This window comes from Paenibacillus sp. ISL-20 (assembly GCF_018613005.1).
Taxonomy (GTDB): domain Bacteria; phylum Bacillota; class Bacilli; order Paenibacillales; family Paenibacillaceae; genus Paenibacillus_AQ.
In genome coordinates this window covers 115,343-173,013 of record NZ_JAGGRD010000003.1, presented here as the reverse complement: position 1 = coordinate 173,013, position 57,671 = coordinate 115,343, and the positions used below count along the sequence as shown (strand labels likewise).

At 44.9% G+C, this 57,671-nt stretch carries 47 protein-coding genes and 4 pseudogenes (2 of these 51 running past the window's edge); 30 read left to right on the top strand and 21 right to left on the bottom strand.

Features of this window, described 5'->3' with window-relative positions; all coding sequences use genetic code 11:
• Nucleotides 1-1,564: the 3' portion of a glutaminase domain-containing protein gene (locus tag J7E85_RS03640; RefSeq protein ID WP_353049457.1), read on the top strand. Its footprint begins 398 nt before the window's first position; 1,564 of the gene's 1,962 nt are visible here — the last part of the coding sequence; the start codon falls outside the window, past its left edge; the stop codon is at nt 1,562-1,564.
• A 263-nt stretch (nt 1,565-1,827) separates the two neighbouring features.
• On the opposite strand, the pseudogene J7E85_RS03635 reads toward J7E85_RS03640, so the two are convergent.
• Nucleotides 1,828-2,207: pseudogene (locus J7E85_RS03635) on the bottom strand (RidA family protein).
• Nucleotides 2,208-2,302: 95 nt separating this feature from the next.
• Between J7E85_RS03635 and J7E85_RS03630 the strand changes: the two are divergent.
• The 3 genes and pseudogenes from J7E85_RS03630 to J7E85_RS03625 form a co-directional block, all read left to right on the top strand.
• Nucleotides 2,303-2,489, top strand: a pseudogene (locus tag J7E85_RS03630) (winged helix-turn-helix transcriptional regulator); the annotation flags it as partial.
• Nucleotides 2,490-2,643: 154 nt separating this feature from the next.
• The gene (locus J7E85_RS33805) at nt 2,644-2,784 is read left to right on the top strand and encodes a hypothetical protein (RefSeq protein WP_251035430.1); all 141 of its coding nucleotides are present in this window, start codon (nt 2,644-2,646) and stop codon (nt 2,782-2,784) included.
• A gap of 54 nt (nt 2,785-2,838) precedes the next feature.
• Entirely contained in the window at nt 2,839-3,261 is a 423-nt protein-coding gene (locus J7E85_RS03625) for a GNAT family N-acetyltransferase (protein WP_251035429.1), read from the top strand.
• On the opposite strand, the pseudogene J7E85_RS03620 reads toward J7E85_RS03625, so the two are convergent.
• Nucleotides 3,243-4,264 (bottom strand): annotated as a pseudogene (locus J7E85_RS03620) (IS256 family transposase); the annotation flags it as partial. The gene J7E85_RS03625 and the pseudogene J7E85_RS03620 sit on opposite strands and share 19 nt — an antisense overlap.
• 524 nt (nt 4,265-4,788) lie before the next feature.
• Between J7E85_RS03620 and J7E85_RS03615 the strand changes: the two are divergent.
• From J7E85_RS03615 to J7E85_RS03600, 4 genes are all read left to right on the top strand, one after another.
• Nucleotides 4,789-5,658 carry a LysR family transcriptional regulator gene (locus J7E85_RS03615; protein ID WP_215155056.1) on the top strand — a complete coding sequence of 290 codons (870 nt, stop codon included), beginning with the start codon at nt 4,789-4,791 and terminating at the stop codon, nt 5,656-5,658.
• Between the two features lie 153 nt (nt 5,659-5,811).
• Nucleotides 5,812-6,471, top strand: a complete 660-nt coding sequence (locus J7E85_RS03610) for a type 1 glutamine amidotransferase domain-containing protein (protein ID WP_215155054.1) — start codon at nt 5,812-5,814, stop codon at nt 6,469-6,471.
• 40 nt (nt 6,472-6,511) lie between these two features.
• On the top strand, nt 6,512-7,408 hold the full coding sequence (locus tag J7E85_RS03605) for an NAD-dependent epimerase/dehydratase family protein (protein ID WP_215155052.1): 897 nt from the start codon (nt 6,512-6,514) through the stop codon (nt 7,406-7,408).
• A gap of 310 nt (nt 7,409-7,718) precedes the next feature.
• On the top strand, nt 7,719-7,931 hold the full coding sequence (locus J7E85_RS03600; RefSeq protein WP_215155050.1) for a hypothetical protein: 213 nt from the start codon (nt 7,719-7,721) through the stop codon (nt 7,929-7,931).
• A 354-nt stretch (nt 7,932-8,285) separates the two neighbouring features.
• On the opposite strand, the gene J7E85_RS03595 is transcribed toward J7E85_RS03600, so the two are convergent.
• From J7E85_RS03595 to J7E85_RS03585, 3 genes are read right to left on the bottom strand one after another with little or no spacing between them, the layout of a single operon-like run.
• Nucleotides 8,286-8,819, bottom strand: a complete 534-nt coding sequence (locus tag J7E85_RS03595) for an IS3 family transposase (protein WP_353049459.1) — start codon at nt 8,817-8,819, stop codon at nt 8,286-8,288.
• Nucleotides 8,803-9,003 carry an IS3 family transposase gene (locus tag J7E85_RS34755; protein WP_215155048.1) on the bottom strand — a complete coding sequence of 67 codons (201 nt, stop codon included), beginning with the start codon at nt 9,001-9,003 and terminating at the stop codon, nt 8,803-8,805. Before J7E85_RS34755 ends, J7E85_RS03595 begins: the two co-directional genes overlap by 17 nt.
• Before the next feature lie 39 nt (nt 9,004-9,042).
• On the bottom strand, nt 9,043-9,288 hold the full coding sequence (locus J7E85_RS03585) for a hypothetical protein (RefSeq protein WP_215155046.1): 246 nt from the start codon (nt 9,286-9,288) through the stop codon (nt 9,043-9,045).
• 747 nt (nt 9,289-10,035) lie between these two features.
• Between J7E85_RS03585 and J7E85_RS03580 the strand changes: the two genes are divergently transcribed.
• The 13 genes from J7E85_RS03580 to J7E85_RS03520 all read left to right on the top strand — a co-directional run bounded on the left by J7E85_RS03580 (nt 10,036) and on the right by J7E85_RS03520 (nt 30,160).
• On the top strand, nt 10,036-11,751 hold the full coding sequence (locus tag J7E85_RS03580; protein WP_251035428.1) for a sensor histidine kinase: 1,716 nt from the start codon (nt 10,036-10,038) through the stop codon (nt 11,749-11,751).
• Complete coding sequence (locus J7E85_RS03575) at nt 11,748-13,388, top strand: response regulator (RefSeq protein ID WP_215155042.1); 1,641 nt, start codon at nt 11,748-11,750, stop codon at nt 13,386-13,388. Before J7E85_RS03580 ends, J7E85_RS03575 begins: the two co-directional genes overlap by 4 nt.
• Nucleotides 13,389-13,584: 196 nt before the next feature.
• Nucleotides 13,585-14,955: an ABC transporter substrate-binding protein gene (locus J7E85_RS03570; protein ID WP_215155040.1), complete on the top strand. Its 1,371-nt coding sequence runs from the start codon at nt 13,585-13,587 to the stop codon at nt 14,953-14,955.
• A 73-nt stretch (nt 14,956-15,028) separates the two neighbouring features.
• Nucleotides 15,029-15,931, top strand: coding sequence for a carbohydrate ABC transporter permease (locus J7E85_RS03565; RefSeq protein ID WP_215155038.1), 903 nt, complete (start codon nt 15,029-15,031; stop codon nt 15,929-15,931).
• 13 nt (nt 15,932-15,944) lie between these two features.
• Nucleotides 15,945-16,772, top strand: a complete 828-nt coding sequence (locus tag J7E85_RS03560) for a carbohydrate ABC transporter permease (protein WP_215155036.1) — start codon at nt 15,945-15,947, stop codon at nt 16,770-16,772.
• 33 nt (nt 16,773-16,805) lie between these two features.
• Complete coding sequence (locus tag J7E85_RS03555; protein WP_215155034.1) at nt 16,806-17,807, top strand: glycoside hydrolase family 130 protein; 1,002 nt, start codon at nt 16,806-16,808, stop codon at nt 17,805-17,807.
• A 20-nt stretch (nt 17,808-17,827) separates the two neighbouring features.
• Nucleotides 17,828-20,890 (top strand): glycosyl hydrolase, encoded by a 3,063-nt coding sequence (locus J7E85_RS03550; RefSeq protein ID WP_215155032.1) that lies wholly within the window; start codon nt 17,828-17,830, stop codon nt 20,888-20,890.
• 607 nt (nt 20,891-21,497) lie between these two features.
• The gene (locus tag J7E85_RS03545) at nt 21,498-23,132 is read left to right on the top strand and encodes a response regulator transcription factor (protein WP_215155030.1); all 1,635 of its coding nucleotides are present in this window, start codon (nt 21,498-21,500) and stop codon (nt 23,130-23,132) included.
• Nucleotides 23,129-24,919, top strand: coding sequence for a sensor histidine kinase (locus tag J7E85_RS03540; RefSeq protein WP_215155028.1), 1,791 nt, complete (start codon nt 23,129-23,131; stop codon nt 24,917-24,919). The genes J7E85_RS03545 and J7E85_RS03540 overlap by 4 nt, the downstream gene beginning before the upstream one ends.
• Nucleotides 24,920-25,018: 99 nt before the next feature.
• Nucleotides 25,019-26,416, top strand: coding sequence for an ABC transporter substrate-binding protein (locus J7E85_RS03535; protein WP_353049456.1), 1,398 nt, complete (start codon nt 25,019-25,021; stop codon nt 26,414-26,416).
• Between the two features lie 94 nt (nt 26,417-26,510).
• Entirely contained in the window at nt 26,511-27,458 is a 948-nt protein-coding gene (locus J7E85_RS03530) for a carbohydrate ABC transporter permease (protein WP_251035427.1), read from the top strand.
• A complete protein-coding gene (locus tag J7E85_RS03525) occupies nt 27,458-28,288 on the top strand; it encodes a carbohydrate ABC transporter permease (RefSeq protein WP_215155026.1) in 831 nt (276 codons plus the stop codon). Before J7E85_RS03530 ends, J7E85_RS03525 begins: the two co-directional genes overlap by 1 nt.
• 30 nt (nt 28,289-28,318) lie before the next feature.
• Nucleotides 28,319-30,160 carry a glycoside hydrolase family 127 protein gene (locus tag J7E85_RS03520; RefSeq protein WP_215155024.1) on the top strand — a complete coding sequence of 614 codons (1,842 nt, stop codon included), beginning with the start codon at nt 28,319-28,321 and terminating at the stop codon, nt 30,158-30,160.
• 128 nt (nt 30,161-30,288) lie between these two features.
• On the opposite strand, the gene J7E85_RS03515 is transcribed toward J7E85_RS03520, so the two are convergent.
• From J7E85_RS03515 to J7E85_RS03470, 10 genes and pseudogenes are all read right to left on the bottom strand, one after another.
• Nucleotides 30,289-31,386, bottom strand: a complete 1,098-nt coding sequence (locus J7E85_RS03515; RefSeq protein ID WP_215155022.1) for a GerAB/ArcD/ProY family transporter — start codon at nt 31,384-31,386, stop codon at nt 30,289-30,291.
• Entirely contained in the window at nt 31,383-32,615 is a 1,233-nt protein-coding gene (locus tag J7E85_RS03510) for a Ger(x)C family spore germination protein (RefSeq protein ID WP_215155021.1), read from the bottom strand. Before J7E85_RS03510 ends, J7E85_RS03515 begins: the two co-directional genes overlap by 4 nt.
• On the bottom strand, nt 32,612-34,084 hold the full coding sequence (locus J7E85_RS03505; protein WP_215155019.1) for a spore germination protein: 1,473 nt from the start codon (nt 34,082-34,084) through the stop codon (nt 32,612-32,614). Before J7E85_RS03505 ends, J7E85_RS03510 begins: the two co-directional genes overlap by 4 nt.
• A 496-nt stretch (nt 34,085-34,580) precedes the next feature.
• A complete protein-coding gene (locus J7E85_RS03500; RefSeq protein ID WP_215155017.1) occupies nt 34,581-35,792 on the bottom strand; it encodes a multidrug effflux MFS transporter in 1,212 nt (403 codons plus the stop codon).
• A gap of 157 nt (nt 35,793-35,949) precedes the next feature.
• Nucleotides 35,950-37,299: pseudogene (locus J7E85_RS03495) on the bottom strand (GntP family permease).
• A 155-nt stretch (nt 37,300-37,454) separates the two neighbouring features.
• On the bottom strand, nt 37,455-37,910 hold the full coding sequence (locus tag J7E85_RS03490) for a heme-binding protein (protein WP_215155011.1): 456 nt from the start codon (nt 37,908-37,910) through the stop codon (nt 37,455-37,457).
• 371 nt (nt 37,911-38,281) lie between these two features.
• Entirely contained in the window at nt 38,282-39,016 is a 735-nt protein-coding gene (locus J7E85_RS03485) for an IclR family transcriptional regulator (RefSeq protein ID WP_215155009.1), read from the bottom strand.
• Between the two features lie 578 nt (nt 39,017-39,594).
• Nucleotides 39,595-40,053 carry a heme-binding protein gene (locus J7E85_RS03480; RefSeq protein ID WP_215155007.1) on the bottom strand — a complete coding sequence of 153 codons (459 nt, stop codon included), beginning with the start codon at nt 40,051-40,053 and terminating at the stop codon, nt 39,595-39,597.
• Nucleotides 40,054-41,247, bottom strand: coding sequence for an MFS transporter (locus tag J7E85_RS03475; RefSeq protein ID WP_215155005.1), 1,194 nt, complete (start codon nt 41,245-41,247; stop codon nt 40,054-40,056).
• 165 nt (nt 41,248-41,412) lie between these two features.
• Entirely contained in the window at nt 41,413-41,706 is a 294-nt protein-coding gene (locus tag J7E85_RS03470; protein WP_215155003.1) for a putative quinol monooxygenase, read from the bottom strand.
• Nucleotides 41,707-42,559: 853 nt separating this feature from the next.
• Between J7E85_RS03470 and J7E85_RS03465 the strand changes: the two genes are divergently transcribed.
• On the top strand, nt 42,560-43,507 hold the full coding sequence (locus J7E85_RS03465; protein ID WP_215155001.1) for an NADP-dependent oxidoreductase: 948 nt from the start codon (nt 42,560-42,562) through the stop codon (nt 43,505-43,507).
• A 137-nt stretch (nt 43,508-43,644) separates the two neighbouring features.
• On the opposite strand, the gene J7E85_RS03460 is transcribed toward J7E85_RS03465, so the two are convergent.
• The 3 genes from J7E85_RS03460 to J7E85_RS03450 all read right to left on the bottom strand — a co-directional run bounded on the left by J7E85_RS03460 (nt 43,645) and on the right by J7E85_RS03450 (nt 47,095).
• Nucleotides 43,645-44,601, bottom strand: a complete 957-nt coding sequence (locus tag J7E85_RS03460) for a TIGR03571 family LLM class oxidoreductase (RefSeq protein ID WP_251035425.1) — start codon at nt 44,599-44,601, stop codon at nt 43,645-43,647.
• 18 nt (nt 44,602-44,619) lie between these two features.
• On the bottom strand, nt 44,620-45,828 hold the full coding sequence (locus J7E85_RS03455) for an MFS transporter (protein WP_215154999.1): 1,209 nt from the start codon (nt 45,826-45,828) through the stop codon (nt 44,620-44,622).
• 388 nt (nt 45,829-46,216) lie between these two features.
• Nucleotides 46,217-47,095, bottom strand: coding sequence for an AraC family transcriptional regulator (locus J7E85_RS03450; protein WP_215154997.1), 879 nt, complete (start codon nt 47,093-47,095; stop codon nt 46,217-46,219).
• Nucleotides 47,096-47,349: 254 nt separating this feature from the next.
• Between J7E85_RS03450 and J7E85_RS03445 the strand changes: the two genes are divergently transcribed.
• The 7 genes from J7E85_RS03445 to J7E85_RS34750 all read left to right on the top strand — a co-directional run bounded on the left by J7E85_RS03445 (nt 47,350) and on the right by J7E85_RS34750 (nt 52,161).
• Complete coding sequence (locus tag J7E85_RS03445) at nt 47,350-48,537, top strand: acyl-CoA dehydrogenase family protein (protein ID WP_215154995.1); 1,188 nt, start codon at nt 47,350-47,352, stop codon at nt 48,535-48,537.
• Between the two features lie 52 nt (nt 48,538-48,589).
• On the top strand, nt 48,590-48,838 hold the full coding sequence (locus J7E85_RS03440) for a hypothetical protein (protein WP_215154993.1): 249 nt from the start codon (nt 48,590-48,592) through the stop codon (nt 48,836-48,838).
• 12 nt (nt 48,839-48,850) lie between these two features.
• Nucleotides 48,851-49,495, top strand: coding sequence for a transporter substrate-binding domain-containing protein (locus J7E85_RS03435; protein ID WP_353049458.1), 645 nt, complete (start codon nt 48,851-48,853; stop codon nt 49,493-49,495).
• 20 nt (nt 49,496-49,515) lie between these two features.
• Complete coding sequence (locus tag J7E85_RS03430; protein ID WP_215154989.1) at nt 49,516-50,223, top strand: amino acid ABC transporter permease; 708 nt, start codon at nt 49,516-49,518, stop codon at nt 50,221-50,223.
• Between the two features lie 24 nt (nt 50,224-50,247).
• Entirely contained in the window at nt 50,248-50,952 is a 705-nt protein-coding gene (locus J7E85_RS03425) for an amino acid ABC transporter permease (RefSeq protein ID WP_215154987.1), read from the top strand.
• A 14-nt stretch (nt 50,953-50,966) separates the two neighbouring features.
• Nucleotides 50,967-51,719 (top strand): amino acid ABC transporter ATP-binding protein, encoded by a 753-nt coding sequence (locus tag J7E85_RS03420; protein WP_215154985.1) that lies wholly within the window; start codon nt 50,967-50,969, stop codon nt 51,717-51,719.
• Between the two features lie 307 nt (nt 51,720-52,026).
• Nucleotides 52,027-52,161 carry an NmrA family NAD(P)-binding protein gene (locus tag J7E85_RS34750; RefSeq protein WP_215154983.1) on the top strand — a complete coding sequence of 45 codons (135 nt, stop codon included), beginning with the start codon at nt 52,027-52,029 and terminating at the stop codon, nt 52,159-52,161.
• A 114-nt stretch (nt 52,162-52,275) separates the two neighbouring features.
• Here J7E85_RS34750 and J7E85_RS03410 read toward each other — a convergent pair whose 3' ends face one another.
• Complete coding sequence (locus J7E85_RS03410; RefSeq protein ID WP_215154981.1) at nt 52,276-55,626, bottom strand: galactose-binding domain-containing protein; 3,351 nt, start codon at nt 55,624-55,626, stop codon at nt 52,276-52,278.
• 226 nt (nt 55,627-55,852) lie between these two features.
• Here J7E85_RS03410 and J7E85_RS03405 point away from each other — a divergent pair, with 226 nt between their 5' ends.
• Nucleotides 55,853-56,575, top strand: coding sequence for a response regulator transcription factor (locus J7E85_RS03405; RefSeq protein WP_215154979.1), 723 nt, complete (start codon nt 55,853-55,855; stop codon nt 56,573-56,575).
• 50 nt (nt 56,576-56,625) lie between these two features.
• Here J7E85_RS03405 and J7E85_RS03400 read toward each other — a convergent pair whose 3' ends face one another.
• Together J7E85_RS03400 and J7E85_RS03395 are read right to left on the bottom strand one after the other, a co-directional pair.
• Entirely contained in the window at nt 56,626-57,120 is a 495-nt protein-coding gene (locus J7E85_RS03400; RefSeq protein WP_215154978.1) for a C40 family peptidase, read from the bottom strand.
• A 269-nt stretch (nt 57,121-57,389) separates the two neighbouring features.
• Nucleotides 57,390-57,671: the final stretch of a thiamine diphosphokinase gene (locus J7E85_RS03395; RefSeq protein ID WP_215154976.1), read on the bottom strand. 363 nt of this gene lie beyond the right edge of the window; 282 of the gene's 645 nt are visible here — the last part of the coding sequence; its start codon lies beyond the right edge, outside the window — the gene reads right to left on this strand; the stop codon is at nt 57,390-57,392.

Genomic DNA, 57,671 nt, shown 5'->3' with positions numbered 1-57,671 from the left:
ACTATGCCAAAACATGAAATACGAGTTTCCTACTGTGTACTCGGATATCAGTGAACCCGGTTTTACTTGCGGTAAGGTGGGCAGCAGAATTCAGCATATGTTAACTAGAAGCGGGGACGACCTCAGAATTAACTGGGGTTACGTATATCTGGCATCAAACCATAGTCGAGCTGCAGTAACCGCTGCCGAGGATGTAAACGTCTACGGGACAATAAATCATACTATGCGGCTGTCTATTGACCTGGATACGGATCAGGACGTAGAAGGACTATTTGCAGTCGCATATGACGATATAAAATCGATCGAGTATTTTCACCAACCGCTTGATGCCTATTGGAAGAAAGACGGAGAAACGATCGAAGAGGCGATCAAGCAGGCGCTGGACGAATACGATACGTTGCATGAGAAATGTGAGCAGTTTGCAAAGAAATTGTATCAAGACGCCGCGGAATCCGGAAGTGAAAAGTATGCAGACCTGGTATCCTTGGCCTACCGGCAAGCTATTGCCGCACATAAAATCGTTGCGGGTCCTGAAGGAGAAGTGTTGTTCGTCTCCAAGGAAAATTTCAGTAATGGTTGCGCCGCCACGCTCGATGTAACTTACCCGTCCATCCCTCAATTCCTGCTTTATAATCCCGAGTTGGTGAAGGGGATGCTACGACCGATTTTCAAGTACGCTTCAACCGATATTTGGTACTATGACTTTGCTCCCCACGATGTGGGTACCTACCCTCTTCTGAACGGACAGGTATATAGCAATGGAACTACGCCCAACTGGCAAATGCCGGTTGAAGAATGCGGAAACATGCTGATTTGCGTCACTGCCGTCGCGATTGCGGAGCAGGATGTATCGTTTGCCCAAGAGAATTGGGGATATCTTGAAACATGGTGCAATTACTTGATCAAAAACGGCATCGATCCGGATAATCAGCTGTGTACAGACGATTTTGCAGGTCATTTGGCTCATAACTGTAACCTGTCGCTCAAAGCGATCATGGGGATAGCCAGCTTCTCCATCTTGAACCACATGGCAGGAAACGGAGAGAAGGCGGAGGAACTCATGGAGATCGCCCGATCGATGGCGGAACAATGGAGGTCCATGGCCGCAAATGATGATGGTACGTTCCGCCTGGCATTCGACCGTCCCGGCACTTTCAGTATGAAATATAATGCCATCTGGGCTCGAATCTTCGGTCTGAACTTATTCCCTGATGATACGTTTAAGGCAGAGACGCAGGCCTATATCGAAAAGCATTCGGGACCCTACGGCCTGATGCTCGATAACCGCGATACGTATACCAAATCCGATTGGCTTGTGTGGAGCGCCGCATTGTGTGAGAGCAAGGAGGATTTCAATGCCATTATTGATCTCTTATGGCTTGCTTACGACCAGTCGCAGAGCCGTGTCCCAATGACTGACTGGTATTCAACGACCGATGCGAAGATGGTCGGTTTCCAGAACAGATCGGTACAAGGTGGGGTGTTTATCAAGATGCTAATGGATAAGGAAATTTGTAGTTTCAAGCGTAAATTCGAGGATGAAAAAGAAGTGAAATCGATCTAAATTTGCAGCCCCGTAGGATGATGATGATCCGGAAGCGGTGTTATTTTGATTAAAAGCAATCAAAACCAACAAGCTCCTTGGTATGCCGAAGAGCTTGTTGGCAGTACCACAAGCCCCTATTCAATGATCTTGAGCATTGAATAGGGGCTGAGTTTCGATATACTGCTCTGCCGCTGTAGATGCATGCAACTGTGATATTCTCAGCTTCTTCCTCATTCTGGACGAGTTCGATGCGACACTGATGTCGCGATTTCGCAGCCGAGTTAGTCCGCGTGTGCAACGGCGCTAATTTCAATCAATTGCTCAGGGAACGCAAGATATGTCACGCCGATGAGACTGCCGGCCGGTGTTGTCCAACGTATTCCTTGATCAGCCGGATGACCGGCTCGGAATGTTCTTGAGCGTTTGTCAAATAGATCTCCACATAAGCGAGTTCGATCTCGTGACTTCAAATCCCGCCAGCACGCGATCAAGATTTTCCAGCGTTTGCCGGGTCTGTGCCTCGATATCGCCTTCGCCAACGAACGTGCCCTCTGTTTAGTGAGAAAATTGTCCTGAAATGTAGATAGTTCCGTTTACGGAGTAGTCCCTGGGTAATTCCGTGATCCCAAAGATCGTGATTGTAGGTTTTGACATTAGTCATTTCTTTCTCTCCTTTATTTAAAGTAAGGGTAGTATAGAATGAAAGCATGTAAAAATTAGTACGCACTTTATTGATAGGTACTACCAGAAAAGATAGTGAGTATGGCTGAATATAAAGGTAAAGTTAAGAATATTAAAGATACACCTTTTGGTTATACATTATCAGTTATTGTTGGTAAACGGAAAATGGTTATTATTTTACCTCCTAGCAGAAAACCAATCGGTTCGCTTTAATGATCTGAAAAGACAGCTAGGAGCTATTACTTATAAAACATAGAGTTCATAACTTGAAGAATTGGAAGCATATGGTATGGTGGAGCGAAAAGAGTATCCTCGAGTTTTCCTGTAAAGTCGAGTAAAGTCTCATAGATAAAGCGAAAACAAAGGAATATAGCTTCCTGATGTAGAAAATGGTTAAAACAAATAGGAGGTATAATTTGAAGTTAGAAAAAGTATTTGAATATGATATAAGTAATGAATTAGAAGCAAAAATACAAGAATTATTAATCGATAGTTTTCCAGAAGTTTATCCTAGGAATAGAATTTATTTAAGCAATTACCGCATGTTAGATTTCTAGCTTTCAAACTAAGAAAATCAGCTGATAGGACATGTTGGATTAGATTACAGGGTGATGAATCTAAATGGAAAACCCATAAGAGTACTGGGAGTAATTGATTTATGTGTTTCACAAAGCACACGCTCCCAAGGACTAGGTTCAACGCTTCTTTTAGAAATTGATAAGTTTTCTGTGGGGCGAAATATTGACTTTATACTTTTATTTGCGGATAACATGACCTTGTATTTGAGAAATGGATATAAACCATTGAAGAACAGGTGTAAATGGTTGAAAATTGATGATGAAACTCAGTTAACAAATGGAATAGGTTATGAGGCAATGAATGAATTAATGATTAAGGAAGTAGGAAAGACCGATTGGAGTATAGGAAATCAACTAACAGGAAACGATAGCACCATGACAATAGGCTGCCGAGATCATCGGCAGCCTGTACAGACAGGGTCTGTCAATATTTTGTGTAAACTCTTCGTTGTGTAAATCAGTTTTCGGATCTCGGGTGGGTACTTGAAGAAGGTCGAGAGTTCCCCCCAATTGTTTCGCCATGAACGGACAATGAGTGGATATTTGACACCCCAGACTTCCTCAAAGCGATCTAGTTCCAATAGGCCCCTTCCTCTGTTGCCGCTTTGTAGATTGGTTTCAGATCAGCGGTGACTTTCTTGAGATCCTTGTAGGACACATAGCGAGTAGAATTTCGGATCTGGTGAATGATACATTTCTGAATTTCGGTCTTTGGATAGCAAGCAGCAATCGACTCGGAGAAGCCGTTCAGGTTGTCTACGCAGATGATGAGGATATCCTGGACCCCGCGATTTCGGAGGTCATTGAGCACGCTGAGCCAGAATTTGCTGGATTCATTTTCGCCGATCCACATGCCCAGTACATCTTTGTTACCGTCCAGGTCAATGCCAATGACCATGTAGGCTGCTTTGTTCACGATGACCCCATCCTGCTTCACTTTAAAGTGAATGGCATCCATGTAAACGACGGCATACACGCCTTGAAGCGGCCGGTTCTGCCATTCTTTAATGAGCGGCACAATTTTATTGGTGACATTGGAGATGAGGGTGGGCGACACTTCGATGCCGTACAGATTTTGCAAATGGTCCTGGATCTCGCGGGTACTGACGCCCTTGGCATACAAAGCGATGATCTGATCTTCGATACCCGTTACGTTCTTTTGATGCTTCTGTACAACGACCGGTTCAAACTCTCCCAGCCGATCCCGAGGAATCGCGATCTCCTGCTCCCCGTACTCGCTGACCACAGTCTTCTTGCTTTTACCGTTGCGGCTATTGGGTGTCATCTTGGCCTTGATCTCATGCTTCTCGTAGCCCAAATGTGTGTCTAATTCTGCTTCCAGCATCTCCTGCAGCGTTTCTGCAAACAGCTCTTTCAAGGCATTTTGCGCATCCTGAGCCGTGACCAGCTTATTCTCCTTAATAAACGCTCGCAATTGCTCTTTTGTCCATAGTCCCATGTTTCTCCCCAACCTTTCTATTACTTTCCATTTTAATAGATTTGGGAGTTTACACAAACTATTTTACAGACTCGATTGCTTGATCAAAAGATAAAACGGGAGGTATTTCGATTAAAGATAGTGTTACACTGATAAAGCCAAAGCAAGTCCGGCGGTGACAAACAGGTTGCACTTTACGTATGTAATGCGAGCGTCAAAGCCCACATCGGCAGGTTGCTTCTGCTCCATCTTAGCGGCTAATTGATTGCGTTGCTCTTTTCATGAGTTAAGGCGTTTGTCCAGAGTGGTCTAATTATGCTAAAATTAGGAAAGATTCTTTCTGTTTCAACAGAGCAAAATGAAGCATCTTGTTCATACAGGCGATCATCACAACTTTGTTGTGGCTTCCCACTGCTATCTACCCTGGAAAATCAAATTTTCATTCACTATGGTGCCGCGAAGTATGGCTTAGAGGCTAACGCGTCGTTAGTTCAATGAAACAGCGACAGTTTAGGACTTTATCTAGCTGGGAGGCGTGAGACAGCATGGCAGATTTCGAGTGGTACAGAAGCTTCTGCAACATTTATAAGCACAGTTCGGTGTCCGAAGCCGCAAAGACCCGCATGATGACACAGCCGGCCATGAGCCAGCATCTGGCCTCCCTGGAGGCCGAAGTGGGCGAAGCGCTTTTTATCCGAACGGCACGGAAGATGCTGCCCACTGAACGAGGGAAGGAGTTATACTCTCAGTTGGCCCCGCTAATCGAGTCGCTGGAGGAGGCAACGATGAATTTCAGGGCGGCTTCGCTGCCGACGCTTACCGTGATCAAGATAGGAACGGCGCATGAATTCTATACAGAAAAAATACTTCCCCGGCTGCACCGATACGATTTCCGCACCATCACCCATTTTGGAACTGCCGCTGAATTGCTGGAAATGCTGAAAGAGGATAAGGTGGATGTCATCATTACCTCGCAAAAGGTTCAGACGCCTGGCATCGAGTACCTGAAATTAATGGATGAGGAATTTGCGATTGTGGCCCCGCAGGATTATGAAATACCAGACACAGACGATCTCGAAATCAGAGAGCAATGGCTGTCCACGCAGCCATGGATGAGCTATGGACTAGAGCTGCCGATCATCCGGAGGATTTGGAGGGAACATTTTAAAAAGCGTCCTCAGATTAGACCTGTTCATGTCATTCCGAATTTACATATGATATTGAAGGCGATTGGTAATGGAACCGGACTTAGTGTGATAACTACCTATCTGACAGATGAGGCGTCCAGAGTCCATACGAAGGTGATTTATGAGGATTTAAAGGTGAACAACGAATTGTTCTTTGCTTATAAACTTAAGCACAAGCATTTGCCCCAGATTCGCGAGATTATGGCGGTCATACGTGAAGAGGAATAAAGATCAGCCAGTGTCTGTTTGGTGGTCTTTTTTTTATATCATAAAATATAAATATATTTATTGTTTAACCTATAAATCATAATTTGTTTTATATGTGAAGCGATTCTACAATAGGAGAGTAACCAAAATTCATACTATTGGAGGCAATACAAAATGACGAAAAAAGTGTTGATCGTAGTTACTAATCATACAGAAATTTTTGCAGGCAGGCCGACAGGAATTTGGCTTTCTGAGTTTGCCGAAGCCTATATTGAATTTACAAAGAGCAGATATGAAGTCGCGGTAGCAAGTCCGCTCGGCGGCAAAGCTCCGGTTGATCCGGGCAGTGTAAATGCAGATACTCCGCAGGAAATTTTGAATGCTGAGAAATATCTGGAACATACTATTAAACTGGATGATGTTTCATACGAAGATTTTGATGCCATCTTCCTGCCAGGTGGACATGGAGCGATGTACGATCTACCGGGCAGTGAGCCTCTGCAAAAACTTCTGCGCGCTTTCTATGAAGGCGACAAGATCGTAGCTGCTGTATGCCACGGACCGGCGGGGCTGGTGAACGCTACGTTGTCGAATAATCAACCACTTGTTGCAGGCAAACGTGTCAGCGCCTTTACTGACCGGGAAGAAGCACAGACTACCTTAGACAAGCACCTTCCGTTCCTTCTGGAAAGCAAGATTCGTGACATGGGCGCTATTTATGTAGCTGCACCGGAATGGTCTTCCCATCTCGAGGTGGATGGCAAGCTAATTACCGGGCAAAATCCGCAATCTACGATGGTTGTAATCAAAGCGGTTATTGAACAACTGGGATAATTCCGACAGTCACAATTAAAGATATAGGAGGAGAGAAACAATGAAAGTATTCGTGACAGGTGCTACAGGTTATATTGGCGGATCCGTGGCGAAGGTGCTGATTGATGCCGGACATGATATCTACGGTCTGGTGCGTGATCCGAAGAAGGTGGATGCTCTTAAGCAAATCGGTATTGAGCCTGTGTTGGGCACGCTGGAAGACAATGAAGTGCTGACCAAGTATTCTAAGTTGAGTGACGCGGTCATTCATACCGCCGATTCGGATCACAGGGGAGCCGTGGAGACCTTTATCGCCGCCTTGCGCGGTACCGGCAAAGCTTTCCTGCATACATCAGGTTCAAGCGTGGTCGGAGATGATGCTCGGGGCGATTCCAAAAGCGAGAATATTTATGACGAGGAGACGCCGTTTGTTCCCATGGACATCCGCGCTGACCGAGTCGCTATCAACAATCTGGTACGCAAAGCCGGAATAGATGAGTGGGTCAGAAGTGTGGTTATCGTGCCTTCCATGATCTACGGCGATGCACTTGGATTACCGACGGAAAGCGATCAGCTGCCCCAGGTTATTCACAAATCAAAGGCGGTGGGAGCGGGCGTTCATGTCGGCAAAGGTGTGAACCGCTGGTCCAATGTTCATATCAAGGATTTGGCGGAATTATATAGATTGGCTTTAGAAAAAGCACCTTCCGCTTCTTATTTCTTCGCAGAGAATGGAGAGGATTCATTCCAGGATATTGCCAAATCCATCAGTGAAGTACTTGGCTTTTCAGGCAAAACGATGAGTTGGCCGGCCGACGAAGCCATTGCAGAACTGGGCGATTGGGCTCGCTTTGCCATTGCATCTAACAGTCGTGTACGTGCGGTACATGCAAGAAATCTACTGGGCTGGCAACCTTCAGAAGAACCTATGCTGAGTTGGATTAAGAGCATCTCATAAGCCGGAAACCGGCTTTTTGAAAACGGCAGAAATGCCGTTTTTTTGTGTTCAATAATCCACCAAACTCTTAATAGATAAAGAGTAGAATGAATTAATTTGCATAATGAGGGATAATTACTAGTCACCCAGATTACAGAACTTGAATCGCAGCACTAAGGCCAATGTAGTCTATTTCTCCGGAAATTCTTCACTTGCTAGAACAGCACTGCTCGTATCTTGGCAGGGGATCTCCGAGGCAGCCTGATCTCCAGTGATCTTGCTTTTGATTTGTTTTGCAGCATGGATGTTATCGGCTTTACCTTTACCGCTGATGGGAAGGAATTTACAGTCGTGGCTTGTTGACAGACGGGACTGCCACCGTCCTACTTCCCGCTGCCGTGAGACGAAAAAGGATGCCTTGGACGAAGCGAAAAACAAAGGCGATAAAGCGGACTTGGTTAAGGTGCTTGCATTAGATACCGGCGGTCTGGAAAATAAGGAGCGGGAGCACGATAAGCCGGTTCATAGAACAACACCAGCTTGAGGCTGACAGCGTGAATTTTGATATGGTCAAGAAGCTGGTTGGGCTGTTCTCTGCACTTCTACCGGTAGTTGTCACCTCTATGGTTTTTGCTGGCTTTGTAAAAAGAGCGAAAGCTGTAAGGACATTTCATTCATGGTCATATAACCTTCCGAATATATGAACATGGCGAAATGGAGTATACTCCTTATTCATTTATTTGTGACGGGGAGTGGGAGTTGCAATATCCGAAAATAATTTCGGCTTCAATATGGTCCCATTGAAAGTCGCTAAGTGAATTTACCCCTGTCAAGTAGACAGCCGTAAAAAAGCAGCCCTAAGCAACCTTAGTTCGGTACTCAACCGGACTAAGGTTGTTCAGTTTTTGTTGAAACGTTCGTGGTTGTAAAAGTGGATATATCGTTCAATCCCCTTAACGAGCTCTTCCTCGGTCGAGAAGGTGTGGAGTCGAAGATATTCTGACTTCAGGTGTCCAAAGAAGCTCTCGATACAGGCGTTATCCCAGCAATTCCCCTTACGCGACATACTCGCTTTAACTTTCTTGCGCTTCAAAAAGGCATGGTAATCCTTGTGGGTATACTGGAAGCCTTGGGCGCTGCGAAGCAGTAGGTTGGTTACTTTGCGTTTATGTACAGCTGCTTGTACGGTCTCCAGCACAAGCTTTAAATTGTTGTGTCGTCCGATCCGGAAGGCAACCACCTCGATGTTATACAAATCGAACATAACCGACAGGTACAGAAAGCGAGAGCCAATTGGCAGATAGGTCACATCGGTGACCCATTTCGTATTGGGTGCCGTGGCGTTGAAATCCCGATTCAGCACGTTGGTTGAGGTAATCCCGGCCTCCCAACGACCAAAGTGTGGCTTCCTGCGCCTAATACGTGCACGAATCCCCAGCTCTTTTCATCAGCCGGTATACACGCTTGTGGTTGACACTCAAGCCAAAGGTTTTCTTTAGCCAGACACGAACCCGACGGCATCCGTAAATACCCTTTAGCTGGGTATGGCACTCAAGAATCTTCTCTTTCAGAGCTTGCTCTTCGATCTGTTTGGGCGTTGGATTATGCTTTCTCACTGCCCATTTGTAGTAACTACTCGAGCGATGCGTGCCAGCTCACACAGCAGGGCCATGGGATAGCTGCCGGCTAGCGCTTCGATGGCTTGGTAGGTTTGACGTCTCTTTGCTCTTGCCCCCTTTGCAGTTCCCATAGCTTTTTAGCAAGGCATTTTCCGCTCGCAGCCGCAGGAGTTCTTCCTCCAAGGTTTTGGTCTTCTTCGGTCTCCCGTTCTTCGAACCCGTCGAGGTGCCACTCTTTTCCTTGAGCCCCTCGATACCTTCTCGCTCGTAGTGAGCCACCACCTTCGAACCATCCTATCTCGATGCCCAAGGCCTTGGCTACCGTCTAGTAGCCAAGACCTTCCTCCAAGAACATCGCAACAGCCTTGCGCTTGAATTCGATGTCGTATGTCTTTCGTATTTCGCCCACGAAAAAAGGGGATAAAATCAAAATCGCGGCTTTTTTGTTTTAACGATGTAAGTTCTTGTCCCAAATTAAGGACAAGAACTTACATCGTTAGCCGAAATGGTCAGGAACTTGCATTCATAGCCGATTAATATCGATCTTTCACTAACACCAACATATTTGGCATTCAGAAGTTGAGCAAGATCTCTCCCTCATTGATTGTATTGAATGGGGACATTTGGATATATTTCTTTTTTTCTTGATAAAACATGTTCCACACAAGCTTTCTTCGAATTTAACGCTTTCCACAATTCAAGCAGAGATGTTGTTTATTTGTTCCTGGAGCCGAAGGTTTTTCCTGAATTCTCTGCTCGCTGCACAATAAATTCATAAATAAGTTGTAGAATGAAGTCAACACACTTATTAGCTGGGATTTACATGGCAAGAAAACTAATATCCTATTGCTAAATTGATATTATAATGTAAAATGATCCGCAATAGATAATGAATTGGTAAGACTTCTTGTAAATTCAGGAGAGGTTGATCAAGCATTGATAAAACGACTGAGGTTAGAGCGTTTAACTGGAAAGTTCAGCAGTTGGATTCACGGTATCTCTTTTAAACACAGGGTTCGCTTGTCCTTCATGATTATGATAACGCTCGCAATTGGAGCGGTAGGCATGACAACTTATTGGATAGCATCCAAGGAACTTCAGAAGAACGCGTTTGAATCCAGTCAAGAAACCGTGAATAAAACAACTCAAATTCTGGACGATAAGCTGGCCGGCATCTCCAATTCCGTTCGTTCCCTTATGTTTAGTTACGCTTTCAAGGAAATGATGCTGGATGTACAGAGCAACGACATCTCGAAGTATTACGTACATTTGTCCGAGCTCCAGTACGTGTTTTCGCAGGTTTCATTTAACGAACCATTGATCGAAAGCATACTGATAGCCACACCGATCGGAGATTTTTATCCGGTATCGCAGCGCCGTTCACAGACGCAGTCCTTTTATGAATCCAGCATGTATTACGATGTGAAAGAGAATTATGGGGGGATTTGGGTTAAGGGACACACCGACAAGTTTTTTACAGGGAACAGTCGTACGCTCTCCTTTGTTACGAAGGGAACGCAGGAGAACGTTTCGAATACCAATGTATTTATTGTGGTGAACGTGAACGAGAGTGGGTTGATCGGCACGGTCAACCAACATTCTTCGAACGATGACAGCGACTATTTTGTCATCGACTCGAAAGGCGAGGAAGTGATCCGGACGGCATGGTCCTCCAGCCATAATCTCATGAAAGATAAACCGTTCTTGTACAAAGTATCCGAAGGCAATCAAGGTTCTTTCTTTCATCATTTTGACGAAACTGATTACCTGGTGAACTACACCCGATCCGCCGTGGTCAAAGACTGGAGCCTGTTTGGCATTCAGCAGAAGGATAAGCTGCTCGAGCAAATGAATGGCGTCAAGCGAACCACCATTTATATCATGCTATTCTTTCTGCTCCTTACCTGGCTTCTGTCCACCAAATTGACGGCAATCCTGCTTATCCCGTTATTTAAACTGCAAAGGCTCATGCGGGAGGTCGAGGACAACCGCCTGAATGTCCGTTTTGCCAGCCGGTCTACCGACGAAGTTGCGCAGGTGGGCTATCAATTCAACCGCATGCTGGACGAGATCAACCGTCTTATCGATGATGTACGACTGAGCGAATCCGGGAAACGAAAGGCCGAGATGAGGGCTTTGACTGCACAGATGGAGCCACATTTTTTGTACAACACTCTCAATACAATCTACTGTAAATCGGTATTGGGCGAGAACGATGAGGTCAATGAGATGATTTTGTCCTTGTCCCAGATGTTCCAGTTAGGGCTGAGCGGAGGCAAGGATTGGAACACACTGGAGGATGAGCTCCTGCATGTGGAGCAGTATTGCCTCATCCAACAAAAATGTTATGAGGGTTTGTTTGAGTTTGAAGTTACCATGACGGACGATTCGCTACGAACTTGCCTTTTGCCAAAAATTCTATTGCAGCCGATCGTGGAAAACAGCATTCAACACGGTTTTAAGGATATAAGCTCTGGAGGTCGAATTCATGTGCGGGTTTACAGGCAAGACCAACTGCTGCACCTGATCATAGAGGATAACGGGATCGGCATGGATGCGGATAAGGTAAGGAAGGGGATGCTGCAGCCGCCAGTCTCGAAGAAAGGTTATGCCTTGAATAATATCGTGAACCGGCTCAAACTCTTCTATGGCGAAGAAGCCGGAATCGAACTGACCAGCCTTCCCGGCAAAGGATCAAGAACGGAAATATGGATGCCGATTAGAGAAGGAGACGTTGAATCATGATGAATGGATCGCCGGTTATTAAGTTATGCATCATTGATGATATTCGAAGCGTGGTCGACATGATCGCTCGGAAGCCGCCATGGAAGGAACATCATATTGAAGTCGTTGGCACGGCACTGGATGGCGAGGAAGGCATTCGCCTGGTGAAAGAGACGAAACCTGATATTGTCCTAACTGACATCCGGATGCCCAAAAAAGATGGGTTAGCCATGACTCAAGAAATTCTCAAAAGTTCACCTTCCACCAAGATCGTAATTCTCAGCGCGTACACCGATTTTTCCTTCACAAGACAGGCGATCCGCTTAGGAGCTTTTGATTTTGTCAAGAAACCGTTTTCGATTCACGAAATCGTCCAAGTGGTATTAAAGGCCAAGGCCGCTTACCAAGAAGAAAGACAGGAGCAGAGCAAGGTCATGGAACTGAAGCAGAACATAATCAAAAGCTTGCCGGTGCTGCAGCAGGAGTACTTGTCATTGCTGATCCATCATCGTACGAATGCGGAGGCAGCGCATCAAAAATGGCAGGAACTCGGCATTAAGCTTGATCCACAGCATTTCAATCTCTTTATCGTGGAATTGGACCGTTTTATGGACAAATATAAAGAGCAGCCTGCGCGGGAAGTAGAACTGATCAGGTTCAGCCTGCGAAATATTTTGGAGGAAACGATTGGTGGTTTTACTCGAGGCATCGTCTTTAGCGAGGCATTGAACCGTTTTATCTGCCTGATCAATTGCGAGGATATGGGATGGGCCGAACAAATATCGGAAGCCTGCCGACGGAACATTTTCCAATTTACGCATTCAACCATCTCGATCGGGATAGGCAAGTGCGTCACTTCTATCGATGAATTACCGAATTCGTATCAACAGGCTCTAAATGCGCTGGACTATCATTTCTATACCAATGGCCTGAACAGTTATATTGGCAATTCGGGAGACGAGAAAACCCTGCTGAACTATACGACTTCGACCGAACAAGAATTTCTGTTTGCTTTACGCTCCGGGCATCGGGAAAAATGTCGGCTGATTCTGGAGCGAATTTTTAATGATATGTTGCAGCGTGACCCTCTTCCCAAGCCGCAGCAAGTCGAAAACTTATGTTATGAGCTGTCATCCAAAATATGCAGGGTCATGTCGGAGCAATTCCCTCACGATCGGGTGAAGAGGCTTGAAGAACAATGGAATGCGGTGAAGAGCTCCGGCCTTGTTTCGTTCCAGATGATGCGGGATACGGTAAAAGGCATATGTCTTGAAGCTTGTTCATGGATCGAACAGGAGCGCTCGGACGAATCAACGAAATTGATCTATCAGGCAAAGGATTATATATGTGCGCATTTACATACGAATTTATCTCTGGATATGTGCGCGAAGCAGTTTAATATCAGTCCCGGATATTTTTCGAATCTGTTCAAAAAAGTGCTGAATATTTCCTTTCAACAATTTGTGATCCATCAGCGGATGGAAAAAGCCAAAGAGATGCTGATCAACGATTATCAGGTACAGGAGATCGCACAGAAGCTTGGATATGAGCATCGTCGCTATTTTAGCGAAATCTTCAAGAAACATACCAACATGACCCCATCCGAGTTCAAGCTGTATAGTACCGGGAAGATCAGCACACCGATGAATCTGGACTGAGAATCTGAGAATGATCATATTTCAATAAAGCCTTGTTTCCACATTTTTTGGATGCAGGGCTTATTTTGTGATGGGATGGATTCCTTGGGAAACCTGCCCTCGATGTGTGGTTACCCGCATTATGCGAGCGAGAAGTGGCCCTTATAATGAGAGAGAAAGAAAGAGATTTCATAGATACAAAAGGGAGGTAACATGGATGAAGTTAAGCAGGAATTTCCTTATATCCGCAATGTGTTTGGTGCTTACGGGAAGTCTCGCAGCTTGCGGTAGCCCGACATCCTCGGATCAAGGAGCGGATTCAGAATCCAGTGCCAAGACAAAGATCACTTATTGGACCGGAGATCGCCATGATTCTGAATTTGTCAAAGAGACCATTGATACATTCAATGAAACGAACCAGGACAACATCGAGGTGGAACTGGTCATCAAGGGAGATGACTTCGATCAAGCGCTGGATATGTCCTTCCAGACTTCAGAGCCGCCGGATGTCATTCGCGTGAAAGAGAACACCATACAGACTTTTTATAAAAAAGGATTCCTAGCTCCGATCGACGAGTTTCTAACGGAAGATTTGAAGGAAAAGTTCCAGGTGATGGAGGATCTGAACAGCTTTGAGGGAAAACGCTACAGCCTGCCGAACTACGGCACGACGATGCGATTGATCTACAATAAAGAGCTTTTTGCCAAAGCGGGCATTGAGCAGCCGCCAACCACGTTGGATGAACTGATCGAGACCGCAAAGAAAATAACGGAAGTGGGAAAGGCAACCGGAGCCTATGGGTTCGCTCAGAATTTTAAAAATCCTTCCAGTGCATTCGGGCGTTCTGCGCGCGTAATCGCAGAGGTGAGCGGTTACGGAGGCTTTGGGTATGATTTCAAGACGGCGCGTTACGACTTCAGCGGCTTTAAGCCGATCATGGAGGCACTCAAGCAAATCAAGGACGACGGAAGTATGCTGCCGGGTGTCGAATCGCTTGATATCGATCCACTGCGTGCTCAATTCGCTGAAGGGAAAATCGGCATGTACTTATCCTTTTCCGCTGAGGCGGGAGTCTACCAATCCCAATTCCCGGCGAAAATCGACTGGGCTGCAGCACCCGTCCCTTCCATCGACGGTCATTTCAATGGCGCGTCAGGTTTCCTTGGTGGGCAGTGGCTGGCCATTAGCTCGAAGTCGGAGCATAAGGAAGCGGCCTGGAAATTTCTAACGTACATGTACGACGAATCGGTCCTTCAACAGTACCAAGAGAAGGGATTCGGCATATCGATGGTTCCATCGGTTAGCGCGGTTGCCGCGAAGCCCGAAGTGAAAGGGATCGACGGGTTCCTGCCCAACAAGTACGACGGTGTCTGGCCCGTCTATCCGACCGTGCCGGTACAAGGTATGAAATCGGATGACGCCTTCTTCAAATACATGCTTAGTGGAGGCGATCTAGATTCCATCATCGACGATTTGAGTACCCGCTATAATGCGGCCTTGGATGCAGCCATCGCGAGCGGGGAAGTGAAGGCGGAACCGATGGTAGATTTTAATCCGCTCGAACTTGCCGGACAGTACGCCAAATAGATTTTGTTACGGGGGATGGGGCTTGCTCCATCCTTTCCTAAATTCTAAAGAGATCGCAAGGAGTTGAGAGGATATGAATAAAGCGAAGAGTGTTGCTTTTTCATACAGCTTTCTGTTACCGAGCTTTATTCTGACCATGGTTCTTGGCATTTACCCAATTATGTGGGCTATGAGATATATGTTTTACGATTTTAAGGGGTTTGGCACCGAACAATTCGTAGGATTAGCCAATTTCGAGCGTGTCATGAGGGATCATCAGTTCTGGGAGTCCGTAGCCAACACGTTCATCTATGCCGGAGGCAAACTCCTGCTATCGATTCCGCTTGCCCTGATCCTGGCCGTTATTCTGAACTGGAGGATCAAAGGCAGAAATCTGCTAAGAGCGATATTCTTTATGCCAACGATCATAAGCACCGCTGTGATGGCGGTCGTATTTTTTACAATTTTTAATTCCTACAATGGCATCCTCAATCAGTTTCTAATGAAGTATCAAGTCATCGGGAACGCCATCGATTGGCTGGGTGTGGATTATGCCATGCTGACCGTCATTCTCGTAGCCGTATGGGGAGCGATTGGAAATTACATGCTCTTGTTTCTCGCGGGGCTGCAAAACATTCCCGAAGATGTCTACGAGAGCTCTGCACTGGATGGGGCAAACAAATTTCAGCAATTCCGTTACATTACCATTCCAATGCTGGGACCGGTCATGCAAATGATCATCATGTTGGCCATTATCAATGCGCTAAAAGGCTATGAGAGCATCATGGTTATGACCGATGGCGGACCGATCGGTAAAACCAATGTCATGTTCTTATATGTATATAAATTATTCTTCCCGCCGGCAGGCTCCACGGCATCCACGCAAATTCAGGAGTTTGGCTATGGTAGCGCAGTAGCTTTCGTTACCGCCGTGATCGTCGGCATCATTACGATACTTTACTTCTATGGCTCGAAACGTATGAGCCATAACGAATAAGGGGGAAACGTTCATGAGAATCGCATGGAATATTATACTGTGGGCGTTTCTGCTAGTCGTCGCATTCCTGACACTGTTTCCCGTCGTGATCACACTGCTCGGTTCCTTCAAAACAAATGCCGAACTTACGGCGGGAGCTACATTTCTTCCGGCTGATTGGCAATTCTCGAATTATATCGAAGCATGGGAACAGGCGAATTTTTCTACGTACACGCTGAATAGCCTTTTCGTTGCCGGAGCCACGACCATTGGAACGTTATTGGTGGCTTCCATGGCGGCATACGTCGTGAACCGAATGGACTTCATCGGCAAAAAGCTATACGTCGGTCTGCAGGCATTTACGATGTTTGTAGCCATCGGCGCGGTTGTGCTGCGACCTCAATTTGACCTCATGATTCAGCTTCATCTGCATGACTCTTTGTGGGGTGTAATTCTAATTCTGATCAGCGCCCATGCTTCAGCATTCTTCATCCTGCTTAGTTTCATGAACGGAATCCCCAGAGAGTTGGATGAAGCTGCTCGTATCGACGGGTGTTCACCTGGCAGAACGTTCTGGAGAATCATCATTCCCTTGCTTACGCCAGGGCTTGGCGTGTGCGCACTGTTTGCTTTCCGCGGTGCATGGAATGAGTATCTGCTCCCGTTCGTGTTTACGCTTAGCAAACCGGAGCTGCAGACGTTAACCGTCGGCCTTGCCAATCTGAAATACGGTGTCGCCGCTGCTTCACAGACCCACTTCATGATGGCTGGGGCGTGCCTCTCCATTCTCCCGATTCTTATCGCTTATATCTTTGCTAACAAATCCTTTATGCAAATGACCGCCGGCTCCTTAAAGGGTTAGCGGCATCCTATCCATAACCAGGAGGCTCATGTCATGAATTCACTTCATATTGGAAATCTTATCTCAAGTTCCGTGATTCGACGTCATCCGGATAACCCGATTCTGGATGCGTCCCACGTTCCATATCCGACCGCGCTCGTGTTTAATGCAGGTGTAACCAAATTCAACGGAAAATATGTGATGGTGTTTCGTAACGACTATGGTTGCGTAGAGAGACAGACTCTCGAGCCCCATCACACAACCGACCTTGGTGTCGCTTTCAGCGATGATGGAGTCCATTGGGAAGTGCAACCGAAGCCGTGCTTTAAACTGCATGATCAAGAGATCATTCGTGCTTATGACCCTAGGCTCACCGTAATCGATGGTCGCTGTTATATGTGTTTTGCGGTGGACACGCAGCATGGTATTCGCGGAGGCGTCGCGGTTACGGACGATTTTGAGAACTTTGAAATATTGAGTTTGTCGACGCCGGATTTGCGCAACATGGTGCTGTTCCCCGAGAGGATTGGCGGCAACTACGTGCGGCTGGAGCGGCCATTCACGGTGTACAGCCGAGGGGGAATCGATCGGTTTGATATGTGGATATCGGAATCGCCGGACTTGAAGTATTGGGGAAATTCCGATTTGCTGCTGGCTGTTGAAGACGTCGCATTTGCCAATGACAAAATCGGTCCCGCAGCTCCGCCCATCAAGACGAAGCATGGTTGGCTTACGACATTCCATGCTGTGGACCTTGATCCTGCAAGAGGCAAGAATGGGTGGGAATCCTCCTGGAAGAAACGCTATACAGCCGGCTTGATGATGCTTGATTCGGATAATCCCCAAAAAATCATCGGCATGTATAAGGAGCCCTTACTGGCACCACAGGTTAGTTACGAGACCGAAGGAGGCTTCCGGAACAACGTGATCTTTCCTGGTGGCATGATACTTGAAGATGATGGCGAGGTTAAAATTTATTACGGTTCAGCGGACGCGGTGGAATGTCTTGCCACGGCACATATCGATGATTTAATCAAATTATGTCTGAACGATTAGAGCGAGGTGGGGATAAGAAAATGACAATATGGAATCTTCTGCAGCATCCTCCTGCCCGTTATCGAACAATGCCGTTTTGGTCCTGGAATGATGATCTGAATAAGAATGAACTTTTACGGCAGATAGAAGAAATGCACAAGGCCGGCATCGGCGGTTTTTTCATACATGCCAGGGGAGGTCTTACGGTACCTTACATGGGTGAGGAGTGGATGGAGGCCATACAGCTCTGTATCGAGAAAAGTCAGGAGCTCGGGATGAAGGCGTGGTTGTATGACGAAAACGGCTGGCCCAGCGGTTTCGCCGACGGAAAGGTGCCTGCACTGGGGCATGCTTATCAGCAGAAGCGGCTAGCTTATGAGTGGGCTCCGTTTAAGGACGGCAAGAAAGTGACGATAGCCTATTATGTTCAGTGCGGTGAAGAGCTGCGGTTACTCACTCCGGATGACTCTCGCAGTCCTGACTTTCGGGTATATTACGAGGTCAATCCTTATTATATCGACACGCTGAGCAAACATGCCGTAAAGGCATTCATTACTACCATCTATGAAGCATATTGGGCTAAGTTTGGCAATAAATACGACACTGTTCTGAAGGGGATATTCACGGATGAACCACAGTTTGGACGGGGGAATCTTCCGTGGTCGCTGGAGCTAGAAGATGCTTTTGAAGCCCGTTACGGATATTCCCTCCGTAAAGCACTTCCAGCAATGTTTCTGGAAACGAGTGACTGTCGCAAAATAAGGTATGATTATTGGTCATGTGTTACCACAATGTTCACGGAAGCTTATGCCAAGCAGATCGGAGCGTGGTGCGGGGAGCGGGGTTGGTCTTCGGCTGGACATGTCGTGGACGAGCAAACACTTATGAGCCAAGCCACTTCGGTAGGTGATCCGCTTCTCTTCTACGAGTATCTGCAAATTCCCGGTTGTGACTGGCTCGGCCGATCCGTTAGCGAAGAGCCGCTTGTTCCAAAGCAGGTCAGCTCGGTTGTGCGACAACTTGGCAAAAAACAAGCCATTACCGAGAGTTACGGCTGCTCTGGCTGGAATATCAGCTTTCAGGATTTAAAGCGGATCGGGGAGTGGCAATTTGTACATGGGATGAATCTCCTGTGTCAGCACTTACAGGCCTATACGCTAAGAGGAATGCGAAAACGGGATTATCCGCCATCGTTGTTCTATCAACAGCCTTGGTGGGAGCACTATCATCATTTTAACGATTACTTTGCTCGTTTGTCCATGCTGCTTGTGGAGGGCACGAGACAGGCCGAGGTACTGCTGCTGCATCCCATCCGGACCGCTTGGGTGGAACAAGCGGGATCAGACTCAACAAAGATTGAACCCTATCATCAATCGTTTGCTCAGTTGTCCCGCTGGATGTGCCAATCGTTCATCGAGCATGATTACGGTAGTGAGGGAATCATTGAACGTCATGGGAAGGTAGAAGGTGAACGATTCATTGTTGGAGAGGCCAGTTATCGGGTCGTGGTCATCCCTCCTAGTGTCACATTAAGTAAGGAGACTGTGAATCTGCTTCATCAGTTTATCCTTCAGGGAGGAACGTTGATCGCTTTCGAACCTTATCCGTACCTGATCAATGGTGAACAAAGCGAAGAAATCATTAACTTAATAGAAGCTGCATTGAAACCCGCCAAGAATCGGTTATCTTTAGCGAAAATGATGTCCGGCATCATTTCCCCTTCGATCTCTGTAAACGACGGGCAAGGGAATCCCATTGCATCAGATATGATTAACGTTCAGACACTTAAACTGGACGGCTCTTACCTCTATTACCTGGTGAATTCGGGAGAAGTTCGTTATCCGGATTTGGAGGTGAACATTTTTCAAAAGGGTACGCTGTCTTTTATTGATTTGGAGAGCGGCGATATCGAACCTCTAAACCATAAAGCAACAGCGGACGGCATCCATTTGAACTTGACTCTGCATCCTGCTCAATCCTATATGATTCGGCTAGTACCGGAGGATGTACAACCATGCCATGCTAATATGGTAAACAAACTGCAATCGGAAAATGTCGATTGTCATATTCAGGACTTGGATGAACGGTGGAGAATCGATTATATGGATGATAACAGCTTAACGCTGGATACGTGCAGGTATCGCGTGGAGAATGGCGAGTGGTCAAACCCCCTGCCCCTTATTTTTATCCAGGAAGAGCTGCTGAGGATCGGATCTCCGGTGCAAATCGAGTTGGAATTTGAGGTTACCGTAGCTTTTGATCCCATGATTGAGCGGGCATTGTATCTTGTCATGGAGAATCCGGAGAATACGCAAATCCGGGTTAATGGAAATGAAGTAGCATCTCATAGCTGTGGTTGGTGGAGAGACGTTGCCTTCAAGAAGATAGATATTAGAGGTTGCCTTCAGTACGGCCGGAATGCCATTAGGCTTACCCTGGATTTCTGGAATGCTCCCGAAACGTATGAGGCTATGGAGCGAGCAGGTCAATTCGAATCAGAAGCGAATAAGTTAACCTTTGATACAGAGCTTGAAAGCTTGTATATCATTGGAGATTTTGCTGTAGTACCGGAAGCGGGTTATGTTGAAGGAGAACATGGCGTTATGTATACGGATGGACCGTTTATGCTATCCGAACCTCCACAAGAATGCTCGATGGTAGACGATCTGGTCTGTCAGGGTTTTCCGTTCTTTGCAGGAAGGATTCAGCTTGTGCAGACGGTTTCTATAAGTTCGGATAATCGATCTACCAGGCTATGGCAGTTTGGCTCTAGGCCGAATGCGATTGTTACGCGATTAAGCATCAATGGGAAAGAAATTCGCACCTTCTTATGGGAGCCGTATGAGGCGGATATCTCAGAGTATCTCCTACCCGGGGAGAACTTGATTGAGCTTGAGCTGATCGGAAGCTGTAGAAACTTACTCGGTCCGCACCATCATGTGAAGGGGGAGCCGCTTAAGGTCGGTCCCGACAGTTTTAAGGATAAACCCGGTTGGACGGATAAGGATCTCGAGCCGAAATCCCATATCTATCTAAACCGCTACGCTTTTGTTCGCTTCGGTCTGTCCGATGCTCCAAGAATGGTTTCGCTTTCCAAGTTTTGAAGCGCCTGATTTAACTGGAACGTTAATATTATGATCGGATGTACGGAACCGTTTGGGCTACGATATACGGATATTCGATCGGGGATTGTAGGTATATGGCCCTGATCAGTGAAGCGAAGGTATAGATGGGCAGTTGATCAATGAGCAAAGGACACATTCTCGTTAGAAGTGTGTTCTTTGCTTTATGTTAGCAGCAGCCATTTCGTTTACCGAAGCGATCAATACTCCAGGAGGCATTAGTCTGTCGCTGCTTAAAGCGAATTTTAGGGTGGCATGTACTGAAAATCTAACACTAGGATCACAAATTACACAAACTAAAGAAGCACTCCATTAGGCCAAGTGGCTCTCAATGGAGTGCTTCTTTAGATACCCAAGTCGAGATACGTAGCTTTGTCTCTATAGATGGTGAGACGTGAAGCTGGGTGATTGGAAGAACTTCAAGTTGTGTTTGTGCCGGTATTATATGACGTTGCTGATTTTTTTGTTTATAGCAAGTGAAAGCCACCGTATACTTATTATCAAAAACGGATCTGAGGGGATTATTAAGTCTGAGCTGAATATTGGAAGAATCGCATTTCAAATTACATCATAAACGGGGGAACGTGGAATGAAGATTTTAATTGTCGATGATGAACCAAGACATTGCAGAGGAATGGCCGGTATGATTCGATCAACTCGTTCCCATGCGCAGGTAATTATCGCGAAGGACGGCTTAAAAGGACTTGAAGCAGCTCAGATCAATCGACCAGATGTCATAATAACCGATATTCGCATGCCGAATATGGACGGACTTACGCTACTCTCCCATCTTTCAAAAGGGGATTATAAGCCAAAAGTAGTTATGCTAAGTGCTTATAATTTGTTTGATTACGCACAGCAAGCAATCCGTCACGGAGCTTTTGATTATTTACTGAAGCCAGTCGATATCGATAAGTTGGAAGAGGTTCTGGCGCGTATTGAGATAGAACTTTCCAAGGAAGCTGCGGAACGAATCCAGGCTCAATATATTCAGGAGAGGCTCTCGATGACGGTCACTTCGCACCGTAAACAATTGGTGTTGGATTGGCTATTTGGCACCTTGTCCACAGACGGTCGGAGAGAACTAGAAGTGACCGGCGTATATCAAGGTGAAGGTACCGTCTTCTATAGCGTCTTTCGGCCGGGTAAAGGATCTTTCATGCCTGAAAAAATGAATTCATTGTTAAGCGATGTTGAATCCACATTGAGTGAATACGGCAATGCATTATGTGTCGCCTTACCTGCGTCTGGTCCAGGGCATGGAGAAGGTCACCGTTATCGAATTGAATTAGCAACCATCGTTCATGTAGATGGCGATACATGGAGGGAGCGGTGCAGCAACATACGCGTCGAACTAGAAAACCTGAACGCGAGATGGTCGAGCTACGGAAATATGACACATACAGTAGGCCCCAACTGTACAGAGCTGGATAAGGAAGCCACACATGCATACCGATCTGTCTTGGATGCCAACCAGTTTCTGTTTTACGATCGTTGGAAAGGGGTTCTATTCTTCGATGAGTTGAGCAACACCTGCCAGCAACATTCATTTGAGCTGGACGATGAAGTGCTTATGAAAACGCTTCAAGAGGCAGAAGAAAGTACTGCAGTGATCCGCCTGTGCCAAAATGCATTTGAGAGGCTAGCCAAAGAGGGACAGGCAAGTCCCAATGTAGTCAAGGAGTACGCGTACCAGATGTTATCCAAGGTGAAGAACCATTTTGGAGATCGCTTAGGTACCGAACCAGTCAAGAAAATAATTGAAACGTCCGTTGAAATGATTTCTGAATGTGAGTCATTCTCTGCCCTGATGTCAATGTTGGAAGTCTGTCTAGCCGAGGCACATTCCTGCTGGCGTCGACAGAAACACGACACGCGGGAACTCGTGATAGATAGTTGTATTGCTCTGATTCATGAACGATTCACGGAAAATTTATCGCTTGAATCACTTGCCACTCATTATCATTTTAACGTTTCCTACTTCAGTACGATGTTCAAAAACAGGACGGGGAAAAGTTTCTCCGATTTCTTGATCGAGGTTCGTATGAAACGGGCCGAGGAGTTACTCACAAGCAGTGAAATGAAGATTTATGAAATCGCGAAAAGCTGCGGCTACCGGGATACTAAATATTTTGCCAGGGTGTTTAAGAAGCATTCAGGAATGTCTCCAGAGAGTTTTAGACATTTGTCGATGACTATAATGCCAAAGGATGAAGAACTATGAGATTTCGCTATCGGCTTCTGGTAAGCTACCTGGTTCTCATTGCGCTCCCGCTTTTAGTGCTAAGTCTCATCTATTACCGGACCAGTCTTCATATGGTAACGGATCAAGCTCAGCAGAATGTATATGAAATCGTTAAAAAAAGTAACGAAGTAATGGACACAAAACTGCGCAAAGTGGAACAGGGAACCTTGGCTCTATTTGTTGACAAGGATCTTTTTCGAATTTTCAACAAACTGGACCCTTCGAATTATTCGGAGCTGCTTCATGCCGATCGACAGATATCGTCTATCTTAAGCAAGTACTTTACCCAGAATGAAGATGTTTTCGCTTATCAGTTATGGACATCGTATTATTCTTTTGGGATGCAGCGCTCACTGCCTCAGGGAGATCCAACCGATTCAGACATCTATCAAAGCGCCGAAAATGCAGAGGGAAAAATCATCTGGTATCCGACATACGATTTTATTCGTTTGTTCAACCAGCAATGGCTCAGTGAGATCGATATTGAATATCGCTATATGTTCTCGGCAACCCGACTCTTGAATTTCTCGCATCTGGAGAACTCTTCGATTGTCTTGCTGAATCCAGAAGTAGAACGTCCTGTCCTAAATATTAGCTTTAAAGCAGACGTATTTCAGTCGCTTTTCGACGATAGTATTCCATCCGGATCTGAATATTTGGTAGTCGATCCTCAAAACCATGTGATCGCTAGCTCTGATTCCAACCAAATCACCAATATTCAAGACGAAACCTGGCTGGACGATCTCATGAAAGCGGGTAATGGAACACGCAAAATGAAGCTTAACAATGAACGTATGATCGTCTGTTTTGACCGTTCTTCCGTGACCGGTTGGCTTTCCGTGGTCATGACGCCAGAATCAGTCCTTGTCGGCCCTCTTGTGAAAACAGCACAGGTTTCGACGCTCGCACTTTCCGCACTGCTTGGATTGATTGCCATTATTTTTGCTTATTTCATTATTGGCCGAATCACTGGCCCGATAAGAAAGTTGCTTGCCGCCATGAAATCCGTCGGAGAAGGGGACTTTGGAACACGGGTAGAGGTGGAGACAAGAGACGAATTCGGATTTTTGCTTCTACGATTTAATCGAATGAATGATAGGATTCAAACACTGATTCAAGAGAACTATGAAATTCAGCTCAAGGAAAAACAGGCTGAGATTCAAGCGCTTAACATGCAGATGAATCCTCACTTTTTATATAATACCCTAAATATTATGAATTGGATGGCTATTGAAGTGGGCCATAGAGAGCTCAGTAAAATACTTGTCGATCTCTCCAGCATGCTGCAGTACACTTCTCGAAAAGATTGGAAGGCTGTTCATCTATCTAAGGAAATCGAATGGATGAATCATTATTTCCGTATCATGTTGACAAGATTTGAGAACAAGTTTGAGGTTAAGTACCATATTGATCCGGAATTGTACGAGACGGAGGTACCTAGACTTCTATTTCAGCCTTTTGTGGAGAATGCGATTCTGCACGGCTTTGAGCAGCTTGATACGGGCGGACTTATTTCAGTGAACGGTAAAACTGAAGATGGATATCGAATATTTGAAGTGGTAGACAATGGGCGGGGGATGAACCAAGATGTCATCCAAAAGATTCTAAACAAGAAAACGACTTCGGTAGGTATCATAAACACCATGGAACGTATTCAAATGGCGTACGGTGCTGAATACGGAGTTGAGATATTATCCTTGCCAGGAGCTGGCACAAAGGTCATCATTCGGCTCCCGATTCCCAATAATAATCCACCTTTCCAATGAGATTCGGGTTATGGAAGCGCTCTCTTCAATTTATAATTAAAACATCATATAGACTGCAGCTATGTGATTAGGCAGAGTTTGAGAGGGGTTAGATATGACGTGAAACGACTAATGAAAACCACTATTGCTTTCATCTTGATGCTGATGTTGACAGTTTTACCTGCCTGCACTATGTCCGATTCGGCTAAGGATCTTAACTCGTCGGCGAAAAATGAAGTCGGCAAATCCGGCGAATCTATTACTCTGCGTTTAACATTGTGGGGAGCGCCGAATGAGATAAGCGTGTACAAGAAAGTGATTGCGAACTTTGAAGCGAAGAATCCCAATGTAAAAGTTGAGCTCCAATCCATTCCGACGGATTATGATACAAAGCTAACAACCATGGTTGCGGGTAACGATGAGCCGGACGTCGCAATGATGGAGTCAGGCAGCATCGCACTCCCCCTTGCTGAAGAAGGGAAATTCCTGAATCTGCAAACCTTTTTAGAGAAAGACCCTGATCTAAGTTTAGATAGCCTGGTTCCAAACATCACCTATTCCTCTGAAGTAGGGAATATCATTGGAATTGCTCCGGGGCCCGAATCGTATGCTTTATTTTACAATGAAGATGCTTTCAAAGATGCCGGATTGACTGCACCACCAAGCAAAGTATCCGAAGCGTGGACTTGGGAAGAGTTTGTAGAGGTGGCGAAGCAGCTGACGCTGGACAACAAAGGTCGAAATGCGGCAGATCCGGAATTTGATCCAAAGAACATCAAACAATATGGTGTCAATATCGGAACTTTCTGGGGTGCTTACAGCAATTTTATTTATTCGAATGGCGGGGACTTCATATCTGCTGATGGCAAGACATTCGCACTGAATCAACCAGAAGCTGTAGAGGCACTTCAAAAACTTGCTGACTTGGTCAATGTTCATCATGTTGCCCCATCCCCTGTTCAAGCCAAAAATATTCCTGCAACGAATGTTGCGCTCCAGACGAGAAAAGTAGCCATGGTGGTTGACGGTCAATGGAATAGCAGTTCCCTGGCAGACACGAACACGAACTTTAATGTCGGTGTGTTGCCCGTCATGAAAGAGCCTGTTTCGACCGTCGTTTGTGGTATGTTCTCCATCTTTAAGTCGACCGAACATCCAGAAGAGTCATGGGAGTTAGTAAAAGCGCTAATCGATCCGGAGGGATCCATTGATATGTTGACATACGGAACCTGGATGCCATCTCTCAAGACCTGGTATACCGAAGATGAACTTGTTTCTAAATGGACGGATAACCTGAAATCACGGCCTTCTGGATATAAAGATGCTGTCATCGACGTAATGCTCAACAACAGTCATCAAACCCCAACCGGATATGTGAAAAATTTCAACAAGATTATGGACGTCGTTACTCCGGCTCTGGATAAAGTGTGGCTCGGACAACAAACGGCCCAGGAGGCAATGGATGCAATTGCTGACAAGGCTCAGGCACAGGTCAAAGGACGTCGCGATTTGGAATAACTTGAAGTCTTAAAGGATCGGTATGGAGATGAAGGCGTTTATTTTAACAAAATGTCTTCTTCCTTCCCTCTATTTCGTGGATAGGAGGGTTTTAATGGATACACCTATGAAGATAAACCAAATAGGTACTAACAAGAGTCATCTATCGAAGACCCGAGAACGAAAAGCATTATGGTATGGGATTCTGTTCACGGCTCCAGCCGTGCTCGGGTTTATTCTATTTACAGCTGGTCCGATGATTGCCAGCTTCATCCTTGGCCTAACAGATTACAACGTGTTTAAGGATAATCTAACTTTTGTCGGCTTTGAGCATTTCAACAGGATGTTCTCAGGCCAGGATGAGTATTTCTATAAGTCTCTAGGTGCGACATTCTACTTTGTCATTTTACGCGTCCCTGCAGTCATCCTTATTTCTTTTATGATTGCGTTGTTGCTTAATATGAACATTAAAGCTCGGGCACTATTTCGAACCATTATTTATTTGCCAAGTATCGTACCGGCTGTTGCGTCGGCAATGATTTGGCTTTGGCTGCTCAATCCTGATCTCGGGTTGGTCAATACGGTATTAAAGTGGCTGCATTTGCCGACTAGCAACTGGCTGTTCTCGGAATCGAGCGTTATCCCTTCGGTGGTGCTGACAACGCTATGGGGCATCGGCGGTACGGTCATTATATTCTTGGCCGGCTTGTCTGGTATTCCGAAGTCTTATTACGAAGCAATTGATGTGGACGGCGGCGGATGGTTCCGTAAACTTTGGACAATCACCATTCCCATGGTAACACCTACGATCTTCTTTAATACCGTGATGACCATTATTGGCTCCTTTCAAGTGTTTAACGAAGCATACATCTTGACACAAGGAGGACCAAATAACAAAAGCTTGTTCTACGTGTATTATCTGTGGAGGACTGCGTTTACAAATACGGAGATGGGTTACGCTTCTGCACTAGCCTGGGTGCTCTTTATCATTATTCTCTTCTTTACATTTTTGGTGTTCAAAACTTCAAAATCTTGGGTTTACTATGAGGGGGAAGGGCGCTGATGAAGGATTCTAGGCTAAAGCTGGCAGCAGGTTATGTAGGCCTGATTATCATTTCCATCATGTTTATCGTTCCGTTCGTCTGGCTGATTCGCAGCGCACTGATGGATTTATCGCAGATTTTCGTTATGCCCCCGGAGTGGATTCCGCATCCATTTCGTTGGGATAATTTCACGAGAGCCTTGACGGTTTTACCGTTCGGAACATTTTTTGTTAATACCCTTGTCATCGTCATCTCCACTTTAATCGGGACTGTCGTTACAAGTACGATTGCAGCGTTCGGATTTTCACGCATTCAATGGAAAGGGCGAGATATCGTCTTCGCCATTCTTCTGTCCAGTATGATGCTCCCTTCTGCGGTCACCATGATTCCGAGTTTCCTAGGGTGGAAGTGGCTCGGATTTTACGACACGTTCTATCCGCTGATAGCGCCTTCATTTTTCGGTGGGGGAATGTTTAATATTTTTTTACTGCGTCAGTTTTACATGGGGATTCCGAAAGATTTTGATGAAGCAGCGGTCGTGGACGGCGCAACATACTTTCAGATCTATGCACGCATCATCTTGCCTCTAAGTCGTTCAGCGGTTATTGTGGTGGCATTGTTTACGTTTTTAGCATCTTGGAATGACTTTATGGGACCGTTGATTTATTTAAAAAGCGATAGTCGCTTTACCCTCGCGCTTGGATTACAAATGTTCCAAGGGACATATAGTGCTCAATGGGATTTGCTGATGGCCGCTTCCGCAGCTGTTGTGCTGCCTTGTGTGATCGTTTTTCTTATCGGACAGAGATATTTTCTGGAAGGGATTACGCTAACCGGTCTGAAAGGATAACCGAACGTTTCAGGAAGGGAGAATAGACCAATGACAACTACAAAGCATGTACTAAAACAGTGGCAGAACGTACCATTTACAAGTGTGGAAATACAGGACAATTTTTGGCGACCGCGTCTAGAGGTGATAAAGAAAACAACGGTCCGAACGTGTCTGGATCAATGCGAAGCGACCGGCCGGATATCAAATTTTTCTAAGGCGGCAGGGCTGTTGGAAGGCGAGTACGAAGGGATGTATTACAACGATTCTGACGTCTACAAGGTCATTGAAGGCGCGGCGTATACGCTGATGCTGGAGCGGGATCCCGAGCTTGAATCCGAACTCGATGCGATAATTGACAAAATTCGTGCGGCACAGGAACCAGATGGTTATCTGAGTACGTACTTTACGATGAAGGCGCCGGAACAGAAGTGGACGGATATGGAAAAGCATGAGATGTATAACGGTGGGCACCTCATGGAAGCGGCTGTCGCCTATTATGAAGCGACCGGAAAACGGGTACTGCTCGACGTTGCTTGCCGATTGGCCGACCACTATGACAGCCTGTTTGGGCCAGGGAAACGGCACTGGGCTGAAGGGCATGAGGAAATCGAACTGGCCCTCGTGAAGCTCTATCAAGCGACGAAGCAAGAACGCTACTGGAAGCTAGCGTTGTGGCTGCTTGAAGAGCGTGGAAAAGGCCACGGCAAGGGAGAAATCTGGGACAAACCGGAATGGGGACCAGCATACTGCCAGGACGATGTCCCTGTTCGAGATATTGAGAAGGTGACCGGACATGCGGTCAGGGCAATGTATCTGTTCGCTGGAATGGCAGATGTTGTCCGCGTATCGGGGGATCACGCATATGTTGAAGCCCTTCAGCGAGTTTGGTCACATACAGTGGAACGTAATATGTACGTTACTGGCGGGATCGGACCTTCGGTGCACAATGAAGGGTTTACCCATGACTACGATTTACCAAACGAAAGTGCCTATTGTGAAACATGTGCAGCGATCGCCATGGCGTTCTGGAACCATCGGATGAACTTGTTGTTCGGAGATGCAAAATACGCCGATATTGTTGAGATGGAATTGTATAATGGAGCGTTATCTGGCATCTCTTTGTCGGGCGACCGGTTTTTTTATGTAAATCCACTGGCGTCCAAAGGCGACCATCATCGTGTGGAATGGTTTCATACCTCATGCTGCCCAACCAATCTGGTCCGATTTCTTCCGTCTATCGGCCAATATGTATACACGGGTACCCATGACGGGATCGTAATCAATCAATATATAGGCAGTCGTGCAGATTTGAAGACAGGTACCGGCAAAAAGATTACGGTCAAACAAAAGACGAATTATCCATGGGACGGGAAAATTGAGTTAACTGTTGAACCTGAAGAATCAGAAAGTGATATCTCGATACAACTCCGCTTGCCCGGCTGGTGTAAAGGTTACCGCTTATCTATCGGCGGTGAGCTGGTATTTGCTCTACCCGAGAATGGCTATTTGGAGCTGCGCCGGAATTGGAAATCGGGGGAGGTCATTTTGCTAGAACTGGATATGCCAGTAGAGGTAGTGCGGACCAGAGCAGAGGTCGAAGCCGATCGCGGTCGAATAGCTTTACGACGTGGACCCATCGTTTATTGCATGGAACAACAGGATAATTCCCATTTGTCGTATGACGGATTTGCGATTTCGGCGAGTCGCGGAGTGTACGTCAAGCATTTCCCAGAGCTCTTAGGCGGTTTAACGACGCTAACTGTGAGTGGCGAGCAGCCCAATGAACCGCCTTATACTTTCATACCATATTATGCGTGGGATAACCGGGATCCAGGATTTATGCAAGTTTGGATTGTGGAAGCCGACAATAATCAGCTCTACGACTTTTAAGGTGGAGGGGAAATAGCGTGCTCTAAGATTCTTTTTTCTTATAATACAAAAATAAGAATCTTGGAGCACATATCTTGCAGAGCTAAATCAATGCTAAACTAATCAAAATTACTTTCCAAAAAAGGTAATCACAGACTAGATTGCCGTTTACGCATAATGCCAATCGTCCACAACATCAATGGGAGTCCGATGAGTACAATTGGAATCAAGTAATGAATTCCCAGTTCAAGCTGATTTTGCGCATCGGATAAACTTTCTTGGGGAAGTTTCCATGCAATAAGGTACACCATCGGGGCAATTGCCCAGATGGACAGAGTCCAACGTTTCAAGCCTAACCATTGGGACATCCCATAAGATGCTGCGAATAAATAAAGGCTCAGTTTAATAAACACGCTGAAGAACCAAACAACCGAAGAAAAAATTTCGATGTTTTGTATGAATTCCATAAGTGAGACGAATCGCATCATTTCAAATGTTGGAAACAGCATCTTTGAGGATAACCCGGATCCAAAGATGGATAGAGTCATCAAGGTCAGCATGGAGGAAATGACCGAACCGACCGCAACGCCCAATACGGCGCTTTTTGTTCCTTGACGGGGATTCTCCATGAACTTGGTCACCATGAGCAGGAATACGGTGTCTCCCAGAACCGTCACGGGTGCTAGGCTTCCTCGAAGAAGTGCTTCGACTCCGGAATCTGTGAAAACGGGCAGAATCTGTTCAAATTCGAAATTGTTATAGCTCAGGCAGGCGACCGCAACGATGATCGCCAAAATGAGGGGGCCTAACAATTGGCTACAGCGCCCAATCGATTCGATCCCCCCAGTACTGACCAACATTACCACAATGGCCATCATGAGTAGCATTAGTACGCTTGTAGGCGTTCGATCAAACAAGATCATTTGGAAAAAATCAGAGAAACGGCGAAGAAGTGTGCTTGAAATAAGTATCCACGCTACTAAAAAGGGAACGACCACCACTTTTCCAAGAAAGCGGCCTAGAATCGTCCTACTGAATTCGCCCAGTGTCTGTTCAGGATACAGGAGGGATAAGGCGCGGGATAGGAGAGTGATTCCGCAGGCGATTGCGCCTCCGATCAGGAAAGACATCCAAGCATCTTGCTTTGACGTTTGGATGACCAGTGATTGCGTCGAGAACAATGTCATTGACATGACGGAAAGCGTTATCCAAAACACTTGATTGTTCGAAATTTTGATCGTGTTCATGGTATCGTTTCCTCCTCTCTCAAATGCAACCCAGGACCTGTAAGCCCTATTTGGGTTACCGTAAAGTCAGCTTTCACGTTGAATTCTGCTTCTGCGAAATGGGAGTTCCAATTGTTTTTTACTTTTTTCCATGCAGAGGGGTTTTTTCGGTGCAAAACCTCACCAAACCCGAAAATATCCTCGTGATATATCTTCTGCATTTTGACGATGGTCTCTTTTACTTCCTTGGCAGCTTCCGACTCCAGCGCTTCCTTGACTAATTTAACGTTGGCGGGATTGCGAAGATCCAACTGGCTTTGGTTCTCGTGAATGATGCCTTTGCCGGTCAACTGGACATGAAAGACCAGTTTTCCACTTTTGTTGTCCAGCCCAATTCTACGTCCTATTCGAGACAGATGTAGACTGACTCTATCTTGATTTTGATTAACGTGCGCTGTTAACGTCGTGCTGTTTTGCACGCCAGTAATCCAATTGACATGTATTGCTTCCTTTTGGTTGATGAAACCTTTTAAGCTCAACTTTTTTTTATCGAAAATGGCTATTCCGTTGATCCGAAATGCCTGTTTCTTGGTCACATCTTGATTATCGTTATTGTTCAGGCCCATAGAAATCGCAGGTAAAATCGGACTAATACCGTCACTGCTAGCTGCTCTTAAGAATCTCATTAACGTCGTCTGTTTTATGCCGCTCGTATGCTCCAGTTCCTTCGAAGCGCCAATTGCGGGTATCTTCTCTAAGGGATATGCAGATTGAAGAAGCTCTTTAGCCGTACCACCTTTAACGACGAAAAAATCTGTACGTAACCGGACTTCTGGGTTCCGGGTATGTTCATCCAGCATGTCAGCGATACCTTCCTGCGTGAACTGTTCTCCAATAAAAACTACCCCACGATGACTGGGGAATACTTCCCGGGATAGTCTTCCCTGTAAATCCGCTGCTGCCTCGCTGACATTCTTACCCTTACCCGTAACCACAAAATAGCCTTTGTCGGGAGAACTTCCATTCCCCCCGCTTGGAGCATGTTGACTGGGTATCAGAATTTGACCACTCAGGACAATATCTTCTTTTCCGATCCTGTCAAACCCAGAACCTATCCAGATAGACCGGTTACTAAGCTCCTTCTGATCCCAGCACGCTGTCATGAGTAGTAGAATCATGGTCAGGATAATCCCCAATTTACGATACAAGGTCATCACCTTATTTTTAGAAGTATAGACAGTAGCTATCATGAGATACGCTTGCCGTTACCCCCAGTCGTATTTTTAGGACGACGCTGCATGCTCCATCTCGGTGCGCGAAAGATGAGGTCTTTGGCATAGGCTGAAGTTTCGGGTGAAACGGGACTAAGATAAGGGAGACCAAATGATTGTAGGCACGATAGATGGATTAGGATTATCGACACCCCGATCAAAATACCGTAAATTCCTATGAATCCCGCTAGCAACAACATAGGGAATCGGAGAATTCGCAAAGCGGTACCGAGATTGTAGCGGGGGATTCCAAAGGACGCAATTCCCGTCGTTGCCACAATGATGACCATAGGAGCTGAGATGATGCCCGCTTCTACAGCTGCTTGCCCGATAACTAGGGCACCCACGATACTTACGGCAGAACCGATTGTCTTGGGCAGTCTAACGCCGGCCTCACGAAGTGCTTCGAACATAAATTCCATCAAGAGAGCTTCCACGAGGGTAGGAAAAGGTACGCCTTCTCTTGCAGCTGCAATACTAATTAGAAGGACCGTTGGAATGATTTGCGGATGAAATGTCGTAAGAGCAACGTAAATTGACGGAAGCACCAAGGCGATGAGGAACATAAAGTACCTGACCCACCTTATGAGCGTCGTGAAAATAGATCGCTCATAATAATCTTCCGATGCTTGAAGTCCGGACCAGAATGTCATTGGAACAATAAGCACGAAAGGCGTATTCGCCGTAACGATTGCCACTTTGCCTTCTAATAGTGCAGCACATACCACATCGGGACGTTCAGTGTTCTGAATTTGAGGGAAAGGAGAATATGGCGTGTCTTCGATCATTTCTTCGATATATCCTGATTCAAGAATCCCATCTATTCGAATTTCACTGATGCGTCGAATTACTTCTTGCACGATGGAATCTTTTGCAATGCCATGCAAATAGAGAATTTCGACATTGGTTCCGGTGAACTCGCCGAGTTGGTAGGATTTATTCACTAAATGGTGGGTGCAGAGTCGCCTTCGAATCAAACTCGTATTTACTCGAAGGGATTCGGTAAAGCCATCTCGAGGACCTCGGACGACAGATTCAGTCGCCGGCTCATCAACACTTCGCTGCTGATAGTGTTGGAAATCCGATATCATGGCTTCTGAATCTCCTTCAGCTAGGAGGGCGACGTTTCCCTTCAAAACTCCATCGACGACTTCTCCAGCTGTCGTTGCCGTGCTAATCTTTAAAACTGGAAGTAGTTGTCCAAGCGTCTGTGTGAAAGGGGAATCCTCCTTGTTATTGCCTTGTAAACCTTGATATAGAAATGGTTTGAGAATGATTTGTTCGACTAAATTAGTATCAACTAATCCTTCAACGTAAATGAACAGAAGTATTTGGCCGTCCGTTTTCAGCTTCCGAAATACGACGTCGGACGAATTATGTAGGAGATCCCGTAGTATACCTTCACTTTCTTCAAGATCCGTTGTAAGAACCTTCTCCATCAAATTCATGAACAACCCTCCTGTTCATCTTTAATTTGCCTTTGTAAGGTTCTTTTATTCAAAGAAAGTAAAGATCTCAATTCATTGATAAAGTATTAAAATGTTTCGTATCACAAAATCGTGAATGATTTCATAAAATTCTAATATCCATGAAAAACAATTTATAGCAATAAGGTGTATGAATGAGTTTCTAATAATGAAAAAAAGAGGAGAGATTAGACATTACAGTTTCTTAAGCACTACAATATTTTGAACCAATTCTCAAGGTGATTGGGTGGAGTGGTCCAATGAGTGGGATTTGGGATTGATATGTCTTAGCAATTTGATAACTAAATAAAAAAAGAAAGGATTTTTTATAACCATATAATTGACCCAAAGCATCATCCACTAGCGCTGTGGCAAGAATTCCTATAATAAAGGTAAGGCTTGGGTCACAACGCGAAAAAAGTGATTTTCACCGGTTACAATCCGAGTCGCTCGAGATATGATGCGAAAAAAACAGTTGTCATCCGACAACTGTTTTTTTATTGATTTTATTTTTGCGCAGGCCGTAATACACCAAAATCGCCAGTAAACTGGACACGTGGATTATCAAACCCATTGGAACAGCCGTATATTCCCCAGCGATTCCGACTAGCGGAGACGTGATAGCGCCGAGTAGGAACGGCAGCAGCCCCAGAAGCGCAGATGCACTTCCTGCTACATGACTATGGGATTCCATGGCAAGCGAGAATGAAGCTGTGGATGTAATACCGATCGAAGCGACTAAACAAAACAGCGGGGCTACCAAGGCGAACAGAGGTCCTTGTAGCAAAATGACAGCTAAAGCAGTTAGGCTGGAGCCAACTGATAGAAATAATCCGAATACTAGAAATTGCCGTTCGGAAACGATATGATTCAACCAGCCCACAAGCTGGGAACCGATGATGAGGCTTAATCCATTCAAGCCGAACAAAATAGCGAACATCTGAGGAGATGCCCCGTAAATGTTTTGGTAAATAAATGGTGTCCCGGATACATATGCGAATAACCCTCCTATCAAAATGCCTTGAGACAACGCATAAGCGAGAAACTGACGATCTCCAAGCAATGTTTGAATTCCTTTGAGGAGCTGATTGAAATTGCTGGCTATTCGTCTCTCGGGAGGCAGCGTCTCTTTTAAGCCGACAGTAGCCAGAACGGTTAGCAGGATTCCAATCACACCCAACACAATGAATACGCCAATCCAGGTTGTAAATGAGATAACAGCACTACCCGCTACTGGTGCGATGAGCGGGAATAAATTATTCACCAACATGAGGAGGGAGAAGAAACGGGTTAGTTCGACGCCACTGTACAAATCTCGGACAATCGCTCTGGATATTACGATACCCGCTGAAGCGGCAAATCCTTGAATAAATCGGGCTGTAATAAACCAATAAATGTTTGGTGAGATCGCACAGACGAATGAAGCAACCAAATAAATAATAAGAGATATAATAATCGGCCTGCGCCGTCCGTGAATGTCGCTAAGTGGGCCCATAATAAGTTGTCCCAACCCAAGACCGATGAGACAAGCGGTTAAACTTAGTTGGACTAACGATGCCCTGGTCCCAAAATCCTCTGTAATGGCGGGGAAAGATGGTAAGTACATATCGATCGTTAATGGACCTAATGCCGAGAAAGCACCTAATAGCAGGATTAGCCTCCAACGATTTCTGTAAATTGACTGATGCATGATCGGTTACTCCTATCCTTATTTTATATCTATAAAGTAATGTGAATTGACTTATGAACCAGAGAGAAGAAGACAAGACTATTTATCCTTTGACGTAAGGGTACCCGGTCAACTGCTATATCAGATTCCGGGAGCCCTCTTGTGTCTTATTTCTTCATTATAAAATTACATTCAGAACCAGAGCCAACACGAGTCCCATCAGGGAGAGGATCGTTTCCATCACGGTCCAGGATTTCAGCGTCTGGGCTACCGTCATGTTAAAGAATTCTTTTACCATCCAGAAGCCGGCATCGTTCACGTGAGACAGTACGATGGAGCCTGCCCCGGTAGCGAGCACTACAAGCTTCACGTTGGCACCAGGCGTCATAGCAAGCACAGGAGCGACAATTCCTGCGGCCGTCGTCATGGCTACGGTGGCGGAACCGGTTGCAACCCGAATGAGTGCGGCCACAAGCCACGCGAACAGGATGACATTGATATTTGCACCGGTTGCAATTTCGGCAATGGCATTGCCGACACCACTGTTGATCAGAACCTGCTTGAATGCACCGCCCGCACCAATGATCAGAATGATCGTAGCGATCGGAGCAAGACATTCGCTGGTGAAGCGGGAAAGATCATGTTTATTAAAGCCGCGTGCGAATCCCAGCGAGAAGAAGGAGAAGACTGCAGCTATGAGCAAGGCAATGATTTCATGACCGATAAATTTACAGAACACGGATATAAAGCTGGTGGTTCCGGATCGATAATATCGGCTGCGGAACCGATAAGCATCAGAATGACCGGCAGTAAAATGGTAAACAAAGTGATGCCGAAGCCGGGCAAACCTCGCTCTGCTTTGCTTGAAAACTGTTCGGCAAGCTCTTCGGGTGGTTCGGTTCGGATTCGTTTGCCGATGAATTTGCCGAACACCGGACCGGCCAGTATCGCTGCAGGGATCCCGACCAGGAACGAGTAGAAAATCGTCATGCCAAGGTCCGCATCATAAGCTTCAATGGCAATCATCGGAGCGGGGTGAGGAGGCACCAGCCCGTGGACGGTGGACAATCCAGCCAAAATCGGAATGCCGATGTGCAGCAGGGACATTTTCGTTTTGCGTGCAACCGTAAACACAATAGGAATCAACAGGATGACGCCCACCTCGAAAAATACGGGAATACCGACGATAAAGCCGACAATCATCATGGCCCAGTGGACGCGCTTTTCGCCGAAGCGATCAATGAGGGTGGTCGCGATTTGCTCGGCGCCGCCGGATTCGGCCATCATTTTCCCGAGCATGGTACCAAGGGCGATCACGATGGCAATCGTTCCAAGCGTTCCCCCTAGGCCGCCGGTTATTGAAGTAATAACATCCGCAGGCTGCATGCCCGTCAATAGACCAAGGATCAGAGCGGAGATCAGTAGGGTTCCATTTATATTTGGAAATCAGCACGATCAGGAATACGATCGTCAGCAGAGTCCAGATCATTAAGGTAGCATTATGACTGAGACCGAATAGTGAATTCATATCTTGCTTCCTCCTAAAGATTACACATTTAAAATTGGTAAGTGGTTAATAATCCGGAGCCCAGAAAACATCGAGTAGTAGGATTGCCTTCAACGATCTGCAAATTGACTGTTGCATGATCGGTTATCGAAGTAGTTCAAGAAAACATAAGAAAATCAATCCTCGTGGAGATGAATGAATTGCCTTACCCCTTCAATGACATATTCATGATCTAAGATGCCGGAAGTGCTAGCGACTGTTATTGAACGAACCATACCGACATTTTTTATACACAGAGGAAGTGAACCGCCAAGTACTTGGGATTCTAAAGGGGAGATAAGCCAATTGACTTCGCTGGCGATTTCCTTAGGTGAGAAACGTGCTGCAATGAAGGCAGAGCTCTTGTTGTAATGATCAACGATCATTTTTTTTCTATATAGCCATTGGATATATTCTTTAGAAGTACCATCCATTAGAAAATTGAAAATGGGGACATTGTTTCGTTCGATTAAAATTCCAACAGGAACGTTCTGTGCTTTAGCATGATTAATAATAATCAGTCCCAATTCCAGGGCATTATCATTTGTGAAGTCTGGTAAGATAAGTTCTGTTTCCAACTGTTCAATGTTCATAGTGATCCACTCCCGAAAGGGTTAATATTGTAATACTGATACAAGAAGCGAAAATTTAATTTAAGCATACTGAAAGCACAGGAAATAACCAAAAGTGATTTAAATGTTTCTAATATAGAAACAAGCAAGTATGAATAAAAAGGGAATAGAGTTCCTCCCATTAAAGAACTAGGCTATTCGTCGCTAAGCACAAAACCAAAAAAGCCTCCCTGAAAGGTGAAAGGGGAGGCTCTTTTTTGAGCTGAAAAAATTCGATATGCAGTTCAGGCCATGAACCAGTTTAACTGATGTAGTTCAATCTACGTACTCTCTGGGGGCTATCTCACCATGATAAGATGAATGCGCGGACTGAATTTGTGGAGTTGAGCAGGTCAAAGTAGAGCGGAAATCTGTGCACTGCATTCCTTCAATTTTTTACTAACCGCACGGTCTCTCTTTCGGCTTAATCGTGCGGCAGGGCCGGATATAGCCAATGCTGCAATCACTTTACCATTATAAAATATTGGTGCAGCAACACAGCGTAAACCCACTTCTGTTTCTTCATCATCAATGGCGTATCCTTGTTGTTGGATTACGTTTAGATGCTCTTTTAATAAATGGTTGTCGTCAAAGGTATGCTTTGTTGCTTTGTGCTGGGTAAGGTGTATAAGCATTTTTTTTAGTTGTTCATCACTTAGGTGTGCCAGGATAACTTTCCCAAAGGCACTTAGATGGGCATAAGCGGAATCACCTACACGTGTATGGCTACGGATGGCATGATTGCCCTCCACCACTTGTACTGTCATGACTTTCATTCCATCTAAAATCCCGATATATGCGGTTTCGCCAAGTTCCTGTGCTAATTGATGCAGGGATGGAACGACTAGCCAATTAAGCCGAGTGTTAGCAGACGATGAATGGTGCCCCTTTAATTCAGAGGCTTTGTACGTATGACCTTCTTTTTGAATAAAACCTGTCATTTCCAGCGTATATAGCAGACGAAAGGTTGTAGATTTGTTAAGGTTAAACCGGTGCATGATCTCAGTCAGTCTCATGGGTTCACCTTGCTGCAACGCGTCAAGAATGAGCAGTCCTTTTTTTAGGGTTGAAACCTCATATTGATCCATTGATTCACCTCTAAGCATTTTATTAATGTTGCCTTCAGGATTATCATTTTGATTCCAGGTTTGCTGGAGGCATACTTCTTAACGACAATCAAATATATTTCAATTTAATTATTGACATATTAAATAAAAACCTTTGCATTTTCCATTTTAGCTTGTATAAAGTGAAATTGTACAGGCTCGGTTTTTGGCAAGAGGACCTTCCTTGATTACAATGAATTTGTTTATTGTTGAAGGATTGTTCTTGGATAAGAACAAGATCAGTAACCACTGAAAATTATCCTGTTTCAGTTTCTATACCAATTTACCATTCCTTCCCCGAATAAGACCTCTTTGGAGAAGGATATATTTTGATTAATCATTGATTTTATCGGATTATTTGTCCACATAAGGTCTGATGCTGAACATCTTCACGCATTTTCGACTTGGAGATACCTGCTCATTAATGCACTGATTAGTCGTAATTTTGTTACATTGAAAAGAACTAAATGGAGCGAGTATGAAAAGAAAAAAAGAGGGTAAGGGCTTTTCGCCCAACCCTCTTATCTATTTTAAAGTGGCTATGGCTTAGCCACGACCACTCATTTGCCTTTCAGAAACAGACGGATGCCCTCAACTGCATAAGCATGATCCAACTCGCCGGTTAATCCACCGACCGTAACAGATCCCACTACGCCAACACCTTTAACACGAATGGGAATAGAACCGCCCACCGCTTGATACTCTGCAGTTGAAAGCAGAGAATGTTCTGCATGAGAAGCACCACTTTGGATAAAGCGCTCCTCAATGTAGGCAGAACTGCGGTTATAGTGATCGACAACCCGTTTTTTGCGGAACAACCATACGTAGTTCTCTTCCGAAGTGCCATCCATCAAATGCGTAAACACAGGAACTCGGTTACGTTCAATATGCACGGCCACTGCAACATTGTTTTCTTGGGCATACTGCACGATTAGATTGCCAATAGTAAGTGCATCTTGATGGCTAAAACTTGTGAATTCCAATTCTTTCTCCAAAAGGTCTAGTGTATTCAAATCCATTTATCCTCTCTCCTCAACAAAAAGTTTTTGTTTCTTATCCATTCTGTAATTTATAGCTGCCAGTAAAAAGGCGAATCCCGCCATAATTGCACCGATCCAAGCCGTGTCCATAATTTGCAAATGGTCTACCGCAAGCGCACCCAATGTTGAACCAGCTGCTATCCCAATATTAAATGCAGATATATTTAATGCAGAAGCGACATCCTTAGCAGATGGTACCAGCTTTTCTGCAAGCATTAGAATGTAAGCCTGTACTCCAGAAGACATCATAAATGCGAACAAGCCCATTAAAATGAGGGACAAAATGGTGAGGGACTTGTTGGGCAATAGCCAAATTTGCAATAGCAGGGCAATGCCCTGAAACAGGAATACGAATCGAAGCGTCTTTACAGGATGCCCATTTGCTAATTTTCCCCCGATAATATTCCCAATCGCCACTGCAACACCGTAAACCAGCAGCAGCCATGAAATAGACGAAGCAGAGTACCCGCTTATCTCTTCAAGGATAGGAGAGATATACGTAAACAAGGCGAAAGTTCCGCCGAAACCCAGTACCGTCATTAGCAGAGCAGAGATGATCCGAGGGTTGGCTATCAAACTTCCAACATCCCTCAAGCTCGGTGAGTGCATCGAACGCGGGATTTTTTCAACGGCTACAAGACTGACCAACAAAGCTACTAAGCCTAATACAGCGACTACAGCAAATGACATCCGCCAACCAAATTGCTGTCCGATATAGGTTCCAAGGGGAACTCCAAGAATGGTCGCTACGGTTAACCCGGTGAACATGATGGAGATGGCGGTACCTTTTTTGTTAGCCGGGACCATATCTGCGGCCACTGTAGCTGCAACTGCGAAAAATACACCATGAGCAACAGCTGTAATGATTCTAGACAAGAGCAAGATAGAATAGGTAGAAGCTACAGCTGCTAGAGCATTCCCTGCAGTAAACACGATCATGAGGAACACCAAGTATCCTTTTTTAGGCAATTTCCCGGTTAGAACAACAATGATCGGGGTTCCAATAGCAAGAGCCACTGCATACCCAGACACCAGTGTCCCAGCTTGCGTTACCGATATGCCAAGATCTGTGGCTACTTCTTGCAGAATCCCAACAATAACAAATTCCGTCGTTCCAATGGCAAAAGCACTTAGCGCAAGTGACATTAGAGCAATGAAGATTTTTGAATTCATACTTTCACCTCCTTTATGTAGGCTAATATTAAGTGAGAAATCAACAAAGTTCAAATAAAGAGAATAAGTTTCTATAATTGAAACTTTGAAGAGGGCATAATGCCAACATGAGGAACGAATGTCTTAAATAAAACAATAAAACACTCTGAAATAAGTGTTTTGCAATTATGATTCCATATTCTGCAAATGATACACGACCTCAGTATCGATTATTGTTTCGATATTTTTTCGGTATGTTAGAAAATGCTCTGTGTTTACATGTAAAATTATAGAATTTTCATCAACCCACGATTCATAAAAGACAAATGTACCTTTCTCTTCGAGCGATTGATGGAGCTTATACTCCATGCAGCCTTTTTCTGCGCGCGACGGTTCAATAAGTTTAAGTAATTCTTCGCGTAGATGATTTTCATGTCCTGGTATTGCTTTTAGAATTGCACAAATTGTAATGACACTCATAAAGTACACCTCTTCATAAAATTTAGTTAAGCTAATGGTTCCATTAATTAGTAATGGGAATTATTATTTCCCTTCGCTCAAGTTATATGCAGATACTAAACAAGTACGCTTGGGGCGCAGGGGATATTGATGATGTTTATATGAACCAGATAAGCAAACGACCATAAGGGAACCGACTAATCCGATATTTTTTATGCACTGTGTTCCTCCAATTGTTTGGATTGAAAAGGATGATACATATTTTTAGGGGGTATGTTGTATCATGGTCAACTATCTGTTTTTTTTATATAGCCAGTTGAGCATCTCTTTAGCACCTCCTACGAATGGATAAGAGAAGAGGGAAATTGGGTTTCTTTTCGATATGAACAGAAACAGAGGTTTTCTGTGTTGTAGCACGTTATTAATCAGTCCTAACATCGTGGCATCTTCACATTATTCCGGAATGGCACAGTACTCATACCAAATATTCAATCGTTCATAATGAATCACTCCTAACGAGGTATTGTTTTGTTGCAGAGATGATGAAAAATGTAGGCAGTATGGCCTCATCATAGGTAAAACAAAATAGAATTTCAAAAGAAGTTAGAAAGTTTCTAATAAAGAAACGCATTTAAGTTTCTTTCTATATTTGATGAGTCTTTTCAGTCAATTCCATCCAAATGGATAGGCACTTAAAAGGAACTATAGAACAAAAAAGTACGTACTTAACAAAGTGAGAATATTGATTATACAATTACTCCGGTTTTCGAATGATTACTTATCAGACAGAGGTGGAGAAACAAAGATGTTTAATAAGACAGGACAGTAAAATCTTATCTTCAACCTCATGATCGTGACTAGGGAGTGTTATCGTGTGAAGGGAATTGGAATCGAAGAATACGGAGATATTTCAAAACTAAAGATTGTTGAAGTTCCAGATCATAAACTAAGACCGGATGAAGTTCGGGTTGCTATTCGGGCCAGCGGTGTTAATCCTGTGGACTGGAAGATACGCGAAGGCTGGTTGCAACGGAGCTTCTCATATGATTTTCCTTTGATTTTAGGGTGGGATGGGGCCGGAAAAATTATTGAAGTGGGGGAAAAAGTAAGTACACTTCGAGTTGGAGATGATGTTTACTTCAGGCCGGAAATTGAGAAACAAGGTACATATGCGAACCAAATAATTGTGCCGGCATGCTACGTTTCTTTGATGCCTGAGGGATTGTCATATGCCGAAGCGGCTGCTTTACCTCTTGTATCTCTGACGGCTTTGCAAGCGTTAGTGGAATTTGGTCAAGTCATTGAAGGACAAAAGGTTCTCTTGTTAGGAGGCAGCGGTGGAATCGGCACGACAGCAATCCAGATCGCAAAAGCATTAGGTGCTCACGTGACGACAACAACAAGTTCGTCAAATGTAGACTTCGTACGCGCATTAGGTGCGGATGAGGTAATTTCATATGATCGTCCGACGATTCCATACCATGACTGTTTCGATTTTGTTCTGGATACATTAGGTGGAAAAGCTTATATGGATGCGATAGCTTGGTTAAAACCATATGGGAAGTTGGCTACTATTTTTGGCGGACCAGATGATCCCAGGCCTATATCGACCTTGTCCGATGAGAAGAAATTGAAAATTGAGTATGTATTTACTCGGCCGGATGCTGCCAACCTTAATCATATTGCTCAGTTGGTACAAATGGGTAAACTCAAACCGATCGTTAGCGAAATGTATCCTCTGTCGGTTAAGGGCGTCCAGCGTGCACATCTTTCTAATCAAAGTGGCAGGACAAAAGGGAAGATAGTTTTGGTCAACAATTAACTTAATGAATCATAAATCTTGGTTAGGTCCTGAATAATACCTCACTCTACCTCTTTATGTAAAACATCCTAAACTTGAAAATTATGCCGAAACATCGAAAAAGCACCCAGGTATTGGTATATCCGGGTGCTTTTTGTTCATCCGATTTTGTGAGGTGGAAAGTGTGGCAATACGTATTCTCCTAGTTCTTGTATCACTTCATCAGCCGGACGCTGACTATCAAAAAGAGCGAAGAAAAGGTGATTTACACCAATTTTTTTATAGAGTTCAAGCAATCCTAACAACTCATTACGCCCAATTCGAAAACCAAGACGAATCGGTGTAGCCTTTTCATGTGGGTCTTCTGCTAAGTCGAGATGCATCGGCATGGAAAATGGACGGAATTGAGTATGATTTTGACGTGCGGCTGACTCTCGCCATGCGTTTATCGCTTCTGACTGTTGGAATGGACCCTGTGGGTAGTACATCCATCCATCCCCATGTTGGCCAAGCCATTCGATATCTTGTTGTGCAAATCCCGTTATCATAGTAGGTATTTTTTGTTTTAGCTTGGGAACGAGAGTCGACTGTATAATTTGACCATAACGTAAATCGATGAGTGGATAATTATCATAAAGAACCTCTTCTAAAAAGGATAATGTTTCTTGAAACTGAATGCCTCGGCTCGGATGATCAACTCCAAGTCCCCTAAAGTCTGCTCGTCTGTCTCCAGAAGAGACCCCCATAATGAGCCTTTCGGGAAATAGTGTTTCGATAGTAGCCACTTCTTTCGCCAGTCTAAGCGGATGCCGAAGAGGAAGTACAAGCGCAGATGTTCCAATTCCTATTTTTTTTGTCTGACTTAGTAAATGTGTAGCGTAAATTAGAATATCGTAAATCTGGCCAACAGCTGGATCTCCAAAATTGGGATCTTCCAGAATTACGTCTCTGAGCCATAGTGTGGTAAAACCGTATGATTCAGCAGTCAGTGCTAACTGAAGATCATTATTCATGTTTGGAGTATTCATCTGATAGTTTTCGAGCGGAATATGGAGACCTAGCGTTAACTCACCTTCTCTATACATTCTTTGGTAAGTCTTATGATGCTCAAACATGTTAATTTCCCCCTTACATTAATTTCGTTCAAGTTTTGCAGAAATGCCTGTGAGTATAATCGCGATGACAACCATTAATGCGCCAATCCATGGTGTATGAACTAGGCCAATGGTGTCTATAACAACCCCACCGACTATCGAGCCAACAGCAATACCAATGTTAAATGCAGCAATATTTATTGCGGAAGCAACATCGACCGCCGAAGGCACATACTTCTCGGCGAGCTGGACGACGTATAATTGAAGACCAGGCACATTCATAAAGGCAAAGAGGCCCATTAAAATCACACCGATTACACCTGCCGCCTTATAAGGAGCGAGGAACGATAAAAGTATTAGCACGGAAGCTTGAACAATAAACATCCAGAATAGAGCTCTTATGGGGTTTTTGTTTGCCAATTTTCCACCAACAGAATTACCAAATGCAACGGCGATACCATAGGCTATCAGAAGTAAATTAATTACACCATTGCTTAGTCCGGTTACATCGTGCAGAAGTGGAGTTAAATAAGTGAAAGCAACAAATGTTCCTCCATAGCCGAGTGCTGTAATAAGAAAGCCTAGCAGTAAGCGGCCGTTTGTAAGAAGTCTGATCATATCTGAGAACTTGGCCGGTGGAGATTGTTTTAGGTTTTTAGGGATAAGAACTGCGCTGGAAATGATAGCAATAATCCCTAATAAGGCAACACCCCAAAAAGTCGCTCTCCATCCAAAAGCCTGTCCAATAAATGTACCTAGAGGAACACCGGTAACGATTGCGATAGTAAGCCCTGTGAACATCAGGGCAATGGCACTGCCCTTCTTTTCTGGGGATACTAATTGAACAGCGATGGTTGCACCTATAGAGAAAAATACGCCATGAGAAAAAGCTGTTATGAAACGCGCCACAAGTAGTATCTCAAATGACGGTGAAATTGCGGCGACTACATTTCCGATAATGAAAACAACCATCAGCGCCATAAGCAAAGATTTGCGGCTCATGCGATTGGTGAGCGCGGTAAGGATAGGTGCTCCTACCGCAACTCCGATAGCATAACCTGAAATTAAAAGGCCAACTAATGTGATACTGATATTTAAATCTTCGGCGATGGATGCAAGTAATCCAACAGGAACAAACTCGGTTGTTCCAATACCGAAAGCACTAATTGCAAGGGCGAGTAGCGCCAATGCACCTCTCTTTTGTACCGCATTACGTTGAGAATCTGAATTTGCATTAGTATGACTCATGTTTTCCTCCTAGTTTTTTTTAAACAGATCTAAACTTTACTCTCTGTTCATGAGTGCTATTGTAATGCCACAAGTATGTTATTGATAAGTACGTACTTTTTAGTGATATAGGCACCGAAAAGTACCTTCAGCTTGGTGAGATACATCGAGCATTAACACATGCAAGAACTCGTTAGCAGGAACTATTTCTTTTAGTCCTTGTATGTCAATTCAATCAGTAAGGGAAGTACTCTCTTTGCTAACGGGGCCTAGTGGCAGTCTTGAATCTGAGTTCTTTTTAATGTTAAAAGCCATCCCAGGTGTCGAAATTTCGATGTGGGATGGCTTTCATTTTTACTTAATCTATTCAGTATGTCATTTGCGCCAGCATAAGGTATTCATTTGCACCTTATGGGTTTTCAATGCCTTCCGCTTTTTTTAAAAGGCGATAATCACGTGGAGGGATTCCTGCAATTTTCTTAAACATTTTTGAAAAAGTGAATGTATCCAAATACCCGATGGATTGCGCAATAATGGAAAGATTGTGATTGGTATGCTCGAGCAGCCGCTTTGCTTCTTTGATTTTTAGCTGTTGCAAATACTTCGCAGGAGGGACACCAAATTCCTGATGAAATCTCCGAGTGAAATGCGCTCGGGTTACATGAAGATAGTCTGCAATTTGCTCCACGTTCAAGTGGTCCATATAGTGCCTCTGCATGTATTCCCTTCCGAGATGCAGCCAGTAATCGGAACAAACGATATTACGTGAAGCATCCGAGGTGCGAGCGGAGAGTTCCTCAATAATTTTGTGGAAAACAATCAAACGTGATAAATCGAAGTCGCTCTGGTCCGCTTGATTCGCAAGTTCAAACAAGCTCTGAATATGGTTCAATACATCGTCACGGAGGGCATTTTCGATATAAGGTGTACAGGATTTGATCCCCATTTGTTCCAGTATCCGAAGCGCCTGAGGGCCCTCAAAAGCAATCCATACCTTCTGAAGAGGATGGTCTTTGTCGACGTGATATTCGTGAACAATTTGCGGAAATAAACAGAACATGTCGGACTTGCGAAGGGCAAATTTCTTTTGCTTGTAAATGAATTCACCTTGTCCCTCAAGGACAAAAATCATGTAATAATAGGGAACAATTTTGGGTCCAATCTGTGAATTAGCTTTTGACTCATCCTTCCCCATGCTTACAGGCCAGACAGCACTGGATTGTTCAAACTCCGTTATTTTGAAGTAGTAATTTTTTGGGGGAATAGGGAGCCCATCTCTATTTGACATCGCACAGTCCTTCCTTTCCACGTATTAAGCCAATAATCTAGTTTGGAGAATAAATAAGAACTGGTTTACATTTTGACATGTTCGAAAATGTGAAGGCTAGGCACAAAGACAGCTAGCTGTTTTTCGTTAAAATAATTGATCACATAATGACATGGACTACAAAGGAGCTGCGTTGTTAACATAAATTCATTAAATCCGATAAGTTTAATCATAGTATAAAGAATAGAAGAATCGATTAAAAGGAGGAATATTACTTGCCTACATTGCAGCATTGGTTTGCAACAACAGAAGAAGAAGTTCACAGGCTAGAGGCTATCGGCGCGATTGCTGATCGTCATGCGGCTGGGGCAAAAAAATCGGATGATACCAATCAATTGAATATCGATCTGATTGATGATCTAAAGAAAGCGGGCTATCACACCAACGCTGTTCCAAAAGAATTTGGCGGGCAGGGAGCCTCGCTCAGGGAGATTTTACTATATCAGGAGAGGATTGCTCAGGTGGATGCGGCCGCTGCACTTGCAATAGGTTGGCATCAGATTACAATGCATGATCTCTCATACAATCAGCTATGGGGTCCAAATACCTTCAGAGAGCTATGCCGATCTGTAGTCGAGTGCGGGGCACTTATTAATCGGGCAGATTCCGAAGCCGCAACAGGCAGCCCGACCAGAGGAGGCAAACCACAGACGACTGCTGAGCAGGCAGGAGAGGGGTTCGTACTTAACGGAAGAAAAGCATTCACTTCGCTATCAACCGCATTAAGTTATGTGATTGTATCGGCATCGGATGAAGAAACCGGTAGTATATCGGATTTTCTTATCCCAATAAATACGGAAGGTGTTCGGATTGACCCTACCTGGAACATGATCGGTATGAGGGGAACGGCAAGCCATGACTTAGTGCTGGATGATGTTCGTCTTCCGGCCAGTGCAAGGGTTATTAAGGGAATACCAGGTAAGCCTAAGGGGCCTCTTAACTTTACACTACTGCATATTCCTGCCTGTTATTTAGGGATCGCGATTGCCGCGAGCAAGGAAGCGGTCTCCTTTGCTTCTCGATATCAGCCAAACAGCCTTAATCATCCGATTATTCAACTCCCACATATCCGGCAGAAAATAGGCCAGATTGAGCTGGAATTATCTGCGGCTAGACACTACCTGTATAGCGTAGCCGACCGTTGGGATAGACAAACGGAATTCAGTCCAGAAGAACGTCGCTTTGTTAGTCCAGACATTGCTGCAGTTAAAGTTTTTGTTATACAGAACGCCCTATCGGTAGTGGATAAGGCGATGCGGGTGGTCGGTGTACATAGTTTAGCACAAGACCATCTTTTACAGAGATTGTATCGTGATGTTCGATTTGGACTTCATAACCCTATGGCAGAGGACCACACACTTGAAATGCTGGCTGCTCGTGCTATTGAGGATATAAATGAGTGAAATACATTGCATGTCAATTTAAATTCATATTGGAGATAAGGAGAATTAAACTATGAAAGTAATTAAGAGAAGGAGCTTTATCACTACTCTGCTTTTTGTCTCAATTTTTATAATGATGATGCTAACCGCGTGCGGAAGCAATACGACAAATAGTAAAGCTGTCGATGCTGCTGTAGATATTAAAGGAGAAAGTAAAGCAGAAACGTCAAGGGTAGAAAAAATAAAGGTAGCCTACGCACAAGCGGGAAGACCCATCACCTATGTAGACGAAAGTGGGAAAGCCACCGGCTATGATGTGTAAGTATTCAAGCTTATTGATGAGCTACTTCCTGAATACGAATTTGAGTTTATCCCTACAACAGATGACGATTTGTTGATCGGGGTTGAAAGGGGTAAATACCATGTTGGATTAAAAAATGTGTTTTTTACGGAGGCAAGAGCTGAGAAATATCTTTATCCAAAAGAGTATTTGGGAGCAAGCATGTCTGGCCTAATTATTCGCAAAGAAGATGAAGGGAACGTTCACGATTTATCAGATATCGCCAAGTTGAATAAAAAACTTTTGCCTATTGCGCCGCAGGACGCCCAGTATGCGATTGTGCAGACCTATAACAAGGCTAATCCAGACAAACAGATAACAATAGAAGCGTCTGAATCCTTTTCAGTACAGGATGGAATCTTATTGGTCGCTGAAGAGAAATACGATGCGTGGCTTGTTATTAAACCTGTCTATGATTCGCTTATAGTGGCAGAGGATGGAGCGTATCACAACTTAGCTGATCAATTGGCTTGGACTACGTTTACAGCAACCAAAACTTGGCCTTTATTCAATAAGAATCAACAGGAATTGGCGGATGCTTACGATACGGTCATTAAACAATTGAAAGCAGATGGTAAGACGAAGGAGCTGCTGATGAAATTTGTTGGGGAGGATACTTTCAGTTTACTTAGCGAATAACGAGGTAGTGAGGTGTACAAGTGAAGGAATTTGATGTAGATTTTATTTTTCGATATTGGCCACAAATCTTACCGTATTTAATAGTTACTTTCTTCGTTGTTGCGGCTTCGGTATTATTAGGTCTCTTACTTGGTTTTCTGCTTGCTGCTGCAAAATTAGGTAGGAATAGTCTAGGGAAATTGCTGGCGAATGGATACACCACAATTCTAAGATGCACACCGTCCGTAGTTTTATTATTTGTTGTTTATTATGGATTACCGGCTCTTCTCCTCGAATTATTTGCTGTTGATATTAACGACATCTACAAAGGGATTTTTGTCATTGTTACACTCTCTCTCTTATTCGCCGCTACCATGTCGGAGGTTATGAGATCGGCTTACCAATCGATTGACAAAGGCCAATACGAGGCGGCAGTTTGTGTAGGTTTAACTCCAGCACAAGCATTCAGACGAATCGTACTTCCCCAATGCTTTTATGTGGCACTTCCTAATTTCGGCAATGCAATTATTGCCCTTACGAAGGAAGGTGCACTGGCATTTACGATTGGATTTATAGACATAACAGGAAAAGCGAATTTGATTGTATCGTTAAATATGGGAGCTCACTCGCGTGAAATTTATTTAGGGCTTGCTATTATGTATTGGATGATTTCATTTGGATTAGAAAAACTACTTAAAAAAATGGAGAAATGGTTTGGAAAAGGCCGGAGAGTGGTCGGTTCTTACTAGAATTTCAGGTGGAGGAAAGACATTATGGAACTCGACTGGGAATTTTTTATTAAAACATTCTTTGTCTGTCTGAGAGCCGTTCCGGTAGCCTTAAACATTGTGGCAGTCACCTTGATCATTTCTTTACCTGTTGGCTTCTTATTTGCCTTTTTAAGAATTAAAGGCAATATAACAGTGAAAAGATTGATATCCATGTATGTGTCGGTTATTCGAGGAACACCTATCGTGGTGCAAATTCTGGTACTGTATAGTATGTTGCCAAGTCTGCTCGCAGTCTTTTTTGAGAGAATCAATAGTCCTCTCAATGTATATGATGTAAATCCGATTTATTATGCCTATACCGTATTCTCACTTTATACGATTGCTATTCTTTCTGAAGTCTTTCGTTCGGCGCTGCTGACCGTTCCAAAGGATCAGCTCGATGCGGCGGAATCAATCGGACTCACAACCGTTCAGGCTTATCGGAGAATCATTATTCCGCAGGCGATGGTAGCGGCATTACCTAACATTTGCAACGCAACAGTCAATTTGATTAAAGCCTCATCACTTGCATTTCTTATGACTGTAAAGGAAATTACAGCAGTCGCCAAAATAGAGGCTGCCTTCGGCTACAATTACATTGAAGCTTATCTGGTTATTTGGGTGATCTATATCTTGATATGTATTGTGGTCGAACAAATATTCAAAATACTTGAGAACCGCCTCAAAATTTATAAATCAGCAGCATAAGGAGACTTGCTACGATGATAGAAGTGAAAAATGTGCACAAGTCTTTTGGGGCGAATGAAATATTAAAAGGCGTTAGCTTAAATGTGGAAAAGGGAGATGTAGTCGTCATCCTTGGACCGAGCGGTTCTGGAAAAACAACACTGCTTAGATGCATCAACTTTTTGGAACGGGCTAGTCAAGGAGAGCTAACGTTTAATGGAATAAACTATTCGCTTGCTAAAGCAACAAAAAAGGAAGTACTTGATATACGTAAGAAAACCGCATTTGTTTTTCAAAACTATAATTTGTTCCACAACAAAACGGCGTTGGAGAATGTTACGGAAGGTCTGATTATTGGCAGAAAAGTGCCCAAGAAAGAAGCAGTGGAGATCGGGAAAAAGGCGCTGGACAAGGTGGGTTTGACTGAAAAATACGACGCGTTTCCTTCGCAGCTATCTGGAGGACAGCAGCAGCGTGTTGGCATTGCACGCGCAATCGCCGTTAATCCCGAAGTGATATTATTTGATGAACCTACCTCTGCATTGGACCCGGAATTGGTTGGGGAAGTGCTGCAGGTCATGAAAAATCTAGCGAAGGAAGGCACAACGATGGTTGTTGTCTCGCACGAAATGGCTTTTGCTGAAGAAGTAGGAACCAAGGTTTTATTTATGGATGCCGGCGTCGTTGTTGAGGAAGGGTCCGCGAAGGATATATTCAGCCATCCAAAGGAACAAAGAACGAGACAATTTTTAAGTAGGATTTTGAAAAATCATGATTACACGATTTAGGCCTGCAGCTTTCGCTGCAAGGCCTTTTATTGTTTGTTAGAAATCGTTAGTGCAAAAAGAAATTAAGGCCACCGATTTGGCAGCTTTATTGTTAACCAAAGAAGATTAAACATGTACCTGTAGGTAGGAAGTTTCTGGGGTTTTATCTTTAATAAGTTTCACATAGTGAACTTTTTCAATTACTTTTGTTTTACAGATTAAGCAGCTTATATAATAAGGACGTATCATGAATGAAGGGATGTAACGAGTTAGTGTGATTCCTGACCCAATCCTTGCTGAAAAAACGATAGGGATGGGGGAGTATTAGATGAAAGTATTTATAACAGGAGCTTCAGGCTATATCGGTGGATCAGTTGCAAAGACTTTGGTCGATACAGGACACACCGTATACGGCCTGGTCCGCAATCAGGGAAAAGTGGCCCACTTCAACAACTTGATATAGAGCCTGTTCTAGTAACCCTGGATGATGCGGATCTTTTAAGAGGAAATCCTCAAGAGCTATAGATCTGTTAGAGATTCCTTTCGCCCACTCCTACTCGATTTGATCCCCAATAGCTTAATTCAAAATTAAATTAAAACCGTTCTGAATGAAATACAGATCAGGATGTGCGATATTTTGCGTTGTCAGATTGTTAAATGTTGCCGACCCATTGCCCGTATATGTGTAAATCGCCGCACCTGGATGAGGATTCGAGAATCTTGAGGATGTAATCCCGTCAAGCCCCGTACCGTCAATATGGATGTTATTAAATACGATGTTCTGAAAACCGCCGCCATAACCAAGCTGAACGGCACTGCGCTGGGTGTTCAGGATATCGATGTTGGTAAACGTGACATTGCGGATCGCATCATTCGATGCTTCCAGATCGATTGCGCCGCGCTCCCCATCGTACAGGTCTTTACTGGTTCCACTCCCAATGATCGTTGTATCGGAGAACAGAATGCCGGTATTGTTCTGGAAATGGTACCCCGGGAACACGGTATTCATTCGAATACCGGAACCGCCCACGGTGTCAACAATCAGGTTGTGAGTAGCCTTATGACCGCTTCCCCCAAAAAATGCGATGGCTGCTGCACGCCAATTATTTTCGATGGTGTTATAGGAGAAGGTGTTGTTAACGCCCGCAGGTGCGCCATTCACGTTACTCGTCCATACGGCGAGACCATCGTCTCCGTTATTTCGAATGCTGCTGTTGCGGACAGTTGAATGGCTGGTTCCTTGGGCAAAATTGACCCCGTCCGCGAGATTATTGCGGATTCTGCTGTTTTCAATGATCAGACCCTCCGCGATAATGGCTGGGGTATGCGCATAATCGCCTACCCAGAATCCACACTCAAAATGCTCGACCCACACATTGTGAATTTTGGAGTTGGTGCCGAAGTTATCCATAAATCCCTTGTAGATTGCATTTTGATTATAACGTGACCGCAGATTTGAGTTGAGGTAGATATGGCTGAAATCAAGCTGGCCCGTGATCCGAAGCGAGATCCCGCCAGAAGCGGCATTCGGGTTGGTAAATTGAATATTTGTATGCCAGATGCCTGCACCCATGATCTTGATGTCATCAATCATATTCCCAACCGAACCGATCTTCCACATGTTGCCCAGATGGAATGTCCCTTCAGGAATGTATAAGGTTTTGCCGGTTGAAGCCGCTGCCTGCACAGCAGCTTCAAACGCTGATAGGTCATCTTGGCCGTCATTCGGGGTTGCACCGAAATCCGTTACGGATACCGAGTTTGCCGGACGGGCGATTGCCGCAGGGACCGGCTCGATTTCGATAAAATCAACGCCATATTCCAAGTTATCGGCATTGGACTTCTGAATACGAATTTGGTCTCCCGGCTGAAGCGGCGTATCCATCTTCCAGTGTACTTCATCGAACCGGAAGAGAGGGCGTCCTCCACCAGGCGCATCTGCAGGATGATCGCTGGAGAAATATTGCCAGCTGTAGTAGGAAGTCAATGGAATGGTCTTTTTCTTCGTGCCATTCACATAAACGTCGAGTGAGCCAGTCAATCCCATGCCGTCGGGTGAATCCGGCATCGTATAGCGCATGGTTACGCCAGCCCCGCCTTCACCAGGCCGAACCGTCCATTCCAGATTGGACCCGTTGGAAGGTAGCGCTACATAACGCTGGCCGGATGCTTCCGATGCTGTGAGCGCTTGATCGAAAGTCGGTGCCGACTTTAGCAGAGCCCCGCCACCGCGTAATGCATCATCCGTATCGTAACGGGTATATGGCATGCTGGCGCCGCGGGAGGAATATACCGTGAGATTGGCCTGGCTGACGTTGTTCTCCCGTTTAACGGGTAGTTCGTTTGCATCCGGTGCCACGGATGTTGTTAACGTGTAGCTGCCATTTGCCGCTGTCCATGTGCCCGGAATTTTGACAGCTGTGGAGGAGCCTGCAGCAAGCACGCCATCATAACTTCCGGTGAAGGTATGAATCGTTGAACCGGCCGGATTCTTCAGAGCGACGGATATCGCGTGAGATCCGCTTGCCGTGGCTTTGTTGCCCTGGTTCTTAAGATTTACGGTAAAGGATACTGCATTCCCTGCGACAGGAGTGGCGGGTGTCCATTGTACGGTTCCTATCAAATCAGAACTTGCGAGCGCATCAATAATCAGAGGGGATGGATGCGAATAGCTGTTGTTATCGTTATTCTGTTCTATGATTTCATTATCCTCATCGACCTTGGCACTGACGGAATAGGATCCAGCCGCCTTGATTCCGGCTTGGATCGTTACTGTGGTGGATGCTCCTGCCGCAAGCGGACCTACCGGGGATGAGCCTGCTTTGGAACCATTTAAGTAAAAATTGACCGTCGTAGCCCCAGCTTCCAAGTCCCCAATGTTTTTAACTGTAGCACTCAGTGTAATGTCATCGTTTTCATTCGGGGAAGCTGGAGTCCAAGACATATCCGTAATGGTCAGGTCTGGATTCTGTGCTGTTGTGCCGTAAACTTCGAATTCCGCAATCTGCCCTGCCGGTGCGGCGGAATTGGATATTATGTTCAATTGTAAACGTTTCACGGTCGCCGTTACCGGAATCGTTACGAAGTTGCCGGACGCGGGATTGAATGTATAAGACTGAGCCGATATCAAATTACTAAAATTGGTTGTGCTCTGGTCATGCCCGAGCACTTGTATGGTTTGGGTGCGTGTACTCCACGCTGGAGACGGATTCAGCTTCAGCACGATGGAGGTGATATCGTGATCGGTTCCCAAGTCGAGCGTTAAGGTACTTGGATTGTTTCCGCCTTCCCAGTAGGTTTGGATGTCGCTGTCGTTAGCATGGGTTGCTACATACGTGAAGGTGCTTGAGGAGGCGGTAATCGGTTTGCCGCTCGCGATATTGTTACCCGTTGGAGGTGTTGGCGGGGAAACCGATGGTCCATAAATTTCAAACTCAGACAGCTGCGCTGCCGGCCAAGTCGTGTTACTCGTTACGGTCAGGCGAACATATCGAGTGCTCGCTTCGTCAAAACGGATAGTCACCGAGTTTCCTGCTGTAGACGGGTTGAATTCATAATCGGCAGAATCCACGATATTTGAGAATGTTGAACCGTTCGAGCTGCCTTGTACCGTTAACGTTTGTGTCCGTGATTCCCAAGTGGCAGGTAGTTTAAGGACGATCCGGTTGATGCTGGTGTCATCACCGAGATCGACTTGAATCCACTGCGGAAAGGCTTGATTGGTGCTTTCCCAGTACGAACCTTGATTGCCATCGTTAACGTTAGCCGGCTCGTAGGTTGGGGATTGACCACTTGCTGTTACGGCTTTGCCGAGCGAGAGGTTTGGTTCGCCTGCGGCTGAAACTGGTGCGGGCGGCCCTGCGGCCGTGCATATGATAGATATCAGCATAGCCATGACAAGTGGCCATACCACGAGTTTGTTGCGCATGTTATTTTCCTCCTCCAAAGCGTTCACATACTTTCCCATAAAACATGAGCTAATCGGTGAAGATATCCCCCTTTCTTAATCCTATATCCCATTATAAAAATAGCGCCGCTTCGGAGATAAGATGTAATTCTACGGAAATCGTATGTGATCCCAGCATCTTTTGGAGTGAAAGCAGGATGAATCAGCCATACTTACATTATTAAGTGTTGAAAGCGGGGGGGAACCCGTGGAGAAAGTAATTCTGATCGCGGCAGACAATCAAGATCGGGTCCAGACCGTTATGGAGATTTTAAAACAAGCGGGCTATAGAGTTATGCATGCCATGAGTCATTCGGAAGTAGTTGCCGTTTTGCAGCGCTCAGGCGCAAACTTGCTGCTCATCGACAGCAGACTGCCGGGTATGAACCATTTTAATCTCGTGGAACGGCTGACGGGCAAAAAGGAACAGATCCCGATCATCGTCATCGGAAATGACGGTTCTGATGAAGCCATTCAGGCATTGGAGGCAGGTGCCCATGACTATATCCCTGATGACAGAGATACAAGGGAACTGTTGGCGAGGATTGCCAATTTGCTGAAACTTTTTCAGACAGGTCGCATGGAGCAGGAGGAAGTCATCCGAATCGGAGATCTGGTGATCGATCCTCTGAGCCGGAATGTATCCCGGGAAGAAGAAGCCATCGAGCTGACTCATCGCGAATATGATCTGCTGCTGTTTTTGGCTAGAAGGCAGGGACAAGTATGCACCCGTGAGGATATTTTAAAACAGGTGTGGGATTACGATTTTCATACGGGTACCAACGTGGTGGATGTCTATATTCTTCATCTAAGAGAGAAAATCGATAGAGGGCGCAAACAAAAGCTGCTGCGTACGATTCGGGGAACCGGATATAAACTGGTATCGCAGGAAGAAATCAATGCTGCAAGCAAAAAAGACCGCCTTCCGTGAGTGGAAGACGGTCTTTGATTTCATTCGTTAGTAACAAGTGGATTATTGAACTACAGCACGCGGCGGGCTTTCAGGTAAGTCTTGCTCCAGTTGCCTGACAGGCTGGAGATTGTTACGCCAGGCTTGCCGTAAGTGTGCAGAATTTTGTTGTTGCCCATATAAACGGCAACGTGTGTTACGTTTCTACCATTTGCGCGGCTTCCGCTCGAGAAGAATATCAAATCGCCGGCTTTCAGGTTCGATTTCGATACCGCTTTACCCACTTTGGATTGGGCAGCGGATGTACGCGGCAGGTTCACGCCGTATTTTTTAAAGATATGCTTCATAAAGGAAGAGCAGTCAAACACTCTTGTGGTGGACGTGGATGCTCCGAATTTATAAGGTGTACCCATATATTGTTTACCAAAGTTAACGACTTGAGATCCTTTGCTTACCGATGCTGCTTCTACAGGAGCCGGTGGTGCAACTGTAAGAACTGCTCCTGCACCCAAAGTTGCGCTCAAGCTGATTACTACGGCCTTCTTAATCCAATGCTGTCGATTCATGTTGTTATTACCTCCAAGCAGTTTTTGTTTTTTGCGATGAACCGAGTATATCAGATTTGAAACCGACTATATTTTGGATAATCGGCGCAAACCCTTGGGCCACATGAAATGAAAGCGAATTATTAAAATATCATTAAAAGTTACAAAATATTAAGAATTAGATGCAAACGATGACTTGAAAACGTGAAAAAACCCTTGATATACAAGGGTTTTTGACAATGATTTCGATTGTTAACATTGCTGCATCAAAGATGACAAAATAGTAATGGTTAGTGGTCTTTACTCTGAATAATAAGGAGCAGGCCGCCTTCGATCCGGACCGTCCCTTTGTCCTCGGCCAGCTTATTGCTAACTCCGAGAGACTGCCCTAATCGCAATGTGGCATCGTGAAGCGGGTACTCAAATCCTTCGAGATTGATCCCGGTAACTTCCGTAGTCAGCGGCAGTAGGGAGACATATGTAAACCCTTTGTTCTCAACTATGCAGCTGGAGCCCGTCAGGGTAATAAAATTGTTCTCATCTAATATAGAACACGGAATATGATGTTGGAG

Coding starts and splice junctions, on each gene's coding strand:
- J7E85_RS03625 (WP_251035429.1), top strand. CDS start 2,839: ATGAATCTAAATGGAAAACCCATAAGAGTACTGGGAGTAATTGATTTA.
- J7E85_RS03615 (WP_215155056.1), top strand. CDS start 4,789: ATGGCAGATTTCGAGTGGTACAGAAGCTTCTGCAACATTTATAAGCAC.
- J7E85_RS03610 (WP_215155054.1), top strand. CDS start 5,812: ATGACGAAAAAAGTGTTGATCGTAGTTACTAATCATACAGAAATTTTT.
- J7E85_RS03605 (WP_215155052.1), top strand. CDS start 6,512: ATGAAAGTATTCGTGACAGGTGCTACAGGTTATATTGGCGGATCCGTG.
- J7E85_RS03600 (WP_215155050.1), top strand. CDS start 7,719: ATGGGAAGGAATTTACAGTCGTGGCTTGTTGACAGACGGGACTGCCAC.
- J7E85_RS03580 (WP_251035428.1), top strand. CDS start 10,036: ATGATTATGATAACGCTCGCAATTGGAGCGGTAGGCATGACAACTTAT.
- J7E85_RS03575 (WP_215155042.1), top strand. CDS start 11,748: ATGATGAATGGATCGCCGGTTATTAAGTTATGCATCATTGATGATATT.
- J7E85_RS03570 (WP_215155040.1), top strand. CDS start 13,585: ATGAAGTTAAGCAGGAATTTCCTTATATCCGCAATGTGTTTGGTGCTT.
- J7E85_RS03565 (WP_215155038.1), top strand. CDS start 15,029: ATGAATAAAGCGAAGAGTGTTGCTTTTTCATACAGCTTTCTGTTACCG.
- J7E85_RS03560 (WP_215155036.1), top strand. CDS start 15,945: ATGAGAATCGCATGGAATATTATACTGTGGGCGTTTCTGCTAGTCGTC.
- J7E85_RS03555 (WP_215155034.1), top strand. CDS start 16,806: ATGAATTCACTTCATATTGGAAATCTTATCTCAAGTTCCGTGATTCGA.
- J7E85_RS03550 (WP_215155032.1), top strand. CDS start 17,828: ATGACAATATGGAATCTTCTGCAGCATCCTCCTGCCCGTTATCGAACA.
- J7E85_RS03545 (WP_215155030.1), top strand. CDS start 21,498: ATGAAGATTTTAATTGTCGATGATGAACCAAGACATTGCAGAGGAATG.
- J7E85_RS03540 (WP_215155028.1), top strand. CDS start 23,129: ATGAGATTTCGCTATCGGCTTCTGGTAAGCTACCTGGTTCTCATTGCG.
- J7E85_RS03530 (WP_251035427.1), top strand. CDS start 26,511: ATGGATACACCTATGAAGATAAACCAAATAGGTACTAACAAGAGTCAT.
- J7E85_RS03525 (WP_215155026.1), top strand. CDS start 27,458: ATGAAGGATTCTAGGCTAAAGCTGGCAGCAGGTTATGTAGGCCTGATT.
- J7E85_RS03520 (WP_215155024.1), top strand. CDS start 28,319: ATGACAACTACAAAGCATGTACTAAAACAGTGGCAGAACGTACCATTT.
- J7E85_RS03515 (WP_215155022.1), bottom strand. CDS start 31,386: ATGAACACGATCAAAATTTCGAACAATCAAGTGTTTTGGATAACGCTT.
- J7E85_RS03510 (WP_215155021.1), bottom strand. CDS start 32,615: ATGATAGCTACTGTCTATACTTCTAAAAATAAGGTGATGACCTTGTAT.
- J7E85_RS03505 (WP_215155019.1), bottom strand. CDS start 34,084: ATGAATTTGATGGAGAAGGTTCTTACAACGGATCTTGAAGAAAGTGAA.
- J7E85_RS03500 (WP_215155017.1), bottom strand. CDS start 35,792: ATGCATCAGTCAATTTACAGAAATCGTTGGAGGCTAATCCTGCTATTA.
- J7E85_RS03490 (WP_215155011.1), bottom strand. CDS start 37,910: ATGAACATTGAACAGTTGGAAACAGAACTTATCTTACCAGACTTCACA.
- J7E85_RS03485 (WP_215155009.1), bottom strand. CDS start 39,016: ATGGATCAATATGAGGTTTCAACCCTAAAAAAAGGACTGCTCATTCTT.
- J7E85_RS03480 (WP_215155007.1), bottom strand. CDS start 40,053: ATGGATTTGAATACACTAGACCTTTTGGAGAAAGAATTGGAATTCACA.
- J7E85_RS03475 (WP_215155005.1), bottom strand. CDS start 41,247: ATGAATTCAAAAATCTTCATTGCTCTAATGTCACTTGCGCTAAGTGCT.
- J7E85_RS03470 (WP_215155003.1), bottom strand. CDS start 41,706: ATGAGTGTCATTACAATTTGTGCAATTCTAAAAGCAATACCAGGACAT.
- J7E85_RS03460 (WP_251035425.1), bottom strand. CDS start 44,601: ATGTTTGAGCATCATAAGACTTACCAAAGAATGTATAGAGAAGGTGAG.
- J7E85_RS03455 (WP_215154999.1), bottom strand. CDS start 45,828: ATGAGTCATACTAATGCAAATTCAGATTCTCAACGTAATGCGGTACAA.
- J7E85_RS03450 (WP_215154997.1), bottom strand. CDS start 47,095: ATGTCAAATAGAGATGGGCTCCCTATTCCCCCAAAAAATTACTACTTC.
- J7E85_RS03440 (WP_215154993.1), top strand. CDS start 48,590: ATGAAAGTAATTAAGAGAAGGAGCTTTATCACTACTCTGCTTTTTGTC.
- J7E85_RS03425 (WP_215154987.1), top strand. CDS start 50,248: ATGGAACTCGACTGGGAATTTTTTATTAAAACATTCTTTGTCTGTCTG.
- J7E85_RS03420 (WP_215154985.1), top strand. CDS start 50,967: ATGATAGAAGTGAAAAATGTGCACAAGTCTTTTGGGGCGAATGAAATA.
- J7E85_RS34750 (WP_215154983.1), top strand. CDS start 52,027: ATGAAAGTATTTATAACAGGAGCTTCAGGCTATATCGGTGGATCAGTT.
- J7E85_RS03410 (WP_215154981.1), bottom strand. CDS start 55,626: ATGCGCAACAAACTCGTGGTATGGCCACTTGTCATGGCTATGCTGATA.
- J7E85_RS03400 (WP_215154978.1), bottom strand. CDS start 57,120: ATGAATCGACAGCATTGGATTAAGAAGGCCGTAGTAATCAGCTTGAGC.